Genomic DNA, 57671 nt, shown 5'->3' on the forward strand with positions numbered 1-57671 from the left:
ACTTAACCTGCCTAGCTTACACCAACCGCTAGTTCTCTGAACACTGAATTAAGTGGCTACTATATTACCTATGATCATAAGGGAGAATGGCTATTTAGTCAACTGCTTATTTATAAAAACCCTTAGTCTCTAAACTGTATCCTTTCCCAGCAGACATGTCATATTGAATTAATTGATAATCCTTTAGTAACTCTTTTTGTTTCTTAGTTAATTTCTTCTCAGAAACTTGCTTACCATTTTGATCGATTAATTCAAAGCCATCATCTCCAGAATAGTTAATAGTGATAGCAGGTAATTCTTGATAAATCTTAGTAAGCAAGGCTTGATAAGCTGTTACTTTTGAATTAGTTTGCTCTAAAGCCATTGGAATAAAGGAAGCTGTTGAGACATATTTATTTGGCTTGATTTTACTCTTAGCACCATGCTCACGGGCATACTTATTTGAATAGATAAAGTAGTTCGTTGCATGTAATTTTACCGGATACTTGTTTAATTGTGTCTGATCAATAATTGCTGGGTAGTGGTCACCATAAAATACAAGGGTAATTGGCTTATTGATTTTATCAATCTGTTTAATGAACTTTTTCACAGCCTTATCTGTGTATTCAATACCTTTAGTATATGCAGCAAAACTGTTTTTAGTATTTTCATCAGAAATTAGAGACCCACTAACATTTTCTTTATATTCATTTGGAGAATAATAATCACCATATGGAATATGGTTTTGCATTGAAATTAAATTGATAAACTGACCATCTTTTTGACTATTAATTTGTCGCAAACCATTTTGATAAGCTGTCTCATCAGATAAATATGGATTAGTTCCAATAGTCTTTTTGTCGTAAATCTTATACTTAGAGCCTAAGTAAGCAAATTTATTAAACTTAAAGCGACGATAATTATCAATTCGGCCGTAGAATGTACCATTAAATGGATGTAAGGCACTGCTGTACTTAAAGTCCATTCCAATTGTTGGATAAAACTTGTAACGGAATGTAACTTGCGTGTATGGCGTGACTGCAGTAGAAAATACTCCCATGTTAAATCCAGTTAAGGATTCATATTCCATATTTCCAGTTCCGCCACCATAACCAGCACTAAGCATGTGGCCAGAAGTAGTGGTTGTCATCAATTTTCGAATATATTTAATTGGATCACGAACATCATTAGAAATCTTAACACTTGGGAATTCTTTTGGATCAACAAAACTTTCGCTAAGATTAAAGACAAGTGTTTGATCACTTAACTTATTCTTTCTCGTCTTATTAATGCTTACTGCTTCATTCTGATATTTTTCAACTACTTTTTTTATGGAACTTTCTGAGTAATTAGCTGGCTTATCCATGATCGGCACTTTAATAAAGTCTAGAAAAGTCAGAATTGAGCCGTTAGCTCCCGTACTATCTGGTGGATTTCTAAAGTTAGGACTATTATCAAAGCCCTTGGAAATATAATAGATCGGTGAATTTTCATCGTTAAACCACAAAGGTGTAATTAAAACTAAGAGGCTAATAACCAATTTTACCCAGCTTGATTTTTTACGCTTGAGATTAATTGGAAACTTCTTTTCTAAAAAGACAATTAAAACGATTAGGACAGCTAATCCAATTAAAATATAGATTAAATTATTTGTCCCCATCATTGGAATTAAAGTTTTCCAATTAACAATTTCACCAATTTCGGTTGGATAAACGGGCTCTTCTCTCAAGCTCATTTTAATGCCATTAGCAATCGCAATTCCTAAACCCAAAATAGTTGGAATACTTGCTGCTACCCAGAAGTGCTTGGTAATTACATAAAAGACTTCAAAACATGCTAGAAGAAAAATACTGGACAAAATAACAGTTCCAAGTCTACTGGTAAAAATATAAGTCAAGGTAACGTTAACATTACTCTTAAATGTAAAGAAACCAATAATACTTACAACCATAAAATATGCAAAGAGACATATTATTGGCCTATGCTTCTTAAGGAAATTTAAGCCGCTGTTTAATAGATTAAGAAGATCATTTAAATCTGTGCCAGTAAATTTATTCAGAAATTTTTGCACATGCTTGTTTGATAGAACAAATCTATTAAAAATAAAATTAATAATAAAACTTGCGATCAATAATGACAAAATTAAGAGAAAAGTGACTTTTTTACTAACAGGAGCCAGTAATAATTGAAGCTTTTCCTTCCATAAAGTCATTCCATAAGCAGTTGTCCCAAAGATAATTGCAGGAATTAAAAGAGACAATGCACTATGTGATACATCTACCAACCATTTTCTAAAAAGTAATCCGCCAGTTACTACAAATAAGATCATCAATGGCGATGATAGACTCATTAACAAGCTCGTATTCCATGACATGTTCATCTGTGTGAAGACAACAGCTTGTGGAGTTTGAATTGGTATTAATTGAATAGTGAAATAATAAACTGCGGGAAGTAAGATTACTGTTGCAACTGTTAAGGCAGCTACTAGCCTCTTAGATACAGTAATTTTTGAAATAAGCATTCCCCAGGCAAATGGCAATACCAAATAGAGGCCAAAAATACTATAGCTAGTTAAAAGCGAATTACCTGCACTTAAGGTAAAGATCAAAATTGTAATTGTAGTTAATAACAAAACATTTTGCTTAGTACTTAACTTATTTTGCAGCCTAAAAATAAAAGGTTGAAAGAATAAAGAAATAATAATCCCACTAAATAAAGCTGATGTACTTGTTAAAACGGGAAAGAAGATTCCCCATAAGTTCCAAGCAGAGAAAAATTGCGGCAAAGAAATAACGAACACTAGATAAAAGATGACTAGGGTAATTACTCCTTCAAGCCAACTTTTAACTGTTTCCTTAAAGCTGTATTCCTTGTCACCATAGCTCATCCCATACCAAACCATCACGGCTAGCTCTACTAAACCAATCATTAAACCAATTTTTGTTCGGCCAGCAACGGTTGGCGGATTATAATTCCAAAAGCCTAAGGTTTGAATTAATATTCCCAACAGTAAAACTATAAGTAAAATCCACTGGATTGTCTTTTTCAATACTGATTTCATTTGTATATCCCCAGCTTTTTCTTAATTGTGACTAATACATCCACACGCTTACCCTTACCAGTAAAGAAATCGACAATATCTTTTCTAAATTGAAAAATCATGATTAAGGTAGCAATTAAAAAGATTAACCCTTGTTCCCAGCCAAAATTAATCCAAGTAAAAATGCTGAATCCTAACATATAGACCAACGGTGGTATAGTAAGGTTCTTCATAATAATGACTAAAAATAGGCCAATTAATAAAGCAATTAAGCCCGCTCTCCAATCAAAAAAGACAATCCACAATGCAGTGACTGCTACTCCTTTACCACCCTTAAAATGATTCCAAAATGGGAAAGAATGTCCTAAAATCACTCCAAGACCTGCAAAAGACAAATCTAGACGATTACCATGATAAATAAAGTAAACAATTAACAAAGCAGCTAAAGTTTTGGCTAAATCACCAATGCAAGTCAGAATACCCCATTTTTTACCAAAAACTGCTCCGACATTAGCCGTTCCTGGATTACCAGAACCGTATTTAGTCGGATCTTTATGCAAAAATATTTTTGTAACAATCATAGCAAAAAGGATATTTCCGAGGAAATATCCTATTACTAGCGAGACAAATTCATCCATTAGTACGCTCTATCTCCATTCCATAATTCATCCGTATGCGGATCATATATGTAGTATACCTGATTAGAGTCACCACTGTTCCAATTAAATTGGGAATTCATTGAATTTTGATAAGTTTCATTATTATCAATATCCATCGAATCTAACCCAAGATCATTTCTCACAATATTTGAAATTCTTTGTAATTCTCTATCAGACATTACTTGGTACGAAGCGTCTCCAATCATTGCTCCTACACCATGCAAGTAGTCACTAGACATATTGTTAGTACATTTACGATAGTTTTTACTAATCTTAACCATTGAATCAAAAGTTAAGTTTGTCCTCAGGCTAGTAGACACTGAACCTAAAATTGAATCTAAATTTTTGAGAGTATTAAAGGAAAGTGCGTGCTCTAAAACGGACATAATGACCTCACGCTGTCTCAATTGACGACCGTAATCTCCCTTAGGATCGTCATAGCGCATTCTAGAGTAAGCTAAAGCTTGACTACCATTTAAGTGAACTGTTTTTCCTTTAGTAAAGGTATAGCCATCATAAGTAAAGGTCAATGGTGGCGTCACTGTAATGCCACCAACTCCATCAACAATCTTACGCATGCCACCCATATTCATCGAAATATAGTATTTTATTGGCACATTGAGAACTTTACTTGTGGTCTGCATTGCCATCTTTGCTCCGCCAATATTATAAGCGGCATTAATTTTATGCACACTAAAGCTATCTGTACCAATCATCCGGGCCATTGTATCACGTGGAATGGACATTAAAGAAAGTTTCTTTTTGGCCGGATTCACGGTCACTAAAATCATTGTATCTGAGTTTCCGCGAACTTCTTTTCTGCCAAAGGCTCCAGTATCTGTTCCTAACAACAAAATATTAAAGGGCTCCTTACCAGAAAAGCTATCTTGCTTGACTGCTGTTTTAGGATCATAAGTTTTATCAAAAGCATTTTTTGCTTTTAAATAAACGGAACCTGCATAAATTCCAAGTCCTAAAAACAAAACTAAAACTATCCCAATAATAATTTGAACCTTTTTTTTCTTATTATGTTTTTCTCTATTCAACTCAACTCTTGAGTGAATAGGTTCTTGGGGCTTATTATCCATAATATTCTTTCTCAAACTTTCTTAAAACAAGGATATTATAGCAAAATCACATTATTAAAACTTAATTATGACAAATCTTAACTAATTAGTAAAAAAGGGGAAAACTTATTGCTTCCCTCTTTCTATCTTATTTTAAAGTAATTGTTGTTGAAAAATGTGTGCTTTCATCTGGCTTTAAGAAGTTATTTCCCTCTTTTTTCATCCAATCAGTTAATTCGTCACTTTTAACATCAGGTAGTCCAGCAAAAGGCTCCATACATAAGAATTTAGCTTCTGGATCTGTCATTGTCCAAAGTGCCACATATGGAAAATCTTCTAAAGTTAAAGAAATCTGATGGTCAGATTTTGCACTCGATAATACAATTCCAGTTAATCCAGGATTGTTAATAATAATCAACCCATCATCAAATTCTGAATATGATAAAGGTAACGTACTTTTTTCTGCCTTAGGTACTGGAATAACTTTACCATTTCTAAATGGAATAGGATCAATTTGGAATTGAGTTAATTCTGTAACTTCTGGACTTAATGAAACTTCATAATCAGAAAATTCCAATTCATCTCCAACGATTGGAACATTAAATCCTGGATGGAATCCAAGACCAAAAGGCATCGTTTCTTCTGAATTATTTTTAACTAAAAACTCTACCTTTAATTGGTTAGCCTCTAACGTGTAAGTAACCATTAGACTAAAGTGAAAGGGATAAACAGTTAAAGTTTCTTCATTTTCAGTTAAAGTCAAACTTACTCTATCATCCCCCTTGTCCACAACTGTCCAAGGATAATCCCGTGCAAAGCCATGTTGTTTCATCTCATATATTTTTCCATTTAAAATATATTTATTGTCATTCGATTTTCCGATTACCGGAAAAAGAATCGGAGCATGTCTTTCCCATTCACTCCCATTCCAGATATAGTCGGCATTCGTAGTCTTATCAACTACATGAGTAAGTTGAGCGCCGACCTCATTAATTTCAACCTTTAATTGGTTGTTTTCAATTGCTAGCATCCATTGTCCTCCTAAACAATTTCGACCAATCCCATTTTGAAAATATCACGCCATACTTAATATGTCAACCGTAAGCGATAACATATAATTTATTATTGAATTTTCTATTTCTTTACTTGTTATTTAACTTTAAATACTTTTTTATTTGTTAAAAAGCTCTATGTATTTAACTTGACTTTTAATTTAGTTCTAATACAATTAAAAGTGTTCTAATATTAAAAATGATTTATGAATTAGGACAAGTTGATACAAAGAAGGCATCCCAGACGTGGGATGCCTTCTTTCATTCCTTAGAATAATGTAGTTAACATTGCACCGCCAATAATTAAAATTAGGCCTGCAATGGTAAAGATCAAGCCTTTGCGAGTTTTCTTTTCGTGTAAGAAAATCAAACCACCTAAAGTAGAAATCACTACACAAAGTTGAGAAATAACGAAAGCCATGTTAACTCCGTTATCTTGAACAGAAAGAATGTAAGCTAATGCGGCAATTGCATAAAGAATACCTGCCCCACCACTTTGAACTGTAGATTTTTCTTTCCAAACATGCAAATTCTTAGTAACCAATGTATAAATAAATACAGCTACTAACATACCAAAAGTTTGACCAAAGAAAATAGAAATGCTGTTTCCATGTAAAGCCTTTGGAATAGAACTTGAAGTAATATATCCAAGTGAAGTTAAAACAAGCAAGATAATAGTACTTACTTGATTAGATTTGTTTCCTTCGCTTGTTCCACGATCAGTAAATGAAGTTAAAACAACTCCAATGATCAAAACTAAGATTCCAATGAAGCCGTAAAGTTTAGCTTGAGGGCTGCTCCACTCACCAAAAGCAAGTACCCCAACAAGAGGAACCCCGATTAATTGTAAACCGGTAGAAATTGGCATAGTTTCAGAAACACCAATTTTTTCATAGGAAATATATTGACCAACTTGACCAATCACCCAGCAAACTCCTCCTAATGCAGAAAGCAAGAAGAGTGACCAGCTCATTGCTGGATGCATAATTGCCATTACAATTGCGCCAAAAATAAATGAAGCAGCAACAGTACCAACGATTTGATTATAAACTGTACTATTCTTTACACTTGCAATAACTAAGGGCATAAGTCCCCAGCCGATTGCTGGTAAAAACAAATAAATATATTTCATAATTTTGTATCTCTCCCAAATTTTTAAACAATTAATTCTATCAAGGATCGATACAGTCTGACAAGAGCTAATTATGAAATCCTTTTCTTTTTCATTAAAATTCTGTTACTCCGCCAAACTAGAATAAGTAAAATAGCCTCTCCAACTAAAGGCAGAAAGATAATATTTAAAGAGGTGGCACTTGCAAATAACATATGCAAAACAACTGCTACTAAAATCATGATCCAAGAAGTCCATCTTCTAAACCATGGTTGCCAAATACTTCCCGCTAAGACGAGATAATATACACACAGAACAAAACCCAAAATAAGTAGCCAAGTTTGTCCCTGTACTGTAAAGATCTCAGCTCCCATAAGAGCTGCAAACCCGCTGATATAGGCTAAATATGCTAAAACCAGCATCATGACAAGTCTAATGATTAAAAGCTCACTATTTTTTTGATTCATGACTAAATTATTTTTGAAAATTACCATTCCAATCCAAGTTAGTAAAAGCAAAGCAATCACTAGACCAATAGTAAAATTCATTGCCATTTGATTAGTCATGAAAAAGACAATAATCAAAATCAAACCTAATTCATAGTAAAAATTAAGTGCAAAAATACTGCTCTTTAGCTCCATCGGTAGCCAAAGTAAAACTATCGCAATAATAAAAAAGATAGCACATCTACCTTTGAGCCCTTGATCAACTAGAGCATAGTTAGGTACATAGACCAAAGTAGCAGCCAAAACTCCTAGAAGAGATAAAGCAATCTTTATCCAGATATCTTTTGTTAATTTTTTCATTCGTAAATTCTCCCTTGTTCAAATTATCGCACTTTTCAAATTTAGAATCTTCAAAAAAATTACTTACGAGAAAAAATTTTTCTGTTAGTATGATCAGCGACGCTTTTTTAGAAATTAAATACAGGAGGAATTTTTTTTGGAAGAAGTACAATCACAAACACGTCCTGAATTAAAGCCGCTGATTTTTGTTGCTCATCCTTGGATGGCAATGGCTGCGCTAATGATCGGAGCCTTTGTAGGGATGTTATCTGAAGCATCTTAAACATTGCTTTGCCGCAATTAATGAGCGCTTTTCATGTCGGAAGCGGTACTATTCAATGGCTCGTTACCGGCTATATGTTAATTATCGGTATTATCTTGCCACTTTCAAGTTTGCTTACTAAGTGGTTTACAACACGACAATTAGTTATTTTTGGTCTATGTGCTTTCTTATTTGGAGCGATTATTTCTGCCTTAGCACCTAGTTTTGAAATTTTACTTTTAGGAAGAATGATTCAAGGAATCGGAACAGGCATTGTCTTACCGCTAATGTTTACTGTCGCAATGCAAATTTTCCTGCCTAATCGTTTAGGGGCAGCAATGGGTGTTTGCGCGATGGTAATTATGCTAGCTCCCGCAATCGGACCAACAGTTACCGGTTTAATTTTAGCCAAATTATCTTGGAATTGGATTTTTTGTATGTTCGTACCATTTTTGGTAGTAGCAATCATTTTTGCTTTTACTTCATTAAAAAACACAACTAAAATTACTAGGCCTAAAATCGATTATCTTTCTATTATTGAATCGGCCGTAGGTTTTGCCAGTTTGGTGGCTAGTGTTAGTTTAGCCTCTGACCTAGGCTTGACTTCTGTACCTGTAATCGGATTATTTGTTCTAGCAATTATTGTTTTGGCCCTTTATGTTCATCGCCAACTTATGTTAGAAAATCCAATTTTAAATTTAAAAATATTTTCTATTCCACAGTTTCGAACTGGTGCCCTGTTAGTCATGATTGATTTTGGTATTATTTTGTCAGCAATGTATTTATTGCCACAATTCATCCAAAATGGACTTTCAATTGCTGTGGCCCTTACCGGTATCATTATGCTTCCAGGCGGTATTATTAATGCTTTAACCTCCGCTAATTTATGACAGCCAAGGGTGCTAAGAGACCTACCATTTTAGGTTTTATTATTGCTTTAATCGGTGCCCTAATGCTTGCCTTAGCTGCCCCAACGGCTCCGATTTGGTATATTATTTTAGCTCAGATCATTCTAATGATTGGTTGTCCACTAGCTATGTCGCCTGCCTAAACTTATGCTCCAAACGCGATTCAAGGACCAGAATCTGCTGATGGTTCAACAATCATGAATACCCTTCAACAAATTGTAAGTGCGATTGCGACTGCTATTGCAACGATTTTATTAGCTACAGGACAAAGTACTGTAGCTGGCTCCAGTGCTGTTAAATTCACTAATGGTACTCACTACGTCTTTTACTTCACTTTAGTTTTAATTGTAATTGGCCTATTATTAAGCCTAACTATTAAAGAAGACCAAAACTCTTAAATTTTAATATTTCTCATTAAAAAACCGAAGCTCCACGTGAACTTCGGTTTTTGTCATATTTATTTTTTCTCTTTAATAATATAAATTGGTCGATTCTTAACTTGTATATATACCCTACCAATATATTTACCTAAAATACCAATGCAAAGAAGTTGCAGACCACCCAGTAATAATATAATGCATACCATTGAAGCCCAACCAAAAATGCTTGAACCTGGGTAAAGCACACGACGGATAATCACTGCTATCAATCCAATAATTGATAAAATAAATGATCCTGTACCAATCCATACAGCCAAGTTAAGCGGAGCCTGAGAAAAGTCGGCAATCCCATCCATGGCGTACTTGAATAACTTCCAAGTGTTCCAGTCACTTTCACCAGCAACACGTTCAACGTTGTGATAGTCTAAGTATTTGGTCTTAAATCCAACCCAAGAGAAAATACCCTTTGAAAAACGGTTGTATTCAGGCATATTCAAAACTGCGTCTACCATTTGACGAGTCATCATTCGATAATCACGAGCTCCTGGTACGATTTCAGTATCAGAGATCTTATTAACCACCTTATAAAACATATCGCTTAAGAAGGACTTAAATTTAGCTTCTCCAGTACGATCCACTCTACGGGTTCCAATACAGTCGTATTCTCCGGTTTTAATTAGATCATACATTTGTGGTAAGAACTTAGGAGGATCTTGTAAGTCAACATCCATTACAACTACATAATCTCCAGTTGCCGCTTGAAGTCCAGCGTAAAGAGCGGATTCCTTACCAAAGTTTCTTGAAAATGAAACAAAGTGTACATGCTCTGGATCCTTCTTGCGTACTTCTTTAATTTCTTTTAGGGTATTATCCTTCGATCCATCGTTAATAAACCAATATTCTGGTTCTAGATCAGGAATAGTATCCATTACTTTATTCACTGCGGGATAAAAAAGTGGTACAGATTCTTCTTCATTATAACAAGGTACTATAATTGATAATTTTTTCATACTTTAACAGTCTTTCTTATTACTTTCTAACGTCTACTTTTGGTTTAGTAGTTTTAATTTTTCTAAAGGTAAGTAACTTATTAATTACAAATTGGATCAAGGTAGCGATAAATGTAGAAACAGCCTTTACAATCAATTGATTATAGCCAAGTTGAGTTACAAAAATAAATAGGCAGACAGTTGTAAACAAAGTTGTAATTTGTCCTACTAAATAATAGGAGATAAATCTTACTAATAATTTATCGTGAACCTTAAAGTTAAGAAAACTATTCCAGAAAAAGTTGTTGATCAACCCACAAGATGATGAAATAAAATTAGCTACTTCGACTTGCATCTTAAAGTGAGTTAAAATGGCAAAAATTCCAAAGTCAACACCTAATCCTAACACACCAATTAATACATAAATTATTAGCTGTCGCAAGTCTTCATTATGAAGTATTCTTTTAAAAATACCCACGGCTTATTTTCCCTTCTTTAATCAATCATTACTTATTTTAAACTAATTCTTTTTAAAATACTTTCTTTTTGACAAATTATTAATAATTTAATACAATGTGCTTACTTTAAGTTAGCTCGAATTAGTCATTTTTTATTCTTAATTAAACTATTTTTTATACTCTATATTCGAAAGGAAAGATATATGGCAAAAAAATCCAAAATCGTTAAGGCTGCTAAGCAGCGTGAATTAATCAAGAAATACTATGAATTAAAAGAAGCTGGTGACGTAGAAGCATTAGCAAAATTACCGCTTGATGCTCACCCAACTCACTACCATAACCGTGATTTACATGATGGTAGACCACATGGTTATATGCGTAAGTTTGGTATATCACGTTTACGCTTTAAAGAATTAGCACACAAGGGACAACTTCCTGGTGTGCGTAAAGCTAGTTGGTAAAATTATAAAACTAGTTCTTAGTTAAATCAAAATTTAAACATATAGTCACACTTTAGACATTCCTGTTGGAATGTCTTTTTTTGTATTTAATACTACAAATTCTCAATTCATATTTTGATATAATTTTTATTAGGCTTTTATAGATAGCTAATATAAGAGCTTAGTAACTTTTCATGGCTCTACACCCCTCACATATATTTTAGGTTACGGAGGTGGAAGTCATGATAATTTGGATAGGCTAGAGTGTTGGTCTGCCTTGATAATAGCTGCTATTGCTATCGGCATTGTCGTCAACTACCCCAGAATGAATTCTGGGCTTGGTGGTTCGTTAGCTTGCGCTAACTATTTCACCAATTTGCTTAGATACAGGCTTAACTTGCTTGAATTGCGAAAATCCAAACAGCGGTTTTCCCAATTACCAAAGCCTTTTGAGTCCGCAAGTTGCCAAACGGACTGCAGTCTATTTAGATTGCTTTTTTTATTTTAGGATTTTTCCAAATACCTTTGCTTTTTTCTAAGATGTTTACAGAAGCATTCCAATCTCTTATGTGATAACTTCCGCATACTGGGCAAGTCCATTTCCGATCCTTAAGCGTAAGTTTCTTATAGCCGTTTTGTCCCATTATGTTTCCGCAATTATGACACCTTTGCGTAGTAAATTTTGGGTCAATCGTGACAAACTTTTTGCCATGAAGATCAGCTTTATATTCGAGCATGGTTAAGAAACTCCGCCATCCTGCATCAGAAATAGATTGGGCAAGAACATGATTCTTTAACAGATTTTTACTTCTTAGTTCTTCGGCTACTACTAAATCGTGGTTTTTGATTAATGCAGTAGAAAGAACGTGCAAAAAGTCTTGTCTCTGTCTGCGAATCCTGTCGTGCAGTTTAGCGACGGCTAGGCGCTGTTTTTGATAGTTCTTGGATTCACACAAAGAGCGTCCTTCTTTTTTGGCTCTGCGTTCTCTACGTGAAAGTATTCTTTGAGCGTGGGCGAGCTTTTTCTTGGCTCTGCAATAAAACCTTGGATTAGCTACCATTGCACCGTTAGAATCCGTCAAGAAATTATCCAAGTTAAGATCAATGCCGATCTGCTTTTGTGTTTTAGCATAGTCTTTGACAAAGGCAATATCACTTCCCAGCTGTAAAGAAAGATAAAACTGATCGTCTGCCGTTTTCTTAATTGAAGCAGTGCCGATTCGAGTAGGAATACGGTCAAGCAGGCGCTTTTTAATCAGCTTGCGCAATCCTACAATTCTCACTGTTCCTAGTTTAGGAAGCTTAACATGCTTAGCGTCAATAAATCTAACCGTGCCATTATCAAGATAGGCTTCGTCTTGCTTTATGTACTGACAGTTAGTCTGATATGACCAGTTGTTTCGTTTCTTGTGAAAGGTTGGTATTCCATAGCCAATTTTATGATAGTTTCTCCATGCTTTGTGATAATTTTGAATTGCATTGGCGATAGCCAAGCTATCAATGTCTTCAACACGCAAGAAATCATACTTATCTCTAATATTTTTAGGTTTAGAAATTAAGTCTTGCGTATCAATCATTCTTAATGCTTGTTGATTTTCATATTCAGACATTCCCTGCATTACAAAGGGCAAACCGCTGCTAAGCTGTTTGATCCTATTGGCCTTTTTAACGTGATAGATCAAACGGCCAGCGCCAACGTATTGGTTATAAACAAAACGCTGTGCGTCATAATTCTGCTTAATCATTTTCTTTTGATTATTGCTAGGATAGAACCTTACTTTTACGCCAAAGTGATATTCAAAACTGCTCATTCTTTTCATTTTTTCACTCCCTTTATTGATATGATTTAATCATAGACTATGTAGATATTATGATCAATAGTAAACGCTTATAAACAAAGAGGATAACAGTATTTCCTATGATAAAAAAGAAAGACAAAATAAAAGACGCAGGCTATGAAAAGCACTACGTCTACAATACTCATTATCATTTGATTTGGTGTACCAAATACCGCAATCAGATTTTTACAAATACCAATTTAGCCGAAGAAATGCGAAAGCTTTTATTGCAGATTGCCGAGGATAATCAAATTAAGATAGAAAAAATGGAGATCATGCCCGAACATGTTCACTTATTGGTTAGCTTTAAGCCTTCTAAATCTGGTTCTAGTGTAATCAAGGCTCTAAAAGGCAGAAGTGGCAGGTTGTTTTTGCAGGCACATCCTGAAATTAGGCAAAACAAGATGTGGGGCGGACATCTATGGTCGCCAAGCTATTATTTTGGCAGTGTAGGCAATATGTCAAAAGAAGTGGTAGAGAAATACATCAACGATCAAGTCTATAACGCAATCAAAGACGGTAAGCACTATCCATCCCCGCATTAAAATACGGGGATTTACGGGCGAATCTCATTAAACGCATTGGGTATTTTCCTAATCCGTGCAGCAATTGCTTATGCAATAACAAAAAAGGCTAATCACAAGGATTAGCCACACAATCAGTCATCTTAAGTTACGATTGAAGGTAGAGAGTGCGAGTCTCTATCTCCTTTTCTTTTACAATTATATAAGATTTTGAAGTGAATATCATCATTAATATATTTTAGCTTTGTCTGGTAAATTCAATATTTTTGAGGATACCGAAAATATCACCAGCAATTGATTTTACTTTAAATGATTTTCGATCATCAGCTAACTTAGCACGCATAATTACTTCATCATCTTCATTTTTTATTTTTAAATCATTACCGGACAATTCATAAGTATCATTTTCTGATGTCGTACCATTTGTCATCTTTACTTTTTTATCATTAGAAAATTCTAGTTTTGTTTTTGATGTCACACCTAAAAATGTTGCTTGGTTAGTATAAGTTCCAGCTAAATGATGAGATCTATAATTACTCCATCCAATTAAGGAGATAATTGCTACCAGAACTATTACCGCAACTACAATCCAGTTTGCTTTGTTTTTCTTTGATTTTTCGTAGTTATGCATTAATTGACCTCTTTATTACTCTTTCTCAAAAACCATGATTGTACTCATTCCGCTTTTCCAAAATACAATTAAGTTCTTTGAAGATGGAGCTTGTTTTTCACCATTAATTACAAAATCAGTAGAACCTGCTGGATAGAATGAAACAGACCAGTTAATTTGAGCATCATGTAATGAACCAGTTAAACTATTCTGCGTTTTTTGGAAGGTTAAGGGATGTAGATCGTCGTTATAACTTACTCCATCTTTATTAACAACTACTTTATCGCCGCCCACCATTTGGATTGTATTTGGAGTTACAACCAAGGTAATTGGATTTTCAGTATTCGCCTTGTCTTCTCCACCATCTCGAACAACAATTTTTGTGGATTTCCAGGTTCCAGCTAAGCTGCTATAGTTTCCTTGCTCAATCTGATCAAAGTTCATCTTGTTATCACTGTTATTGCTTTTAGCAGTGTTTTTTGTTTCTTTTTCAGCTTTAGTATTGGATTGCTTTATACTAGAGCTACTTTCACTCTTATTAGCCGAACTAGAGCTAGAAGATTGTTCACTGTCCATTTCTTCTGCGCTATTTTTAGACTCGCCGCTTTGGTTCGAGCTCTTTTTAGTAGAAACTACTGAACTTTTCTTACTATCATGGTTTCCACTACTCGTATTTTGATTACTACAGCCTGCTAATAAAAGTGTTGACAATATTGCTGCTGTAATTAATACTTTCTTTTTCATTACTTATCTATCCATACTTTTATTCTTCCTATTACTCATAAAAAAAGCATATTCGATTAGGAATATGCTTTTATAGATACTAATTTTATACGCTTAATTAGTCGTTCTTTCTCTTCTTACTTGCACCTAAAGCACCTAATCCAAGAGAAGCAATTGACAAACCAGCTAAACTTGCAAATAAGCTAATCTTTTTGTCAGTTCCGGCTTGTGGCAATTTATTTTCGGTAGCTTTTGCTTGTGAGCCCTTTGCTGCAGCAGCTGGTGTAGTAGAAGTAGTCTTTACTTCATTTGAAGCATTCTTTGCTGGAGCAACAACTTTAACATCAGTAGTTTTTTCAGTTGCAGCTTTAGTATCATTCTTAACTACACTTGCAGTATTTTCAGTAGCTTTGTTTTCACTCTTAACTACATCAGTGGTCTTAGTATTTGAACCTTCATTCTTAGCTACTGGAGTCTTAGTATCAGAAGTAGTCTTTGATGAAGTAGTTGAAGACTTACTTTCAGTAGTTTGGTTAGTATTTGATGATGTGTTTGTAGTTGATTGATCTTTCTTTGAAGTAGTATCGTTTGTTACTTTTTCAGAAGATTGATCCTTCTTTGCATCAGTTGCTGATTGGTTCTTGTTGTAAGAAGCATTTTCATCTGATTTGATACCGTGATTTCTGTTGTAGGCGTCATAATCAATTTTTAATAGTTCTTTAGTCATATGCTGGAAGACCATTGTTTCTACCGTTATCATCAATATCATAAACTCGAACAACACTAGGATCGGTATACTTCAAAACCCACTGTTCATCTTTTCCAACATTCTTTGCTACAAAAGGAGCTAATTTATTAGCATAGTTATCTGCTTCATTTTTATAATCTGATACGGATAAATTAGTTCGTGCACTTATTAGTGTTCCAAGATATGGATAAGTAATAGCACCATATAAACTTTCTAAGGCTTCATTATTACGTCCTTGCATTTTAAGTCTTTGACTATCGCTCGGACTCATTTCGTAACCAACATTCAAAATTTCGTTTGGAACATGCGTATCAATTAATGCTTTAGCAGCATTGTTTTGATCAGTGGACAATTGGGTTTTTCTTTCATTAAAAGTATCATCAAGATATTTGTCTACTTTTCCTTTTGTATCTACTAACTGTGCATCGATTTTATCAAAATGTATTTGATCTTTATTTTCAATTCCATGTCCAAACCAATAATTCTCGTTTTTTACAATATTAGATAAGGGATCCGACTTAGGATAAGCAGCATCATAGTTTCTTGCTACTATTCCTTTAACTGGAGAATTAGAATATTTTTCCTCTATACGTTCTTGTTGAAGTGGATTCTCGTCAGGAACTCCTTGTCTACTATTTATAGTTTTTTGTGCACTAGCAACATTTAACTTACTGCTACCAGCATTAACTGTGTTTTGCTTAACTTCCGTGCTATTAGCATTGTTATTATTTACTGCTTGTACATTGTCAGCTTTAGCAACATTTCCATTAAGCGCAAATGCTCCAGCTACAAACAAAGCAGACATCAACATTGTTGTTCTTTTCTTCATTTTACATCCTCCAAAAAAATAATAAATAACAGTTTATACAAGCGTAGTTTAACCCCCCCCATTTTCAACTAAGTCAAGCCTTTTCACACAATTTGTTGTAATTTTTTACACCGCTTTAATAACTTTCCCTTTATACCAACATTTTCCAAAAACAAAAAATTCCGAAATTTATCATCAATTGATAGAATTTCGGAATTTTTTATTATTGGTAATTCAATTTTTCCCTAAGTGCTTCTGTTAGTACTTTGGAAAAATTAATTTTCTTTTTCTCAGCTTGGAGAGCTAGCTTAGCAGGTACAGTTACATTTTTTCTAACAGTTTTTTCAAAGTTAGCTGCTGATTTTGTTAAATCAGTCGATACTAATGCGACAAAAGCGCCAGGATCCTCTATTTTAATCTCAGCGGGATCAGTCATTTTTGGCAATTTCTTTTCATCAAACAAAATTGTTCCCAAAGCATCTGCTGCCATTTCAAAAGCATCTTTTAGTCCATGTCCTTCAGTAATGGCTCCCTTAACATCGGGAAAACTAATAAAGTAAACATTATCTTCAATTGGTTTAAAGATTGCTGGATATGTTACAATTCTTTCTTTCATGATTATTCCTTTCATCACTATCTTTTTAAATTAGCAGGTTCTTCAAGACCTAGTTCTTTATATAGAGCTTTTACTGTATAATATGATATTTCTCGATGTCTAGCTAACGGTGCCTTTAATCCATTCCAAGGATTTGTTACACGTGCATGTCTATTATTTCTTTTACCTTCATCAATTATCATCCCTTTGTTAAGTAGATCTTTGATGATATCCCTTCTTTTAACCACTTTTTCTCTCCTTGCTGATAATTATACACATATGCGCATAAATTAAAAACATTTACTACATTTATAATTACGCAAAAAGAGGTCTTTTTTTCCAAACAAAAAAGCCCCGACTTATGTCGGAGCTTCTTTTACTCAAGAACTAAAAATTAGTCGTCAAGCTTTTCTTTGTTAACAACATCTAACTTGTCGTCAAATGTGTAAACAACTGGTTCACCAGTCTTCATTTCTAAGTCCATAATGTCATCATCAGAGATGTTTTCAATGTACTTAGTTAAAGCACGAAGTGAGTTACCGTGTGCAGCAATAATAACATTCTTGCCGTCAAGTAAATCTGGAGCAATGTGATCTTCCCAGAATGGCATTACACGATCTAAAGTAACGTGTAAGTTTTCTGCCTTAGGAACGATATGTGGATCAAGATTTGCGTAACGACGGTCATGTGCTTGACTGTATTCGTTATCGTCATCAATAGCTGGTGGCAAAACATCGTATGAACGACGCCAAATGTGAACTTGTTCGTCACCGTACTTTTCAGCAGTATCCTTCTTGTTTAAACCTTGAAGAGCACCGTAATGACGTTCGTTTAATCTCCAAGTCTTAGTTTCAGGAATCCAAAGTTGGTCACTTTCTTCAAGTGCGTAGTGCAAAGTCTTGATAGCACGAGTTAATAATGAAGTGTAAGCTTGATCAAATTCAAGACCATGTTCCTTAATTAAACGACCAGCCTTCTTAGCTTCTTCAACACCTTTTTCTGAAAGGTTTACATCAACCCAACCAGTAAATTGGTTAGAAAGGTTCCATTCACTTTGACCGTGACGAATTAAAACTAATTTCGACATGAACTGTATCTCCTTTAAAATTCAATGTTTCACTAACTATTTTACACGCTTATTCAAAATTTTCATAGGAATTACGAAAAAAAGCTTGATTAATTCACAAAATGTTTAATGTTAAAATAACGATAGATATATTAATTTTGATGAATTGGAAGTATTTAATTATGGAAAATATCAAGTTAGATGGTGGGCATCTCTCACTTGAACAGCTAAATGCAATTTTTAGAACAATTCCACAAGAAATGGACGTTTTAGATGAAAACGACCGTGTTGTCTGGTCCTCTATGAATGAGAAGCGCTTATTTAAGCGTACTGAAAAAGTTATAGGTAAGACTGTTTTTGAAGTGCATCCCGGCCACAGTCAAAAGCATGTTAAGGAAGTTCTAGATCAAATGCACGCCGGCAAGCGTAAAAACATTTCAATTATGATTACCAAAAAGAAACAACCAATTAACATTTCCTTCTATAGTCTTCATAATGAACATGGTAAATATATTGGCTGCATTGAGGTAACCCAAGCAGTAAGCAACTTACAAGTTAAAGGCAGTAAATTACGCAATATTTTAAATGTCCTTAAAAAGCACTAAAGTTAAGCTCTTAGAATACTTTTTTCAGCCAAAAATAGAGTAAAATAAAATAAGATAGATACATTTATTGGGGGAATATATTTTTATGAAGAAAAAATTCAGCTTCCTAATTTTATTGGGAGTAATTTTATTTTCTTTAACTACAGCTTGTTCAAATAAAAGCAGTAAACAAACAAAGAGTACTGAGCCTTCTGCAAGCTCATTAATCAATGCAAAATTTAATTCTAGCTTTGCTAACGGTCACTTCACTCAAACCACTAATTCTGATGAAATGAGCCAAAAGTCAAAATCAGAAGGTTTATTCAAAAACAAAGGTGATGTAACTAATCTTACTTATACCTTAACTCAAAAGAAAAAATCTCAAACTGAACAAATGTGGCTTACCATGAAGGACATGTACTTACTTTTAGAGCAAAACAAGGGTCATTGGATTAAAAACTCAATTGATGCAGACACTTTTGATCCTGATCAAGTAAAGGAAAGATTCGATCCTGCAACTTTTAAGAAAATTAATAAAGCTTTTGCTAAAAAAGCCACTGTTCAAAGAAAAAATGGAAATTATGAAATTAGTTTTGATGGTACTGATGCCAACCTATGGAATGCTGTCAATCCTTTGATTATTGATGCCATGAACACTCCTGGTTCTCAAAATATACAGGTGGCCCGCTTAGTAAAATCAGCTCAAGTTCAAAATCTTAAGATCACTTATTTAATTGATCCAACTACCAAAAATGTCGAATCAATGACCTTTAAGGCCCAATATACTGCTGGCGGAAAATATAACTTCACTTGGAACCTAACTTATGACCAATTAGGTCAACACAGTGATTTAGCCGTTCCTTCTGACATTCAAAAGAATGCAATTAGTGCTGAAGACATCAAGAAAGCACAAGAAGAACAAAATAATCAATAATCATTTAGAAAGATACACTGATGGAAAAAAATAAAATCAAAGATAAAAAGATTATTTTTTCTAACAATCAAGGCGGCAAAATTGCCGCTTTAATTTTAGGTATTATTATCCTAATAGTAGTAGTCTGGGGCGCAATTATTGCATTTAATAAGCCAAGCGTTAAAGATGCATTAACTACGGCTGCCAATACCAAAATTGCTACTGCACGCGTTAATGTTAAAACTACTAATGCAAAGTCAAAAATGTATTCAAATTATGTCGTCGGTCTAGATAATGCCATCCATATTACCATGAAAAGCATCCCTAAATCTGATACTAATTCTGAGTTATGGGGTAACAAAGACTATGTTTACCACCGTGATGGCACGAAACAATGGAATTACATTAAACAAAATGCCATCTTCAGTGAAGTTTATTCAGGCTATAAAAAGCTCTATACTGCACATGATTTCACCCAATTTTCTGACGATGCCTTTAAGCATATGACACTTAAATCTAATGGATTTAATAGTTATGTTATTTCCTATAAGGGTGATAATAGCGACGTAATTAAAAGCATGCAAAAAGCGACTACTGTCGCTCCCACTAGCGATCCGCAATCAACCAATGTTAAAAATATTGATGTACGAATTTCGATTAATCGAAAAAAACAACTAACTGATATGTACTATAAAGTTACTTATAATAGTAAGAAAGAAGGTATTCTCACCTTACATCTTTATGACATTAATAAAGTTAAAAAATTAACAGTACCTTCCTCAGTTACTAAAAATGCTAAAAAATTAAATTTTAAACTTAATTAAGGAGATTTTATTATGAAACTAGGCATTATTGGCTCAGGAAAAATTGTTCATGATTTTCTATCAATTGCTGATCAAATCCCAAATCTTGAACTTGCGGCTCTTTCAACTACTAAAAGAAGTCATCAAATTGGTCTTGAATTGCAAGAAAAATACAATATTTCAAAATTATATCAAGACAATACTGACCTATTTAATGATGCTAATGTCGATACTGTCTATGTAGCTGTTCCAAATAGTTTGCATTTTAGTATTGCCAAGGCCGCATTAGAAGCAGGAAAAAACGTCATTTGTGAAAAGCCATTTGTTGCTACAACTGATGAAGCACGTGAATTAAAAGAAATTGCTGATAAAAACCAAGTAATTATTGTTGAGGCGATCACTAACATTTATTTAGAAAACTTTAAATTCATTGAAGATAACTTAGCTAAAATTTCCCCCATTCATGTCGTTAATCTTAATTACACTCAATATTCAAGTCGCTATGATGCTTTCTTAGAAGGGGACATTCAACCAGCTTTCGATCCTAAAAAAGATGGTGGGGCTCTAATGGATTTAGGCATCTACAACTTACACATTATTATTAAATTATTTGGTAAGCCAGATTCTGTTAAATATTTCCCAACTATTCAAAAAAATATTGATACTTCTGGTATCCTTCATTTGGGATATTCTGATAAACAGACCAGTTCAATTGCTGCTAAAGATAGCTTTTCACCTAATGTCAGCACCATTGAAGGTGAAAAAGGTGCACTCATAATTTACGGCCATCCTAATGAAATGCCAAAAGTTGGCATCCAATTACGAGGAGAAGAGCCGAAAGTTGTTAACTACAACAAGTATTCTCATCGAATGATTGCTGAATTTATCGAATTCACTAAGATTATTGATCAACATGATTTTACAGTTGCTGATCAAGCTTTTACCCATAGTCTAAATACTCTAGCTGTTTTACAAGAAGCAAAAAAGCAACGTTAACAAAAATGACAGGACTAAAAATCCTGTCATTTTTTTATATTTAATTTCTTCTACCCAATTCTTCTCTAATTCTTTCTGCATCTTCACCTTTAGCTGTAAAAATTAGATGATCTCCTACTTCAATGATTGTATTTCCATGTGGCACTAACCATTTACCATTCCGCCAAATTCGACTAACGGTCATTTGTTCAATAAAGTCTAGATTCATCAATTTCTGACCAGCATACTTATGATTTCTAACCGTTACTTCAAACAAGCCATTCTTAGTATCTATTAAAATTCTCAAAATTGAAGGTGATTCAATTAGAGCTCTTAATACAGAAGTCTGAACATTGAAAATATTGTATATTTCAATTTTTTCACTGACTAATTTCTTAATTGTTTCCGGCTTTGGTCTCTCTTGACTAGCAATAACTCTTTGAACACCATGCTCCTTTGCTAAACGAGCAATTTTACGATTTAAGTCATCTTCAATAAATCCAGCTACTAAAATATCACAGTCAAAGACACCAGCTTTTTCTAAACATGCCTCTTCTAAGCTGTTAATTAACTTCAAATTAGCAACTTTACTCTTATAAGTATCATAGTTTTCTTTTTTATGGGTTACTAATAATACATCATACCAATTATCATGAAGCTCCTGAGCAACAGGAACAGTCATTACATTGGTTCCCATCATGACAACTCGTTGCTTAATTTTATCTTCTTTAGTTAATCTAAAGAGCGAATTAAATAGAAATGGGCCTAAGATACATACGACTACGGCTGCCAAAATAAAAGCATCTGATTGAGTTTCAGTAATTGCATTTAACTTACGAGCAACCTCTAATGTTGGAAGTACAATCGTAATTGTAGTCATAATTAAAAATGTACCCGCAAGACTGTTACGTTTATTGAAATTTCGTGTATAAACCAAAAATATAGGTAATTTGGCTAAAAGTAAGAACAATACTAAAACTGGGATTAACATTAAAGCATTTGGATTAGCCAGAAGTGACTTCAAATCTAGCTTAACCCCCGTAGTAATAAAGAAAATTGGAATAAAGAATCCATAACCAATAGAAGTTAGCTTATCCATTGTTGCTTCACTTGGTTCAAGTAACTTCATAACCATCCCAGCTAAAAAGGCACCTAAAATATTTTCTGCTCCTACACGTTCTGCGACTGTTACTAATGTAAATATTAAGAAGAAGGCCAATCGAATATCTAATTGAGTAGTTGCTTTAGAGATCTTATTAAACCATTGATATGGTTGTTTAAATCGTCTCAACAAGATAATTGCTGCTAGGAAAAGCAGAACAATAAGCCATAATCTTCCAGCATTCCCACCGTTAATTGAAGCATAGATAGTCAACAGCAATAAAGGAATTACTTCCCCTAGAACGGCTGTTAATAATATGGTTTGCCCGATCGGCCGAGATAAGATTTCTTTTTCTTTTAGAGTGGCAATTACCACTCCTAAGGCTACAGTCATAAAAATAATCATAGCCAGCATAACGTCATTAAATAGGCCTATTAATTTTAGAATATAAGCTAAAGCAAATGCCGTTATTGTAATAGCGGTAAAAGCAATAATTGCTATTCGTGCTGGATTAATTTTACTCTGTTTAGACTCAGGTAAATCCTTCTTTTTAAAAAGATCAAAATTAATTTCCATACCTGATAGAAACATCAGCAAAATCACACCTAAATTTGATAGAAGCGATACGCTGCTTGTGATTTTTATGGTATCTAATAAGCTTTTTCCTAGAATTATTCCAGTCACAATCTCAGCAACTGCCGTTGGTATAGCATTAATCCTAAATCGCGCCATAACGATTGGAATTACTAAAGCTGCTAAACTAACAATAAATATAGATAGATCCACTTTTCTTCCCCTTATAGTAAATTTAGTACCATTATACTAAAAAACAACAAAAAATAAGTCGGCTTTTATAAGCCAACTTATTCTATTTATTCTGCTTCTTCAAAGGTAATTCTTCTAGCAATAATTTGCTTTTGAAGTGCGGGGGTTATTCTGAAATCAGTAAGCCATTTACTTTGAGCCGTATCACTACCTGCAGCAATTGCATCAGCTAAATTTCTAACAGGAGTGTATCCTTTAAGCATCCCAGCTAAGAAAGTTCCAAGTAAGGCATCCCCACTACCACTACTATCAACTTCTTCAATTTCAGGCGCATGTGCCATTAAAGCATCCATCATATTAACAATTGCAGCACCATTTGCACCTAAGGACAAAAGAACATGTTGTGCTCCTTTGACTACTAAGCTATGAGCCATATCAATTAATTCTTTTGTAGTTACTTCCTTGTCATCCTTTTCGAACCAATGCTTCAATTCAGTCTCATTTGGCTTAATTAATAATGGGTTCATTGGCAAGATATCAAGTACGTTTTCATAAGGAACATCTACTACTAATGCAGCTGCTCTTTGATCAGCAACTTTAGCCAAATCAGTCAAATAAACTGGATCTATTCCCTTAGCAAAGCTTCCGGCAATTACTAAAATGTCACCAGCTTTTAAGACTTTCAAATAATCCAATAATTTTTGTTGGTTTTTAGCAGTAATTTTAATTCCACGAGTTTGCTCAATAAATTGATTCTTAATCTCAGCTTTATCAAGCTCTTCTGCTACTTGCTCTACATTTTTGTGATTTACAATTCCAGTCGCAATTGAATCAATACCTAGTTTTTTTAAAATAAGTGAAATATTAATTCCTTTACCTACTACACTTTCACTAGGATCTAAGGTTACTGTATAAATCAAAATTATATCCTCCATGCTTTTTTCATAGTTTATTATAAGACAAAAAAGACATGATGCCCATTAGGATCATGTCTTTCATGTATTAGTCTATTTGAAAATTGTTCTCAAATTATCTGTATCCCCATGCTTGGTTATTCAAACGACCAACTAAATAACCATATTGACCATTTGCACGTGGTTGTCTTAACCATACATAGTTACCAGAACGGTAGTATGCATCGTATTTAATTACAGTATTAATTGGTAAAGTTTCAATAATTGGGCTAGTAGTACTTGCACCAGTTCTTAAGTTAATTGCTCCACCAGTAATGAAAGTACCATTTTGCTTAGTCCAACTAGCATTGTTATTAGTATTTACTTGCTTAGGAGTAGTTTGTTGAACAGGCTTAGTTTCTGCTGGCTTACTTGCTGTTGCAGAACCTTCCTTGAACGTTCCCCATGCTTGACCATTGTTACGTCCTACTAAGTAACCATATTGACCATTTGCACGTGGTTGTCTCAACCATGTGTATTGACCAATTGTGCGGTAAGCATCATATTTAACTTCTGAATTAGCTGGTAATTCTGCAATTACTTTACTGTTAGTGCTTGCGCCAGTTCTTAAGTTAATTGCTCCACCGGTTACAAAGACACCGTTTTGTTTAGTCCAATCACTGTTTACGTTAGTATTTGTGCTTGGCTTTTCTGCTGGCTTATTAGTATTAGTGTTTGGCTTAGCAGTAGTTGCAGAACCTTCTTTGAATGTTCCCCATGCTTGACCATTGTTACGTCCTACTAAGTAACCATATTGACCATTTGCACGTGGTTGTCTCAACCATGTGTATTGACCAATTGTGCGGTAAGCATCATATTTAACTTCTGAATTAGCTGGTAATTCTGCAATCACTTTACTGTTAGTGCTTGCGCCAGTTCTCAAATTAATTGCTCCACCAGTTACAAAGACACCGTTTTGCTTAGTCCAATCACTGTTTACGTTAGTGTTTGTGCTTGGCTTGTTAGTTGGTTGAGCTGGTTTATTATTGGTGTTAGTGTTTGGTTTAGCAGTATTGGTAGCACTTGCAGTTGTCTTAAAAGTACCCCAATCTTGACCATTTGCACGTCCTACTAAGTAACCATATTGGTCATTAGCACGTGGTTGTCTCAACCATGTGTAGTTACCCTTAGTAGCGTAAGCATCATACTTAACTTCACTATTTGCTGGAAGTTGAGCAATAATACTACTACTAGTACTTGCACCAGTTCTTAAATTAATTGCACCACCAGTAGTAAAAGTACCATCTTGCTTAATCCAATTAGTTTCAGTTTCTGCTGGCTTATTAGTATTTGGTCTAGCAGGTGCTTGACTACTGCTTTGTCCGTTATTAGCATTTGAATTATTGGTATTAGTCTTGTTTGAAAGAGGAACTACATTAACATTTCCATCCACATTTTGACCGCGCCAATTTTGCGTATATTGCCAGATAGCCACATTATCCATTGATGGGAAGTAGTTGAAGTCAGGATTGTCTTCACGACCATTAGTCTTATACTTAGCTACCCATAAGGCATTTGGATACTTTTCAGAAATCTTATTAGTATCGACCTTATTCTTTAGTAACCATTCACTAGAATAAAGCATTGGGTTGTATCCACCATCATGAACAGTATCCATGAAACTAGTGATTGCATTAGTATTAGCTGCAACACTGCCATTAGTATTATTGTTAACGTCTTGTTCCCAATCAGTTGCTAAATATGAGCCTTGTGGTAAACCAGCTTGTTGTGCTGAATTAACTGCATAGTTTCCTTCTTGAACTGCTCGATTGCTGTCAGAGCCAAAATGAGTGTAGTGGTAACCCATAGTCATCATATTATTTTGTTCAGCACTCTGGATTTGACCTTGAGCATTAGGATTTTGATAATTTGTACCTTCAGATACTTTAACGACAGCAAATTGTGCCCCAGATTTTGCTTGTTGATTCAAGTTTGTACTTTGCCAACTTGAAACATCTATACCTGCAGAACGTGCAGGTACATTATCAGTTGCGGCTTGTGCTACTTGATGAGTTTTAGTAACACCCATCGGATCTACAATTGCTAAAGCTGTCATAGCACTAGCACAAGCTAATGCACTAATAAATTTCTTATTTGTTGAACGCATTAAAAAACTTCCTCCTCCAAAGAATTTTAATGAAACAATCTAATCTTTTATAAATTAACGAACTAGTACTGACTTGGCAGATATCCATTGATTTCCACCAAGGTCGTACCAAGTTTGTCCGTTAACATTAGCTACACGAAAGTATCTCCAACTTGAACCGTCTTTCAAGAACTTACCTGAAATTTGATCTTGGCCTGGAACACGCCATACTGGCACACCATAGTCTGGTTTAGAATTAATAGTCAATACACCAGATTTTGCAGTGACTTGTGCTTCTTGAGTAGTATATTTTGCCATAATCCATTTACCATTACTAATTTCATAATATAAGTTGCCGCCGGCATATTTTGAAGCTATAACTACGAACTCACTACCAACTTCAACTCGTTGGTCTAGCTTTTGACCATCTGGACCTGATAATACTTGCGTAGTCTTAGTTACTTTAACTAAAACAGTAGATGCACTCTTTGGAGCAGTATTAGTACTAATCCATTGGGTATCATAGTTATTATTTGCACCTGCTGTAGACACGGCGCTTTGGTAACTCTGTACTGGTGCAATATTTTCAACAACTGAAGCAGTTGGTTTTACAACAGTTTTAGCACTAGTAGTTACTGGAGCAGTCTTAACTTCCTTAACTTCAACCTTCTTAGGCTTTACTACTGGAGCTTCAACTACTTTAGCTAATTCTTTAGTTGAAACTACTGGAGTGTTCTTAACAGCTGGAGTTGTTTCTTTTTTCACAGTTTCAACTGGTTTTACCACTGGAGTTTCAGCTTTTTTAACTTCAGCTGCTTTAACAACTGGAGTGGTCTCCTTTTTTACAGTTTCAGTTGGTTTTACTACTGGAGTTTCAACCTTTTTAACTGTATTAGTCGTCTTGTTTTCAGTAGTCTTTACTACTGGGATAGCAGTCTTAGTTTCTTTATTTTCAGCTTTAGGAGCTTCAACTTTTACAGGGGTAGTCTTAGCTGGTTCAGCTTTAACAGCCTCTTTTTTAACTTCTTCTTTCTTAGCTGGAGTTGCTGCTAATGAAGTAGCTAATTGTTTAACTGGTTGAGCTGCCTTAGTTTCTGATTTAACCTTCAAAGTCGTAGTTTGGACTGGAGTCTTAACTGGTTGGCTAGCTTGGTTGTTAGTAGTGGTTGTAGTTTGCTTATTACTATTATTAGTATTAGCAGTGGCAGTGTTAGCAGTAGTGTTATTAGTAATTGGGCTAAATGCAAGTGCATTAATCCAGCCGTTACCAATAAATGCGCGCTTTACGCCGTTGTTATAAGTAATATACTTAGTAACATTTACGTTTTGACCAACTCTTGCAGTATCTACTTGTGTACCAACACTAGGATCAACTGGTGCACTCATAACTGGTGTTGTTTGTGCAACTGTACGATTTTCGTTAACAACTTGTGTAACGGGATCATATTTGTCAAAACCATTAGTTGCAATCACACTATTAAGCGTCTTAGCATAATTTGGATCAGTAGCGTATTTACCTTGTAAACCATTTTGAGTTGCTTGAGCATAGTTATTTGAGTTTTCTACCCAAGTACCAGAGTAATAATTACCCATTTGGTTACGTAATAAAGCACCATTATCTTCAAATGATTCAGTATATGATGGATACTTTCTAAATCTGGCATTAGTAGTGTAGTAACCACCATTACCGTATTCGCCAGTATTCATATTTACTGACTGACCGTTGTAAGAGCCTTTAATACCAAATAAGTTATTATTAGGTTCTTGAGCCAAACTTGATTGACCCCAAGCTGATTCAACTGTTGCTTGAGCAAGCATAACTGAAGTATAAGTACCATACTTAGATGATGCGGTAGTAGCAGCTGGAATAGCTTTATCTAAAAATTCTTGTTGATAGGTTGCAGCTTGAACAGTACCTTCACCAGTTTTTAAAGGATTATCTGGTTTAAGGTTGTTGGTAACTGATATACCGGCAGTGGTTATAAGTGCCGCGGTAGCAATACCAGTGAATGTTCGTTTTTTCATCACTTAAACTCCTTCCAATTTACATACACCCTTTATTGTAGTTTGGCAAGTTGCCAGATACAACCGAACAAACATTCTGAAATAAAAAAGTAACCTAAATTACATACTTTCATCTCAAAATAAAAAGAGTAATGCCGAAGCATTACCCTTTTAAGAGTTTATTTAATAACTTAATCAAGTTTCTTATCTCAAAAAATATCGTCCTAATTCTTTTCACTATCATCAAACACAGAAGTAACTGTACGTTCAACATATTGAGCAGATAAAGGAGTCTGATATTGATCAACTTCTTTCTTTGCAAATAAGTTAGCTTCACACATTTTGTTCATAGCATCCTTAACTTCATTTTCAGTCAAGTTTTCTGCTGCATCAGGTAAAGATAGATTTACTTTCTTATTTTTAGCATTCTTAAATGTAAGTCTTAATGTTTTAGTAGTAGTCATTTTTTATTTCCCCTAAATTTTCTTTATTTATGTGTTTTTCTTAAGCTTGAATATTTGAATACGAAATTAGTCTAGCAGTTTTAATACCATCGTCTTTTTGTAACTTAGACATGGCATTTTCCACCTTCATTACTTCTTCAGCACTAGCTTGCTTCTTGACATTTTTTAAAATTCTACTTTTCTTACCCTTGCTATATTTTTCACCCGCAAAAGTAAATTGAACTGATTGATCTTTTAAAATAAATTCCATTTTTATACCTCTAATAATCAAACTGATAATTAATTTTTTGTAAGTCAGCACCGGTGAATTGCCTTACACTATTACTAACGATTTATCTCAAAAAATTGTGCCACTTTTTCAACAAATTTTTCATACGTGAATTTGGTATAATTTAAGTAAGATAAATTCATTTTTATAGGAGGAAAAAATGATGAAACGATCAAAAATCGGAGTTGCCATTACGGCATTCTTCATTACCTTTTTAGCAGTTGGATGTTCAAACACATCATCAAATAATTCATCTAATAGTGGTTTCGACAAGTACACCACCTATATGAATCAAGGAAAAGATGCTGCTTCTAGTCAAAAATATGAAACAGCTGAAGAAAAATTTGAAGATGCACATGATGTAAAAGCTACTTCTGAATCAAAAGCTTATGCAGATCAAGCTGGCGACATGAAGGATGCTCAAGAAGAAGTTAGAGAATATGAATTTAAAGATGCCTTAGGTGAATTAGATAAAGCAGCCAACAAGACTAACGGCTACTCAGTAATGACTAAGCAAGCTTCTAAACTCTACAAGACAATTGACAACGTTCAAGATCATATCACTAATGATATTAACCCATTATACAAACAGGCTAAACTAAGCTACAGAGATGGTGACTACCAAGCAGCAGTTAAATCTTGCGACCAAATTTTAGATTTACCTTACATTAATAGTAAGTATTATAAGAAGGTAAAGAAGAACGTTAAACATTTACGCAAAGTTGCTAATGCAAAATTAAATGGCGAAAATGTTAACGATGACATTGACACTGATAACTTAGATGCTAATGATGACGATGAAGTTACTACTTCAAACAAGCAAACTTCTAACTCATCAAACAGTAGTAATACTGACAACAACACTAGTTCTAACTCTAACAATAGTTCAAGCAATTCAAATAGTTCAAACTCTCAAGACAATAGTGCTGCAAGCCAAAAATCTAGTGCAACAAGCTCAAGCAACAACACTGCAGCTAATAACAACAATTCAAATACTAATTCTTCATCAACTTCAAGTAGCGATAGTATGATGATCGATGGTCAAACAGTTACTGGCAGAGTAATTTCTCAAACTCGTAATCAATTAAGTTCAATTGGTGTTGATACTAGTTCATGGTCTGACCAAAAAGTTGTTGACTTCATGAGATCAGCTGCTAATAGTGGCCATACTACAATTGATTCTTACACCAAACAAGATGTAGAAAACTTTAAATAAGACCTATAAAATTTGCTTTTGATTGTAATTCAATGTAAGATTATATTGAATTTTTGTACAGCTAGACAGTAAAGGAGCTCTTAACTTTGACTGAAGACAAGAAGAACACCGAAGAAACTCAAGAAAAAGAAGAATTTGAAGTATTTATGCCAGAGGCAAATCGTGTAGAAATGCCAGCTACTGAATTTAAAGAACAACCAGATTACTTAAAGACATTTGCTAACTTCTATATTTCAAAATTTGACGAAAGCGATCTTGAAATTATGGATGTTTACGATGGTAATCATGATGTTATTGAAATTAATACATACTTAACTAACAATATGGCTTTCAGCCGTCAAAATTTAGTTAAACACGTATTAAATATCCATGCAAATCGTTTCTTGGATATGCTTAACAACATCCAAAAGCAAACTGGTGTAGATCCACAAAATATGAAAACTTACGAAGATTGGGAAAAATGGTACACTGATCGTCGTAACGAAATTAAGCAAACTCTTTCATAAAAAAATCACAAATTATTAGTTGCATATTGAATCCTAAAGGAACAAAATAGTGCTAGTAAAAAGAATGTATTGTTTTAATACATTCTTTTTTATTTATCTAAAATGTCATTATGTTTTATTTTATTAGGAAATTTTAATATGAATAATGGTGTACGAAAAAAGGTCACTCTAGCTGGCCTTTTAGTTTCAATTGGAATCGTCTATGGCGATATTGGTACAAGTCCTCTCTATGTTATGAAGGCAATTGTGAATGAAAATGGAGGAATTGCTAGTGTTAACAGAGAATATATAGTCGGATCTATCTCTCTTATTCTTTGGACAATAACTCTTTTAACAACAGTTAAGTATGTTCTAATTGCTCTTAAAGCGACTAACCATGGTGAGGGTGGTATTTTTTCACTTTATGCTTTAGTTAGAAAAAAGGCCAAATGGTTAGTTCTTCCTGCTTTAATTGGTGGAGCTGCCTTGCTTGCAGATGGCACACTGACACCTGCAGTTACTGTCACGACAGCAATTGAAGGTCTTAAAAACATGAGATTTGGCAATGATATTCCCGTTCCTAATCAAAAAAGTGTTCTTATTATTACCATCATCATTCTTTTATTTTTATTTTCCATCCAAAGAATGGGAACTAGTATAATTGGAAAAACTTTTGGGCCAATTATGCTTATCTGGTTTACTTTTTTAGGTTTAACTGGTGCTATGAACCTAAGTCATGACTTGTCGCTCCTTGAGGCTCTCAACCCTGTGTTAGCAGTCAAAATTTTGTTTAGCCCAGCAAATAAGGTTGGTGTCTTAATCCTAGGAGCTGTCTTTTTAGCAACTACAGGGGCAGAAGCACTTTATTCAGACGTAGGCCACGTAGGAAAAGGCAATATCATGGCTTCTTGGCCTTACGTCTTTATTTGTCTAGCTTTGAACTATCTTGGTCAAGGAGTATGGATTTTAGAAAATCCCAACTATCATGCTGGTAATACCGACTTTAATCCTTTCTTTGAAGCTCTTCCAAGTCAGTGGAAATTTTTTGCCATCATTTTAGCTACCTTAGCAGCCATTATCGCTTCTCAGGCTCTAATTACCGGATCTTTTACATTAGTTTCAGAAGCAAGTGGCTTAAAATTTTTACCAAGGATGAAAATTATCTATCCCTCCACTGAACAAGGACAGATCTTCATTCCTTCTATTAATAAAATGCTATGCGTTGCTACAATCGGAATTGTCTTTTTATTTAAGACATCAGAACACATGGAGGCAGCTTACGGGTTAGCAATTACGGTCACCATGTTAATGACAACAATCTTACTTTTTGAGTACCTATCTCTAAAAAAAGTTAACATCTTGTTACGCTTAGTTTTTCTATTTTTGTTCGGTGCAATTGAAAGTATGTTTTTAATTTCCAGTTTAGCTAAGTTTTTACATGGCGGTTATGTAACAGTAATTATTGCTGCCTTTATCGGTGCAATTATGTATATTTGGTATTTTGGTAACAAAGTTCGTGATAGACGCGAAGCTAAAAATGCTTACGTGCGTTTAGACGAATACATTTCTATGCTAAGTAATTTAAGTCATGATGATAGTGTACCCTTATATGCAACAAATTTAGTTTATATGGCTAAGGTTAAGTACAATAAGTTTATCAAGCGCGATATACTCTACTCAATTTTAGACAAACGTCCAAAACGGACCCATGCATATTGGTTTGTCACTGTTAATGTAACTAACGAACCCTTTACCGCCGAATATGCAATCAATACTTACGGCACAAAAAACGTGATTAACGTTCAACTATATTTAGGTTTTAAGCAACAGCAAAAAGTTAATGTTTATCTACGACAAATAGTTCACGATCTAATTAAAGATGGTACAATCGAATCTCAGCCACAAGAATACACCACGACTCCCGGTCGTGACGTTGGAGATTTTAAATTTGTAATTGTAAATGATGTGATTAGTCCACAAACTCAATTAAATACTTATGAAAAGTGGTTAGTTGAAAGTCGTGTCTGGCTTCAAAATTTATCTTCTAATCCTGCTGTTTGGTTTGGATTAGAATATGCTGATACAGTAGTTGAACGAGTTCCATTAATCCTAGGCTCACAAAATATTAAATCAATTCAAAGAACTAAATTGAAATAAATATTTTTAATTAATCGCTTGCAGATACTTGCAACTCTTGCGCAAATAGATGAAAATAGATATGTTTAAAAAAAAGAATGTCTTTTCGGCATTCTTTTTTACGTTATTGAATATTTAGCTATTTGGCTATTTATTGGGAGAATATAATAATGAATGAAAAAACACGGAAAAATATATCAGCCGCAGGCTTACTGATTGCTATTGGTATTGTCTACGGAGATATCGGAACAAGTCCGCTATACGTTATGAAATCAATTGTTGCCGGAAACGGCGGAATTGCGAACGTAAATCGCGACTTTATTGTAGGTTCTATTTCCTTAGTACTTTGGACAGTTACCCTGTTAACAACTTTGCAAACTGTCTTTATTGCCTTAAAAGCTACTAACCATGGTGAAGGTGGTATTTTTGCCCTCTATACTTTGGTCCGGAAACGAGCTAAGTGGCTTATTCTTCCTGCTTTAATCGGTGGAGCGGCCATCTTAGCTGATGGTACTTTAACGCCTGCAGTTACTGTTACGACTGCGATTGAAGGATTAAAAGGAATTGAATTTGGTCATGGTAACGTTCCGGTTTCTACTCAGGGAACTGTTATTGCGATTACAGTAGTAATTCTTTTGCTTTTGTTCTCAATTCAACGAATGGGAACAAGTATTATTGGTAAGGCTTTTGGTCCAATCATGTTTATCTGGTTTACCTTCTTAGGTGTAATTGGATTAATGAATATGATGGGTGACCTTTCAATTTTGCAAGCTCTTAATCCATACTACGCAATTAAACTTTTATTCAGTCCATATAACAAGGCTGGAATCTTCATTTTAGGTTCTATCTTCCTTGCTACTACTGGTGCTGAAGCTTTGTACTCAGATGTTGGTCACGTTGGTAAGGGGAATATTATCGGTTCTTGGCCATATGTCTTTGTTTGTTTGTCACTTAACTACTTCGGTCAAGGTGTTTGGATTTTAAACAACCCTAACTACAATGCGGGAAATGGTGATTTCAACCCATTCTTCGAAATTATTCCACAAAACATTCGTTTAGCTGCGATTGTTTTAGCAACTATTGCAGCTGTTATCGCTTCACAAGCTTTGATTACTGGTTCATTTACTTTAGTAGCTGAAGCCAGTGGTTTGAAATTTTTACCAAGAATGAATATTATGTATCCTTCCACTAAAAAGGGACAGATTTATATTCCTTCAGTTAACAAAATGATTTGTGCAGCAACTATTGCAATCGTACTTTTCTTCCAAACCTCAGCGCACATGGAAGCAGCTTATGGTTTGTCAATTACCATTTCAATGTTAATGACAACAATTCTGCTCTATGAATGGCTGGCAATGAAGGGCGTTCATACTATTTGGAATTGGCTCTTCTTAATTTTCTTTGGTTTCTTAGATGTAATGTTTATGTTAGCCAGTTTGAGTAAATTCATGCACGGTGGTTACGTTTCACTAGTTATTGCCGGATTCATCGGTATCATTATGTACGTTTGGTACTATGGTAATAAAATTAGAGACAAGCGTGAATCACGTAACGCTTATGTCCGTCTTGATGAATATGTTGATATGTTGACGAACTTAAGTCACGACGAAGATTATCCTACTTTTGCGACTAACTTAGCCTATATGGCAAAAGTTAAGTACAATAAGTTTATTAAGCGAGAAATTCTCTACTCTATCTTAGATAAACGTCCTAAGCGAGCACGAGCATATTGGTTTGTAACAGTTAACGTAACCAATGAACCATTCACTGCTGAATATGCTGTTAACACTTACGGTACAAAGAATGTTATTAACGTTCAGCTCTTCCTTGGTTTTAAGCAGCAAACTAGCGTGAATGTTTACTTGCGTCAAATTGTTCACGACTTGATTGCAGATGGAACTATTGAATCTCAACCACAGGAATACACTACTACTCCTGGTAGAGATGTTGGTGACTTCTCATTCGTTATCGTTAACGATGTAATTAGTCCACAAACACAACTTAGAAGTTATGAAAAATTCTTAGTTGAAGCACGTGTATGGCTTCAAAATCTTTCCTCCAACCCTGCTTCATGGTTTGGCTTAGATTATGCAGATACAGTCATTGAACGTGTACCATTGATTCTAGGAAATCAAAGAAGACAACATATTACTCGCATCCCTCCTAAGAAATTTGAAGATATTAAAAAGAAGCTTCAAGCCGAAGGAGAACTAAAAGAGTAACACAAGTTAATAGCTAACAAAAAGGCATCCCTGTCGGGATGCCTTTTTAGTGTTCAAATATAAAAATTTTTAAGAGGATTTCTAACTATGTTTAACTAATTTAATTCCTTAATAATACCTTCCAAGGTCTTCTTAGCTTCTTCTTGAATTGGTTGAGTAGGGTGTTCTTCATCATACTTATTCAACCAGTCTAACCGATCTTGCATTCTCTTAGCCAAAGTCTTTTGATATTCAGGGTCATCTAAGTGAACTTCATATCCTTCAATTGGCAAGTAAGATACACCCTTGAAGTTACCAAATTGCTTCCAGTCACTGTCTTTGATAGTGTCGTTAGCAAGATCTTCAACTAGCTTCTTAGTTACTTCCTTTGGAATATCCTTACCCATGAATGCATCAGTATTCAGAATGTAACAAGAAGCTCCACGCTTAGTAAATAATTCCTTAAAGTCTGAGTAGTCACCAGATACTGGGTAAGCACGGAATGGATCCGCAAATGGTTCAATTACCAAAGTATTCATATCAAAGCCCTTTGGTAAGTTTTCAGCACTAGTTCTCTTAGTTGCTAAAGTAAGTCCCATGGTAGTTGCTAGAACTGGATCATCAACCTTTAAGATTGGTGGCAAAGAACCATCCTTCATAATCCAGAATAAGGCAGTGATTGGTGCATTTTCATAGTCAACTCTATGTGGTGAAGTATAACGTGTCTTAATAACACGACCATTATTATTCCGAAGATCTTCAGTTACAATAACTTTTTTACCATCTTCATCTTGAGTAACTGCACAGTTCATAATTGTAGTGTAGTACTTAGTCTCATGGTGTCCTGCTGGATAGTCATGCGTCTTATCAAAGTATGAAGGCTCTAATGCTACTGAAGATCCATCTTCACGAGAAATAATGAATGCATCGTCGTGCAAAACAGTGATATCATATTTACCATCATACATTTCATGAGTCAAAGTAGATTTACCTGAACCAGATAAGCCGTAGAAAGCAAATACTTTATCATCCTTATCCTTAAAGTGGAATGACTTTTCACCACCGTGACAAGCAGTATAACCGTTTCTGTGAGCCATAGCCCAAGCAAGAGTTAAAGTACCCTTCTTTAATTCACCGAAGTAGCGTAAGCCAAAGACTGCAGCACAGTTATGGGGAGCATCAAAGACACCAAAGCCTTTTGGATAGTCTTCATCTTGTGTATTTGGATCAAAGTAGAAGTAAATATCTCCTTCATCATATAATTTCGACTTCTTATAGATCTTTTCAGCTTCTTCATCAAAGAATTGGAAGTTCAAGATATAGGAGAGCAAGTTAAAGGCTTGATCTTCTGGCATCATAATATGTGCTTTAACAGTAAAGCTTGGATCTAATCCTACTAAAACTGTTGCTTTTAAGAATTTTTGATCATGGCCCTTATAAATATCTTCACGTAAATTTCCTGCTAATGCTTCAGGATCCTCTTTTGGATCATCTACAAAGTGACGTGCACTTGCTGTTCTACCCAAGATTTTACCGTGATTATAAACTAATTGCTTTGCACCCTGTGGTAAACCGAGTTCTTTAGTATGTAAAATTGGTAGGTCAGTTTCGATAACACCAGATTGTTTCTTAGCTAAATTATAAGCTTCAGCAACACTAGTTACTTCGTGTACATTGTTACCATAAAAGGCAGATTCAATAGTAGAACGAACCCGACTAAATTTTTTGTTAGCTTTTCTTAACTCATCATGAGAATAACGTTCTTGTGTACTCAACTTTTTTCCTCCTCTGAAACCATAGAAAGCGGTTTCAATTCTTACAGTTAAATGATAACATAACGAGCTTTCTATAGCCATGTATTAATTGAAAAATAAATTGATATTAATCGTAAATAACCCATACAAACAAAAAGCAGTTTCCTAATAAATTGAACTTATTAAGGAACTGCTTTTGTATATGAATTAAATATCTTTTAATTGTCTTTATTATTTATAAACTTTTTCCATAGTGAAAATACAATAACTAAAAGCCAAGAAATTAATGAAATTACACTTATCACATAGAACCAGCTCGGCACTGCAAAGTGTAGAATAGCGCGATTTAATCCAGCTTTTTGATCAACAATTGGATTTCCAATTACATTTTTAGCGCCGGAGAATTTCTTACTATTCACTGTTAGTTCACTTTGCGTGTAAAGCACAACAGGTAAAACTATTTTATTATCTTTATTAGCCTTCCAAGATAATACTAAATCACCATTTTTAGTAACTCGGTGATCAAATTTTTGGTATCGCTCAACAACATTAACTTTATATAGATAAGCTGCATTTTGGTCAATCGACTTATCTTTCGTTGGTAAATAGTCTGGTAAATAATGCCACTTCAACATTTCTAGCATCTTGTCACTGGTTGATTGTTTAGCGACAACTTGAACTTGTGCATCTTTTTGACAAGCAACTGTGAAAATGTAGTTGGTAATTATATTTGGCACAGCTGCTTCTAAAAGTAAAATTGTTACCAAGCTAATGCCAACTGCTTTTGGCTTAACTCCCTCTTTTAGTAAGTAGTTAACCGTTAAAGCCATCCCTAGTAAAATCAATGGATATGCCACAACTGTTAATCTAAATGGAAATTGAAAGTAGGATTTTAAGCTTGGGAAAACTCCTTGAACTAGTCCCCATGGAAAAACAAATGAAGATAAGCCTAATAAGACCGTACCCCAAATGGTTACAAAAGTATTTAGCTTATCTCGTTTATAGTGCATGACAACATAGATAAATTGCGCAATAATCAATAGGACAAAAATTGGCAAAATATAAGCAAATGCTGTTCCATATTCGTTGTGCCAAAGCATATGTGGTCGCAATCCGCCACGCGATAAATCAAATTCAGTAGTTGCAGAAAGGTGATTTGTAGGCATTAAAACTAAAAATGCACCAATTACATTTGCTGATAAGACAACGGTTCCTAAAACTGCCTTAATAAAGGGTATCCAAACTTTTTTAGAATTATTGTTAATAATTAAAGAGTAGATAAAGAATGGAATTAGTAACAAGACTGCCATTAAGGTACTTAAGACATGGACTTGGATAAGCAGACTCATCACAATCATTAACTGAATCCAGTTAATTGGTTGTTTTTTATTGCTAATCATGCGAACGCCGCATAAAACAACTAGCGGCATTAGAGCCTGTCCCCACCCATTAAAAGAACTACGATTGATAAAAGCTGGAATCATCCCAATGTTAATATAGATAATTCCCATTACAGTAGCTAAGTGCTTATTAATACCTACCTGCTTTAGGAGGTAATACATACTGCCAGCACCCAACAAAGAAATTAGATAGGCTAAGATAACTTGATAGTTAAACCAATTACCAGCAATAATAACTAAAATCCCGTTAAAGTAGGCGAAAAGTGGCCCATAAATGGCATTAATAATTCTTCCGCTCTGCTGAAAAGTAAAATTTGTTTGGAAAATGCTAAAGATTCCACTTTTAAGCTGCATCCCTGCATCATAAAAGCGACTATAGTGAAATAAGGTATCAGCAGTGTCATCACTAGCTAAGATAGTGTGTGAGATTAGCTGCGGTGAAATGACTATGGTTGTAGCCAAGATGATTAATAAATATGGCCAGATGAATTGGAAAAATTTATTAGTTTTTATTTTTTCTAACATTTTTAACCTTTTCTAATTAAGAATATTGTCTTAAGTGATAAGAATACCAATTCATAATATTATTAATAATTTCTTTTTGCAAACAATGAAAAAAGAACCAAACAGCTTTCGCCATTTGATTCTAAAATTAGTTTTTATTTTTTTACCAAATCACAACACGTTTTTCTGGATCTAACCACATACCATCCTCTGGCTTAACATCAAATGCCCTGTAGAACTCTTCTTGGCATTGTGATTGAACGTTAGCTCTTTCAGGACCAGGAGCATGAACATCAACTGAAACTTGTGTCTTAATTGATTCAGGAAGTTGCTTGTTTGCCCAAACACGAGCAAAGTTTTCAAATACTTCCTTCATGTTTCCATTTTCACCCTTATTAGCTTCAACAGCAGCAGTCAAACCACCTTGGTCAGCAATATTTTCAGAAACAATCTGCTTACCATTCAAGGTAACTGGACCATATTCAATACCGTTAAATAAGTCAATTTCGGCTTGAGTACGTTTCTTAAATTCCTCAAAGTCTTCGTCTGTCCACCAGTTCTTTAAGTTACCAAATTCATCAAATTTAGCACCGTTGTTATCAAAGGCGTGAGAAATTTCGTGTGCAATAACAACACCAATACCACCGTAGTTTAAGCTACGAGATTGTTTCAAGTCATAGAATGGCTTTTGCAAAATTGCGGCTGGGAAGGTAATATCATTTCTCTGTGGATCGTAACATGCATTTACTAAGTTACCAGGCATGAGCCATACAGTTCGATCAACCGGTTGAGTTAATTTTTCAAGATTATACTTAACTGATTCTACAGCAGCTGCACTTTCATTAGAGTAAAGGCTACCGCCTTCTGCTTCAGGGACAACTTGAAGACGATCATAGATTTCTTCAATCTTTTCTGGATAACCAATCTTCAAAATTAAAGCCCGTAACTTAACAATTGCTTTTTTCTTGGTATCTTCAGATAGCCAATCATTTTCAGAGATACGTTTTTCATAAACGTCAATCATCTTATGAATCATATCTTCTACGTCAGCCTTAGCTTCAGCGCCAAAGTAAGTTTGACCGTAGTAAACACCAACTACTTCGCTAAACATACCATTAGCTAAACGATAAGCTTGCTTAGTACCAGAAGATAATTCTGGTTGACCTGATAAAGCTTGACTAAATGGAAAAGCAGCTTCACGGAAGTCTTGAGAAAGATATGCAGCTACACCATTAATAAACTTAACAACCATCCAGCCTTTAATTTCATCAAAATTATCTTCGTTGATTAATTCCTCAACATGATCTAAGAATCTTGGTTCAGTGACAATAATTTTCTCAGGCTTTTGAGCAAATAAATTACTTAAGAAGTTGTCAATCTTAAAGCTATCAAACTTATCTTCAAATTCAGATAAAGGCATTGGATTGTACATTGCTGGGTAATCTGCCCATTCTTCAGTTGACTTAAGAACCTTAGAAAGTTTCTTATCAAACTTCTTAGCATCTTCTACATACTTCTTAGCATCTTCTTCACTTACACCAGCCATCTTAAGTAAGTTTTCAGATTGATCTTGTAATACTTTCAATAAATCAGCTGCTGCAGGATTGTCATAAGTAGTAGTATCAGGCAAGAATAAACCAGGTCCGCCAAAGTACACAACATGAACTTTAGTATCCTTCATGTCAGCATCAACTGACACACTGATTGGTAAGTCAAAAGCATTCTTGTAAAAATCAGCTGCTCTTAAGTTAAGGTCAGTTAAATTACGTAAACTAGTGATTTCTTCAAGGTCAGCTTTAATTGGCTTTGCCCCATCTTCATTTCTCTTATCAAAGTTATTAGCAATTTTGTAAAGTTCAACTGCTTTTTCAAAATTAGGAACATTTGGCAATTTCTTTTTACCATCTGCAAAATCCGCAAAATCTTGCATTAAGCTCTTTTCAATGTTCAAATCAATGCCATCAAAAGAACTAATTCTTGAACGGTCTGAAGGAATTTTTGCTTTTTCAATCCATTCAGAGTTCACTGCTAAGTAAAGATTATCTTGTGGTCTTGCATTAAGATCGGGCTTAGTAATATCACCAGCACCGCCACGTACATTGAGTAATGCCATTAATAAAATTCCTCCTTGTAATTCATAAGTAGTTATATAAATGATATCATTATTAAAATTATTAGTCTATGATTAAACATAAAATAAAACTACTATTTCTGGCAGTTTTATTTTTTAGTTGTTAGTAAATAAATTTTTAATTTCTTCTGGTGTCTGAGCTTTTTTTAGTTTTTCAATGAAATCTTGATGTGTTAACAATTTAGCCGTATTAGACAAATATTGTAAATGCTTCTTACTATCCTTTTCAGGAACCAAAAATGAAATTACAGTATCAATCTTTTGTCCATCTAAAGAATCCCACTCAATCGGGTTCTTTAGCTTTAAAATTAACATAGATGACTGTTTAATAGCTGCAGATTGTGCATGCGGGATAGCAAAGCCATCTGTCATTCCAGTAGAATTTTCTTTTTCACGAACTAAATACTTGTCATAGACAGCCTGACTACTAGTAGCCAAACCATTTTTCACTGCTAAATTAGCTAAGTATTTTAAAGCTGAGTCTTTATTTGATACATCAACATTTACTTCAATATTTTGCGTTTCCAAAATATCATTTGGATTATAGTCTGTAACAGCCTTATCTTTTTCTACAGTTTTAGGCTTTTCGATATTTTCTTCTTTACCAAATACATCTAGATCATGGCCATCTTCAAATTCTGGCTCTCTTTTTGCAAATCTACCAGCAATCAAAGCTAATAAGATTCCTGAAATGAATGAACCAATTACGATCCATAATACCCATAAAAATGGTTTGTTAACTAATGGCAAAATAATAAATCCACCATGAGGGGCTGGAACTTGAATTTTAGAGATATAAGTCAAAGCTGCCGCAATTGATGATCCAACCATAAATGCAGGAATATTCCATAAAGGATGCTTTGCAGCAAATGGAATAGCACCCTCCGTAATATGGGTTGATCCTAGTAGAAAATTAACATAACCAGCTGTACGTTCATTCTTGGAATATGCCTTCTTATTTAATAAAACTGCAAAGCCAGTTGCTAAAGGTGGAGCAATACATGCAGCAGATACACCGGCCATAAAGTAGTAGTTACCTTGTGCTAGTAAGGCTGTACCTGTTACATAAGCAGCCTTATTAATTGGTCCACCAAAGTCAGATGCACACATTACACCAATAATAATACCTAGAAGAATCGGACTAGAATTTTCAAATCCCTTTAACCAGGACATCATACCCGTATTAATTGCTTTAATTGGTCCATTTAACCAAAACATAATTGCACCAGTAATGAATACACCTAAAACTGGAAGTAAAAAAATTGACTTTAGTCCTCTAAATTCTTTATCAGGAAGTGGTTTTAACAATCTCTGAAGTAAGAGAACTACAATTGCTGCTAGATAACCACCAATAATAGCTCCTAAGAAACCACCGCCGCCAACACTTGTAATCATCCCAGCCGCAAAACCAACGACTAGGCCTGATCTTTTAGCTAACGCTTCAGCAATAAAAGCACCTAAAACTGGGACCATCAAGCCCATTGTTGTACTACCAATTGTATTTAACATATAAGCAAATTGATTATACTGACTGCTCTTAGGATCAGCAGAATAAATTCCCCAGAAAAATGAGACAGCAATTAGCACACCACCTGCTACAACAAAAGGTAACATGTGGGAAACACCATTCATTAAAGATGTGTAAATTTTAGTTCCTAAATTTTCAGCGCTATTTCCAGCTGTAGAAGATTTTTTAGCTGATTGTCCAGGTTTGTAAATAGGTGTATCGGGATTTAGTGCTTCCTTAATTAGTGTCTCTGGTTCTTTTATTCCTTTGGCAACGGGTACAATTACCACTCTTTTACCAGCAAAACGGTCTGGATCAACATCTACATCTGAAGCAATCACTACGCCCTTAGCATTATTTATTTCTTCTGGTGAAAGTTCATGCTCAACACCAGTTTGACCATGGGTTTCAATTTTAATTGAATACCCTAATTTTTCAGCAGCTTTCTCTAATGCTTCTTCAGCCATAAAAGTATGTGCTACACCAGTTGCACACCCAGTTGCTCCGACTAAATCATATTGAGTCATCTTTTTCATCCCTTCTATTACTTAACTTCACTTACGTGAATCTCATTTAAATATTTTTCTAGTTCAAAATCTGTTAGTCCCATGCGACTCGCAGTATCACTACCAGCAGCTATTGCCAATTTCAATGCCTCTATCGTGTTACATCCCAATTCTTTTTTTCCAATAAATGTACCGAGCATGGTATCTCCAGCTCCAGCTGTGTTGATGACTGAAATTTTAGGAGCATTACCAAAATAAGCATGATTCTTATCAATTAAGGCCGCTCCCGAATCTCCAAGAGAGACTAAAACATTTTTACAACCGGCATCAATCAGCTTTCTAGCTAGTTTAATAATTTTTTCTTGATCCAATTTTTCATTTAAATCAAAAAAACTAGCTAATTCTTGATCATTTGGTTTTAGTAAATAAGGATGATAAGGCAAAGTATCTAAAACTGACTTAGAACTAGAGTCAATTACTAGTTTTACTTTTTTATCAGCCATAACTTTGGCAATTTTAACTAAGTAGTCTTGGTTAATCCCTCTAGAAAAACTTCCTGAAATAATTAAAGTATCGCTTTCTTTTAGCGTTGTCCTTAAATACTTTAAAAATTGCTCTTGAACTTTTTCACTTACTTCTGGACCAGGATTTACTTCTTTATATTCTCGATTTTGATCTATTACCCGAGTAAAGACATTAATTCTAGTCGGTTCCTCAACCTTAAGAAAATTATTGCTGATGCCTTTTTCTGTTAAACTTGCTGTAATGTAATCAAGTGTAAAGCCGCCTCCGATTCCGGTCGCCACATTTTCTATACCCATTTTTTTCAAAATAAATGATACATTTACACCCTTACCATTAGGTTGAAGCTCAAAGTTCTCAGTTCTATTAACAATATTTGGCTCTAATTTTTTAGTAATAATTACCAAATCAATTGCTGGATTAAGTGTTATTGTATAAATCATGAGCTTTTCTCCTTTTCTTACCGCTTACATTATTAGTATACTTAGATAAGAAGGTAAGGTTTTTCTAAAATGAAAGCGTTTTATTAAATAAGTTGTAAAGTTTTACAGAGAGGGTACATACATGCAAAATAATGATCTTAGTAATGCAGAACTCCATTTGTGGGAAACAGTTCAAAAAAATCCACAAAAAATTGCAAAAATGTCGATTGTTAAATTAAGTCAATTTGCTCATGTTTCAACTGCTACAATCGTCAGGACTATGCAAAAAATGGGCTATAGCGGCTATACATCTTACCGAGAGTCACTAAAATTGCAGGACCTTTCTAATAGTAATTTTGATGTCTTAAATGATGCAGACGATAAAATTAAGAGTGTGATTACCAAAAATGAAATTGAAATGAACAATACTCTCCATAATCTTAGCTACAGTAACATTGAAGATAGTATTTCAATGACTAAACAGGCAAAGGTGGTCTATATTTTCGCACGTGGTCTATCGGAATCAATTGGACAAGAAATTATGGTTAAACTGCAATTAACAGGTAAGTATGTTGAATTTCATTCGGATCCAAATATTATTAAGACGTCGTCTAAAAGAATTAAAGAAGATGCATTGGTTATTTTTATTAGCTTAAATGGTAATACTCCCGAATTAGTTGAAGCTGCACAAAATTTATCACGTCATGATGTTCCTACTATTACCTTTACCACTAATCCTAATGGACAACTTGCTTCGCTTTCGACATTGACTTTTATGGGCTACATGTCAAAAACCAATTATTTTCCTGATTATGAGGTACGCTCTAGATTACCCTTACAAATCATGACACGTATTTTTTCAGATGCATATTCAGTTAGAACCGGTTTTGCTAGACAATAAAAAAGAGTTGATAATCTTCGTTTTTCGACGTTGATCTATCAACTCTTTTTCTATCGATATATAATTTTATAAATTAATTATTCTTTTTCTTACGGTTAATGCCAAGGTAACTAACCAAAGTAGTACCTGCGACTGCTAATCCAGAAAGAGCTGCAATTAGCTCATTCTTTGCACCAGTTTGTGGCAATTTATTAGTAGTTACATTACCAGTTACAGCAACTACATGGGCTTTATCAGCTTTAACCCAGCGGTTTGCACTAACTTTATAGTAAGTAGTACCGTTAACTTTCTTTTCTCCAAAGGTCTTAACTGGAGTATTTGAACCGGTTAAGACAACGGATACGGCTGAACTATCACTATTATCAACAATCTTAACAGTAGATGATTTTTCTTCAGACTTATTGTCAGTCTTAAGATCAGACTTAACATTTCCTTCTACAGTATCAGAATCCTTTACATCTGGCTCAGGAGTAGTTGTAGTAGTTTCAGATGAATTAGTTGTTGATGCTTTACCATTTGAATCCGTCTTCTCTGTTGGCTTTACAGTGCTACCTTCATCAGCTTTATCTGAAGGTTTTACAACATGACTGGTATCAGGTTTGTTGGTTGGTTTTACAGGATTTTCAGCATTAGAAGTTTCTTTATGACTGTTTTCAGTTTCTTTCTTATTAAATGCGTCTAATCTTGCCTTAGCATCTTTAAGCTTACTTTGTTCAGCAGCTAATTCTGCTTCTGCCTTCTTAAGTTCTTCTGATGCATTTGTAACTTGTGCATCAGCTTTAGATTTAGATTCCTTCAAAGTATCTAAGATTAATTGTTGAGCTTTAACTGCCTTATTAGCAGCAGTTGCGTCATCATTAGCCTTATTCAAAGCTGTTTGAGCAGCGGAAAGATTTGATTGAGCATTTTCTAAATTGTTCAAAGTTTGATTCAATGAATCTAAAGCAGCTTGGACACTCTTTAAATTATTATCTTTAGCTTGAACATCATTTTGGGCTGCATCTACCTTGGCTTGACTTGCCTTAACAGCAGCAGTAGCTTCAGATAAAACATTTTGGGCTTGAGCTACAGTTTCTGCTACCCTAGCTTGGGCAGCTTGTGTATCTGAAATTGCCTTATTGATCTTAGTAGAACCATTGTTTAATTCTGCTAGGTTAGCTTGTAGACTCTGAACGTTATTTTGTGCTGATTTAACTTCATTTTGTGCTACAACTAGGTTTTGATTTGCAGTTACTACGTTAGCTTTAAGGATATTAATCTTATCTTCTTGCTTAACATCTTTCAAGTAGGATTGAACTAAGTTTTGGTAACTATTAAAATCTATTCCATTGATTGGATTAAATATAATTTCATCCATACTATCTGCATTATTCATCATTGGTTGAATTTCATATTCATTTCCAGCCAATCCAACGTAGTTAGCATCTGGCTTAATCATGGATGCATAGTGTCCAATATATACTGGTTTATCGTTCCAAAAATCAACATCTTTTTCCCACTCATCTTGAGTTAGAGGATGGGTACTTTCAAAACTATAAGCAGCTGCATCTGGATGACCTTCAATATATTTATCAATATCGTCTTTTTCACTCATCCAATTGTCAATTGGATTAACCTCTCCAGCTGATATATCTTCTTCATCGCTATAAAATGGACCATACTTACTAGTTAATAAACTAGGATGATTAAATTCATCAGAGTAATGTTGAAAATCAGAGCTAAGCATGGCAATAGCCACAGCTGTCAAAGAAATTGATGGATGGCGTAATCCATACTTATCGCGATATGTCATCCAGTGTTGATAGTATCCAAGAGCCTTTTCTATATTACTTAATGAAGTTGAGTCGTTTTCTTGACCTAATTTAACAGCTTCCTTAGCCCATTCTACAGTAATATTCTGGTAAGCATTTGGTTGACCAGTGATGATATTATATGCAGTTTGAGCATCTTCTCTTAAACTTTCAGAATTATCTTTATTGTAAGCAATTGCCTTAAAGAATCCAGCTGCTCCGCTTGCTTGATCTTGTAAGTCTTTCAAAGCCTTTTGAGCATCGGCCAATGCTTTTTGCTTAGCATTAACATTGTTTTGAGCATCTACTAGAGCCTTGTTTGCCATTGCAAGATTATTATTAACAGTGGCTATCGTTTGATTATTTTCAGCTAAAGAAGCTTGATTCTTAGACAAAACTGATTCGTTATTTGCATTTGTTTTCTTAATTTCTTTTAATGCGTTTTGAACGTTTTGAACATTTTGTTTTGCTTCATCTAATCCACTGTTTTTAACAGCAGCTTCAGCGCTAGCAACATTATTATCAGCAGTTTTCTTTGCAGCTTCTTTACTGTTAACTAAATTTTGAGCATCAGCTTGTTTTTGCTTAGCAGTCGCCAATTGACTTTGTGCTGTACTTAAATCTGCATTGGCATCACTGACATTTTGCTTAGCAGCTTGAATTGCATTTTGCTGTGCAGCAATATTCTTTTGAGTATTTTGAATATTTTCAGAAGTTGCTTGCTTTGCTACTGCACTTGCACTATCTAACTTATCTTGTGCTTGCTTTGCAATAGCTTGCTTATCAGCTAGATTCTTTTGGCTATCATTTACCTTAGCTTGTTGAGCATCACAAGCATCGTTTGGTGCTTTTGACTGTGCTTGTGCGTCAGTTAATGCGCTCTTTTTACTATCTACGCTTGCTTGAGCATTATTAACCGAGTTTTTTGCTTGGTTAACAGCATCTTGTAATTTTTCTTTATCTAATTTAGCAACTGTAACAGTGTTATTTTTATCAACTGTAGCAGCTTGAACTTTACTATTATTAGTACTTGCTAAAAGAGTAGCTGTTAATGCAGCAACAGCCAAACTTGTATATTTTAATCCCTTCATTTTTTCCTCCAAATTAACAATTTCTTTTTTATTTTATTGCGTTAAATACTTTTTTCAAGTTACGTCTAAACTTATGCATACACAAAAAAACAAGGCCAATTCTGGCCTTGTTTTTCGATAGTTAATTCAATTATTATTCTTCAATTTCTAACTTATCTTTCCATGATTTGGCACCTTTAAGGGCATCATTCAAGTTTTCGATATTTTTCTTTCCTTCAGTTGAAAGCCATTCCCTACCTTGCTTTTCTCCTTCGGCAGCAAATGGCTTAATTGCTGGCTTCCACGTTGCACGCCCGCAAAGAACACCATTAAAGTTAGCACCAGCTTCTTCCGCCATCTTAATTTCTGCAATGAATTCTTCTGAAGTTACACCAGCTGATAAAAAGATATATGGCAAATCAGTTAAATCTGATTGTTTCTTCAATAATTTCTTTGCTTCTTCTTGAGTATAAACAACATTGTTGTCGCCATTATATCCTTCTACAAACTTAATATTAAATGGCATCTCAACTTTAAGAACTGTTACATCATATTGAGGCTTAGAAAATTCTTCCATAGTTTTGAAGACTTTTTCAGGCTTTACCTTTGCATACTCTTCACCTTTAGCATCATCAATTTTCCCATCATAAGTTAATAATTCAAGGAAAAATGGCAATCCATTTACTTTAGTCTCAGCTCCTACTCTTTCAACAAAAGCCTTCTTTTTATCGTTAATTTCATCACTTTCGTCTGGATCGTAGTAAAGTAAGAACTTAACTGCATCGGCACCATCATTTTTAATTCTTAATGCTGATTGATCGGCAATTAAATCACACATTCTACCTGGTTCAGTAGTGTCATAACCAGTCTTTTCATAAGATAGTAATAAACCACAATTCTTATCTCTAACCTTAGTTGCTGGAAGACCATATTCCGGATCTGTCAAAATGGCAGAAGCATATGGAGTCAACTCACTAGAAACAGCTTCCTTAAAATCAACAATTGTTGTTTCATCAGCAGGCTTATTTGCTGCCTCAGCTAACATTCGTTTTAATGATCCTCTTTGGTCAATTGCTAATGCGCTGATTACTCCAGCCTCATTAGATAAATTATCCATATGTTTTGCAACTTCAGGTGAAATCTTTCTCATCGTGTATCTCCTTTTCATTTACCGCACATTTATATTATAAGATGGCGCTTTCATAAAAAGAAGAGATCGCTTTCATTCTGTAAAGCTTTTCACTTAATAAGAAAAATCATGTAAAAGTTTACCTAAATATTTTCAACTTTCCTTTTAATCTCGTATGAAGGGGAACAATAATTGCCAGCATCATAAAAATCCCAACTGCAGCAACAATAAAGAAATTGATATAGCCAAACTTATCAATAACTAAGCCTCCAAATAAAGGTCCAAAGGCCCTTCCAACAGCCGACGTTGAAATTGTTAAACCTTGATATTTACCTTTACTATCGACCGGAGATAAGTCATTGACATAGGCAGGCATTGCCGGCATAGCAGTTGATTCACCGAGAGTTAAAGTAACCATTGAAAATACAAAGTGAGCATAGTCTTTTGCAAAAATTAGAGTTACAAAAGAAATAGCAAACATAGTAACTCCAAATACTACTTGATGAAACAAGTTCTTAAATGTGTTAGGAAAACGACTTAAAAATGCTTGAACAATCACAATAATGCTGGCATTAATCGTCCACAGTAAACTATATAAATGAAAAGGAATTCCCAAAGAAACCATATAAACTGAAAGGTTAGATTCCCAATTCATATACATCAACCAAATTACAGCTAAGGTAGTGAAAAAGCCAATAGTCAGCTTTAGATTGGCAGCAGGCATCGGAGTTGCCTTATTTTTACTATCTTTATTTTGCTGAGCTTTTCTTTCTAAATGAAACTTAATAATCGGTCGATAATTAATGACTGCATTTATACTTACAATCACAAAAAGACTGGCCGCAATTACAAATAAAATTGTAACTGAATAATCATAGATATAACCTACAATTAATGTCCCTAATACCACACCAAGATTTTGTGCAAAATAAATTGTATTAAAGACATATCGACCGGGCTTAGACTTGATGCTAGTCGCAATTGAATTAATTAACGCACCGTTCCAGCCGCCCAGGAGACCAGTCAAAGTCATCCAAACCCAATAAATTGGCCAAGTATGATTAGCAGCCATCCCAAATAGTACTAAGGCATCTAAGCCAGCGCCGGCAATAATTAAATAGTATGGATTGAAATGATCATATGCCCAGCCAGCAATAAATGAACCAAGCATATTAGCTAAACAATTAAACAAAAGTACTATTCCAATCATAGCCAAAGAGACATGGAGTCTTTTATTCAAATAAACTGAAGTTAGTGGCCAAATAAAACTGGCTCCAATCCAGGTAAATAACTCACCTAAAAGAAGCCAATGTAACTTTATCTCATCATCCGGTTGGATATTTCCCTTACTATGCAACTTTCTCACCCTTTTCTTCTATATTCTTACATTCAGTCTAGCAATTAATGAACATTTTTGCACGATAGTAAAAAGACTCTGCCTAAAGGTAGAGTCTTCTAATTATTTCTTTTCTGTCTTCCAATTTCTAATATCAGTAACATCCTGAGCAACTTCTAAACAGCCTAAATATTTATTGTCTTTTCTCACAGCAAAATACTGTAAGTATAAGTACCGTCCCATATGTCTTGGCTTAAACCAAAACTCATACTTATCTTTTTTCCCCTGATGAAAATCATCAAAAATCTTTTTAACTCGTGGTACGCTCTCAGGTAAATGACAAGAATAAACACTATTACCAAGCGCATTTTTAGAATGAGGAAAAATATTGGCACCTCCGCCAAAATAAGCTACTTTATCATTTTCATCAATAAAAGTTAACGCAAAAGGCAATAAGTCCAAAATTGCAGATAATTGTTCTAAATTTAAGCTCCCTTCTGCAAAATTTAGTGCTAAACTACTTAATTTATCGATAGAAATAGGCCCATCACTTTTCGGCTTTTCCTTAGGTTTCCAATTCATTGGTTTTTGAATCAAAGTATAGTCAATCTGCTCTTCCTCATTTTTTACATTACCCCAGTCTTCTTCACTAGCAACTTCATCAATCATTGGCAACATGATTTCTTCTTCCTTAAAAATCATTTCAAGAACTTCATGTGCCGTCTCTTTTATTGCCTTAGACACTTCAGCCTTATTAATATCTTTTTGACTAATAAGTAAATTAGCTTGACCGATAAGTTTTCTAATTTTATCATCAACGCCCCACATAACTTTCGGTGGTGCAGTAATTCCATATTTAGTCATAATGGGAAACATGGAAGTTTCTTTACGAGCATAATGATAATGAATTTTGGCTAGGTCTTTTAATTCCTGTCTTAACTTTGAGAGTACACCCTTATCTCCCTTTTCCCACTTAGCAAGGTCTGGTAATAAGGCGTCATTTACCAAGGACTTAAGAACCATATTCTCTAACTTGAATGTATGAACAGGATGACCTGGTTTTTCAAACTCAGAATTCTCCTTATTTTCCTTAATATTACCCTTAAAAACATCGGCATGAACATTGCATAAATATTGAATTTTTCTTGGATCAAGACCTTGTGCAATTAATTCTCTTTCTGCCGCAGTAATTTCGGCTACATCAACTTGATCAAAGGCAGCTTGAAACATTTTTTTTGCTTCCTCAAGCTCTCCACCGTCTTGAATAAAATTTAAAATTTTTAAAATAGCTTGTTGTCGTTCTTTATCTAGTTCTTTCATTAATCAATCACCTTGTAGCCTTTATCCTCGAACGCCTGCTTTACTTTATCTAAGTCAATCTTCATAGCCTGCGCACCAAGTGGAATTGTCATTACTCTTCCTACAGTAGATAACAAACCTGGGATTTTAATTCTTGTAAAGCCGCAGTCATACATAATTTGAATAAAATCTGGATATTCTTCAGCCAGCTTTTTTATTGGAACAGAAAAATCAATTATCTTTTCTTTTTCCTCTGTCTCTTCAATTTCATTTTCTTGGTCAAGTGCTTGCTCATTATCAAGCATCCCTAATTGTTTCTTAGCAGCTACTGTCATACGCTCTGGATTCCAAACTGGATACCAAACTAACTTTATATCACACTTATTTATTTCTGGCACAGATAAAACTGCTTTTTCAATTGCGTTTTGTAGATATGTAGATAAGGGACATCCCACAATAGTTAGGGTCATCTTGATTGTTGCATGATCTCCCTCAATATCGATTCCATAAATCAAGCCTAAATTGACTACATCAATCAACAACTCTGGATCTTCGATACTTTGAAGAGCAGTCATAATTTTATCTACTAATTTCAAATTCTTTTCTTGCATCTTTTCACCTAAAAAAATAAGAGAAACTCTCTTGTTTCCCTTATTCTATCAAATTTATCTAACCAGTTTATCCCAAATAACAACCTTATTAGCCTTGATTGATTTTTGAACATCAATAATTCGCTGGTTACTTGACCCACGAAATTGTAGTGTCAGATCTTTCAAGTCATCCATGAAACGTCCATCAACTAAAATATCAATCTTTGAAAGCATTTCTTTCTTATCAGGAGTTTCTTTTTGAAGCTCATCCCAGGTATAGCCTGACCAAGACCAAATATCTTTACTATGTCCAAATTCCTTACGCACACGATTAATTAATTTCAAGCATACCCAAGTATTTAAAAAAGGTTCACCGCCTAATAAAGTTAATCCCTGCACATAGGATTGAGACATATCTTCAATAATTTTATCTTCCAATTTTTGAGTATAAGGACGTCCATAATTAAAATTCTGGGCTGCTAAATTGTAACAACCGGGACAGTCAAACAAGCATCCACTCACATATAAGCTGCATCTAACCCCTTCACCATCAACAAAATTAAATGGCTTATAGTCAGCAATTTTATGCTTAGAGTATTCTTCTGACTTCCATTCTTGGGGCTTAGGATTCTTCGGTTTTCTATGTTGTTGTTTTAATTTTTTAGCATGTTCAACTTGCGGCTTATATTGATTAGAATCAACAAAAATTGTATCTCCACCAACATTAACCTTAATTAAATTTCCTCGAACATCAGGACCTTCTTGATTATTCTTATCTTTCTCTGGCATCAGTATTCGTCATTCTTTCTAACTTCATCCTTAGCCATCTTTTCTTCCATTCCCATATTCAAGTGCTTTACACGGTGGACAATTTCTTCATGACGACCATGAACCATTGGACGTTTCAAAGGATTGCCTAGATAACCACAAGTACGCTTTACACAGTCACAAGTTTCTGGATCATGATTTCCACATTGTGGACATTCAAAGCCTTTAGCGGTTGCCTTAAATTCACCCTTAAAACCACACTTGTAGCATTGGTCAATTGGAGTGTTGGTTCCTAAGTATCCTACTTTATCATAAGCCCAGTCCCAGACAGCCTCTAGTGCCTTAGGATTTTGCTTAAGGTTTGGATATTCACAATAATGAATGAATCCACCTGCAGCATAGAATGGATATGGAGCTTCAAAAGCTAATTTTTCAAATGGAGTTGGGTGTTTTCTTACATCGTAGTGGAAAGAATTAGTGTAATATTCCTTATCAGTAATATCTTTAACCAAACCGAATTTTTTAGTATCCAAACGACAAAACCTATCAGTTAAGCTTTCACTTGGAGTTGAATATACACTGTAGTGATAGTGATTTGGATCTTCTTTTTCCCATTTAGCGCAGTAATCGTGAAGTTCTTTAACAATATTAATAGTAAATTGGTGCGCTTCCTCATTATGTTCCCAATTAGGACCATAAAAGACTGTACCAACTTCATAAAGTCCAATATAACCTAATGAAACTGTACAGCGTCCATTTTTGAAAAGATCATTTACATTATCTTCTGCATTTAGCCTTTTACCAAAAGCGCCATATTCATAAAGAATTGGAGCATTATCAGGTACAGCATCAGTACAACGTTTAGCCTTAATTTGCAAAGCTTCATGTGCTGTTTGGACTTTTTCTCTAAAAATTTGCCAGAATAAGTCTTTATCTCCTTTTGATTCCATGGCAATTCTAGGTAGGTTTAAAGTAACAACACCTAAGTTCATACGACCAGAATTTACTTCTTTACCAGTTTCTGGATCTTTCCAACCTTGTAAGAAGGAACGACAACCCATTGGAGCTTTAAATGATCCAGTAATTTTCTTAATCATGTCATAACTAACAATATCTGGATACATACGCTTAGTAGAACATTCCAAAGCTAATTCCTTGATATCATAGTTTGGATCTCCAGGATGTAAGTTAAGTCCCTTCTTTAGCGTAAAGACTAATTTAGGAAAGATAGCTGTTCTCTTATCTTTTCCTAAACCTTCAATTCTAATCTTTAAGATTGCTTTTTGGATTTCACGTTCAATCCAAGATGTTCCTAGTCCAAAACCTAAAGTAGTAAATGGAGTTTGTCCCTGACTTGAAAATAGGGTATTAATTTCATATTCAAGAGCTTGCATAGCATCATAGATATCCTTTTTTGTTCGCTTAACTGCAAAAGCCTTGATCTTTTCTTCATCGTCAAAAAATTCGCTAGCTTCTTTAATATTCTTGTGATAATTTTTTTCAGCATATGGAGCCAAAACTTCATCTACTCTGTCGGCAGAACAGCCTCCATATTGACTAGAAGCAACATTAGCAATAATTTGAGACATTTGAGCAGTGGCTGTTTCGATTGAATGAGGAGATTCAATATTTGCATTTCCAATTGTAAAGCCATGACCTAGCATTTCTTTAAAGTCAATCAAACAACAGTTAGTTAAAGGACTGAGTGGTGTGTAGTCTAAGTCATGCCAGTGAATATCGCCACGCAAGTGTGCCTTAGCAATATGTTCTGGCATCATCGTTAAACCAATTGTTTTACCAACTACACCGGCTGTTAAATCACGCTGAGTTGAAAAAACACGTGAGTCTTTATTAGCATTTTCATTAACAATTGTTGGATCATGGTGAATTAAACGTCCCAGACGGTTAGTAGTCTCAGTTTGCTTCTTAAAATTGACCTCGTCTTCTCTACGATAATCAACATAAGCATTTGCTTCATCACTAAAGCCGAGTTCGATTAATGTTTGAACAAATGCATCTGCTATTTTCTCAGTAGAAGTCTGCTTTGCACCATTTAATTTTTGAAGGATAGCAGGTAAAATATCTGCTTCATGTTCAGTCAGATGCAAGCTATCTAAAACCATTTCAATTTTGTAAAGAGCAAAAGGATAGATGCTACCGTCTCTTTTAATGGCTGTTTCTGGCAGCGTCATTTGAGTAATTGATTTAATTTGAGCATCTTGTTGTAACATGGTTATTCTCTTCTTTCACAATATCTATGGTTCTATTTTATCAGAAACTACATGATATTGTAGGTATTAACATTTTGGATCATATATATTGTATTAAGCAAAAGTCACGTCTAGCAAGAGAGAGGCTCATTTTCAAAATTTTCTATAATTAGTAAAGTAGTCAAAAAAAATACTGCTGAGAGTAAAAAATTCTCAGCAGTATTTTTCTAATTAAATTTCATTCTCATGGTTTTCTTGTTGACCATCACGAAGAGCTTGTTTTTCTAATTTTTTAGCTTCTTCTTCAAAATATTGTCCCTTATTTACTTGGTAGTACTTCTTATATCTAGCATAGTAGTTATGGAACATGTAGTGCATCAATAACCAACGTTTTAAGCTGCGATCTTTATCATAGAAGACAGTGGTACCGTAGTGACCCTCATCAATTAACTTTTCAGCTAGGCGTTTTGAACCGTTGTCGTAAGCATATTCCTTAAAGATCTTCTTTGGAACACCAAGCCACAACATATAGTTAGCACCGTCTTTATTTCCATAAACTGTTGGCTTGTCCTTTAAATTATCTTCAACATAGTCATCTACATACCACTTAGCTAAGTTATAACCATTTAAAGTTACGTAGAAACTTGAACGACCTTGACGGAGGTTGATCTCAAAGAATTTGTATTCTCCATCTCTTGGATCGTACTTAATGTCAAAGTTAGCCATACCAGTATAGTTCAATTTTTCAAGGAATGATTGAACAGTATCGTAAAGCTTTTGGCTGAAGGCTGGCAAAATTGCCATGTAATTACCGATAGATTGAGGAGTTGGGTCTTCAAGAAGTGGGTGACCTAAGCACATCATCTTAACCTTGTGATCTTTATCAACATAAGCATTAAGAACACGCATGTTAGAATCATCGCCTGGAATGAAATCTTGTAAAATCAAGTCTTCAGTATAACCATTGGTATAGATTTTACCAACGATATCTACTAATTCTTCCTCATCGTGAATAGTAAAGGCTTTTTTACGGCCTTCAAATTGACAATTCAACCATGAAACCGGATCTTCTGGCTTCAATTCAACTGGATAATCAAATGGTAAATTCAAATAATTTTCAGCCTTATAGTCATCCATAGTCACAATCTTAGTATGTGGATATGGAAGACCATACTTTTCAGCAATTTCGTAGAAACCTTCTTTAGAAATTAGCTTCTCTAGCAAGTCATAATCAATGTAAGGAACAACAAAAGTATCCTTCAACTCATCCTTATGCTTAGCCAATAATTCTGCGTATCCATCTCCACAAGCAATTAAAATAACTGGTTCTAGATGATTCTTGTATTCTTCAATCTTTTGCTTCATAACGTTCATAAAGCCTGGATCTTCTTCAAAGCCTTCATGAACTTCTACGTCAATAATTTTAGAATAGCGCGTTGCTGCTAATTGACTAGCAGCCCAAGCTTGAACCTTAATTCCATAAGCCTCGTTGAAGGAGCGAGCCATTCCGTAAACATTGATATCACTACCTAATAAAATAGGGGTAAATTTTGCTTGTACCATTTTGTATCCGTACTTCTCTCTAACTTTAATTAAACAAGTCTGCCACTTTCGATTAATTCTGCTACTTCTGGTTGAACATGTTGATACTTCTTAACAGTTTCATCATAATCAACAAAGAATAATTTATACCAAACTAAGAAAGTGTAAATAGCCCAAATTTGACGACGAGCTGAACCATCGCCCTTGTAATTATCATCAAGCAATTTAACAATCTTCTTTTGGTCAAAAATGTCATCTACAAAGTCTTCAGTAAACAATGCTCTAACTTGTTTGTAAAATCTTGGTTCCTTAAGCCATTGCTTAATTGGAGTTGGGAAACCAAGCTTAGGTCTTTGAGCCCATTCTTCTGGTAAGACCTTCTCAGATGCTTTACGAAGAGCATATTTAGTATCGTGACGGTTAACTAGATATTTAGTTGGAATTGAGTTAGCAAGTTCTGCAATCTTCTTATCAAGATATGGCACACGTAGTTCTAGAGAGTGAGCCATGGAGATCTTATCTGCTTTTTGCTCAATGTCATTAAGCATAAAGTGGTGAAGATCAATATATTGCATTTGCTTAACTTCATCAATATTTTTAACTTTCTTAAAGTCTTCTTGATAAATACCGTTAACTGTTAGATCATTCTTATATTTATCACGCAAGATGCCATTAGCATCTTTAGAAGTAAAGATAGTTGGATAGTCCATATCATAAATGACAGATTGACCAACATAAAATTCACTTGGCTCTGCCAAGTTAGTGTACATATGTACTTTACCTGGGAAGTTAGGCATCTTCTTAATCTTATGAGCTAAACGAACACGACTCTTCTTAGGTAATTTCTTCAAGCCAGCAGTAAAGACCTTAATTACATCATTATGGGTATGCATTCCATAGTTAACGTAGCCTGCAAATAATTCATCAGCACCTTCACCAGAAAGGGCAACAGTAACATGCTTTCTAGCTAATTTACACAGGTACCATAATGGAATAATAGATGGGTTAGCATCTGGTTCGTCCATGTGATATTGCATTTCTGGGAAGTCGCGCATTGCTTCATCTGCATCAACTTTATCTGCAAAGAATTTCCAACCGTGTAAGTCAGAAAGTGCCTTAGCTTTTGATGCTTCATTATATGTAGAATCATCAAAAGAAACTGAGAAGACATCTTCAGGATCAAGTAAACTAGTTAAATAAGAAGAATCGATACCTTCAGATAAAAATGCACCAACTGGTACGTCTGCATTTCTGTATAAACCAACAGTTTCTTTTAAATCTTCATTGATTTTG

47 protein-coding genes and 1 pseudogene (1 of these 48 running past the window's edge) are annotated in these 57671 nt (G+C 34.5%); 12 read left to right on the forward strand and 36 right to left on the reverse strand.

Annotated features, from left to right (window positions below; genetic code table 11):
* Window positions 1-106: 106 nt before the first annotated feature.
* The 6 genes from HMPREF0528_RS06430 to HMPREF0528_RS06455 form a co-directional block, all read right to left on the reverse strand.
* On the reverse strand, window positions 107-3040 hold the full coding sequence (locus HMPREF0528_RS06430) for an LTA synthase family protein (RefSeq protein ID WP_004896026.1): 2934 nt from the start codon (window positions 3038-3040) through the stop codon (window positions 107-109).
* Window positions 3037-3657, reverse strand: coding sequence for a glycerol-3-phosphate acyltransferase (locus HMPREF0528_RS06435; RefSeq protein ID WP_004896027.1), 621 nt, complete (start codon window positions 3655-3657; stop codon window positions 3037-3039). The genes HMPREF0528_RS06430 and HMPREF0528_RS06435 overlap by 4 nt, the downstream gene beginning before the upstream one ends.
* Window positions 3657-4766 carry an LCP family glycopolymer transferase gene (locus tag HMPREF0528_RS06440; protein ID WP_004896028.1) on the reverse strand — a complete coding sequence of 370 codons (1110 nt, stop codon included), beginning with the start codon at window positions 4764-4766 and terminating at the stop codon, window positions 3657-3659. The genes HMPREF0528_RS06435 and HMPREF0528_RS06440 overlap by 1 nt, the downstream gene beginning before the upstream one ends.
* A gap of 127 nt (window positions 4767-4893) precedes the next feature.
* Entirely contained in the window at window positions 4894-5775 is an 882-nt protein-coding gene (locus HMPREF0528_RS06445; RefSeq protein WP_004896029.1) for an aldose 1-epimerase family protein, read from the reverse strand.
* Window positions 5776-6065: 290 nt separating this feature from the next.
* Complete coding sequence (locus HMPREF0528_RS06450) at window positions 6066-6929, reverse strand: GRP family sugar transporter (RefSeq protein ID WP_004896030.1); 864 nt, start codon at window positions 6927-6929, stop codon at window positions 6066-6068.
* Window positions 6930-7000: 71 nt separating this feature from the next.
* Entirely contained in the window at window positions 7001-7714 is a 714-nt protein-coding gene (locus HMPREF0528_RS06455; RefSeq protein ID WP_004896031.1) for a hypothetical protein, read from the reverse strand.
* A 136-nt stretch (window positions 7715-7850) separates the two neighbouring features.
* Here HMPREF0528_RS06455 and HMPREF0528_RS06460 point away from each other — a divergent pair.
* A pseudogene (locus HMPREF0528_RS06460) lies at window positions 7851-9261 on the forward strand (DHA2 family efflux MFS transporter permease subunit).
* A 59-nt stretch (window positions 9262-9320) separates the two neighbouring features.
* On the opposite strand, the gene HMPREF0528_RS06465 reads toward HMPREF0528_RS06460, so the two are convergent.
* Complete coding sequence (locus tag HMPREF0528_RS06465) at window positions 9321-10253, reverse strand: glycosyltransferase family 2 protein (protein ID WP_004896036.1); 933 nt, start codon at window positions 10251-10253, stop codon at window positions 9321-9323.
* A 19-nt stretch (window positions 10254-10272) separates the two neighbouring features.
* Window positions 10273-10710: a GtrA family protein gene (locus HMPREF0528_RS06470; RefSeq protein WP_004896037.1), complete on the reverse strand. Its 438-nt coding sequence runs from the start codon at window positions 10708-10710 to the stop codon at window positions 10273-10275.
* 183 nt (window positions 10711-10893) lie between these two features.
* On the opposite strand from HMPREF0528_RS06470, the gene rpsN reads away from it, so the two are divergent.
* Complete coding sequence (gene rpsN, locus HMPREF0528_RS06475; RefSeq protein ID WP_004896038.1) at window positions 10894-11151, forward strand: 30S ribosomal protein S14; 258 nt, start codon at window positions 10894-10896, stop codon at window positions 11149-11151.
* Between the two features lie 464 nt (window positions 11152-11615).
* Here rpsN and HMPREF0528_RS06480 read toward each other — a convergent pair whose 3' ends face one another.
* Window positions 11616-12950 (reverse strand): RNA-guided endonuclease InsQ/TnpB family protein, encoded by a 1335-nt coding sequence (locus HMPREF0528_RS06480; RefSeq protein WP_004896039.1) that lies wholly within the window; start codon window positions 12948-12950, stop codon window positions 11616-11618.
* 98 nt (window positions 12951-13048) lie between these two features.
* On the opposite strand from HMPREF0528_RS06480, the gene tnpA reads away from it, so the two are divergent.
* Entirely contained in the window at window positions 13049-13513 is a 465-nt protein-coding gene (gene tnpA, locus HMPREF0528_RS06485; protein WP_004896040.1) for an IS200/IS605-like element ISLjo5 family transposase, read from the forward strand.
* A 217-nt stretch (window positions 13514-13730) separates the two neighbouring features.
* Here tnpA and HMPREF0528_RS06490 read toward each other — a convergent pair whose 3' ends face one another.
* From HMPREF0528_RS06490 to HMPREF0528_RS06520, 7 genes are all read right to left on the reverse strand, one after another.
* Window positions 13731-14123 (reverse strand): hypothetical protein, encoded by a 393-nt coding sequence (locus HMPREF0528_RS06490; protein ID WP_004896041.1) that lies wholly within the window; start codon window positions 14121-14123, stop codon window positions 13731-13733.
* A 15-nt stretch (window positions 14124-14138) separates the two neighbouring features.
* Window positions 14139-14846, reverse strand: coding sequence for a DUF6287 domain-containing protein (locus HMPREF0528_RS06495; protein WP_004896042.1), 708 nt, complete (start codon window positions 14844-14846; stop codon window positions 14139-14141).
* Window positions 14847-14943: 97 nt separating this feature from the next.
* Window positions 14944-15552 (reverse strand): LPXTG cell wall anchor domain-containing protein, encoded by a 609-nt coding sequence (locus tag HMPREF0528_RS06500; protein ID WP_004896043.1) that lies wholly within the window; start codon window positions 15550-15552, stop codon window positions 14944-14946.
* Complete coding sequence (locus tag HMPREF0528_RS06505) at window positions 15545-16402, reverse strand: hypothetical protein (protein ID WP_004896044.1); 858 nt, start codon at window positions 16400-16402, stop codon at window positions 15545-15547. Before HMPREF0528_RS06505 ends, HMPREF0528_RS06500 begins: the two co-directional genes overlap by 8 nt.
* A 202-nt stretch (window positions 16403-16604) precedes the next feature.
* Window positions 16605-16997 (reverse strand): type II toxin-antitoxin system HicB family antitoxin, encoded by a 393-nt coding sequence (locus HMPREF0528_RS06510; protein ID WP_034525286.1) that lies wholly within the window; start codon window positions 16995-16997, stop codon window positions 16605-16607.
* Between the two features lie 17 nt (window positions 16998-17014).
* Window positions 17015-17224, reverse strand: coding sequence for a hypothetical protein (locus HMPREF0528_RS06515; RefSeq protein ID WP_004896046.1), 210 nt, complete (start codon window positions 17222-17224; stop codon window positions 17015-17017).
* Between the two features lie 146 nt (window positions 17225-17370).
* Window positions 17371-18063, reverse strand: coding sequence for a 2,3-diphosphoglycerate-dependent phosphoglycerate mutase (locus HMPREF0528_RS06520; RefSeq protein WP_004896047.1), 693 nt, complete (start codon window positions 18061-18063; stop codon window positions 17371-17373).
* 161 nt (window positions 18064-18224) lie between these two features.
* Between HMPREF0528_RS06520 and HMPREF0528_RS06525 the strand changes: the two genes are divergently transcribed.
* The 4 genes from HMPREF0528_RS06525 to HMPREF0528_RS06540 all read left to right on the forward strand — a co-directional run bounded on the left by HMPREF0528_RS06525 (window position 18225) and on the right by HMPREF0528_RS06540 (window position 21338).
* Window positions 18225-18647: a PAS domain-containing protein gene (locus HMPREF0528_RS06525; protein ID WP_034525287.1), complete on the forward strand. Its 423-nt coding sequence runs from the start codon at window positions 18225-18227 to the stop codon at window positions 18645-18647.
* Window positions 18648-18732: 85 nt separating this feature from the next.
* Window positions 18733-19560: a DUF6612 family protein gene (locus tag HMPREF0528_RS06530; RefSeq protein ID WP_004896049.1), complete on the forward strand. Its 828-nt coding sequence runs from the start codon at window positions 18733-18735 to the stop codon at window positions 19558-19560.
* A gap of 20 nt (window positions 19561-19580) precedes the next feature.
* Window positions 19581-20363 carry a hypothetical protein gene (locus HMPREF0528_RS06535; RefSeq protein WP_004896050.1) on the forward strand — a complete coding sequence of 261 codons (783 nt, stop codon included), beginning with the start codon at window positions 19581-19583 and terminating at the stop codon, window positions 20361-20363.
* A gap of 12 nt (window positions 20364-20375) precedes the next feature.
* Complete coding sequence (locus tag HMPREF0528_RS06540; RefSeq protein ID WP_004896051.1) at window positions 20376-21338, forward strand: Gfo/Idh/MocA family protein; 963 nt, start codon at window positions 20376-20378, stop codon at window positions 21336-21338.
* 40 nt (window positions 21339-21378) lie between these two features.
* Here the strand turns inward: HMPREF0528_RS06540 and HMPREF0528_RS06545 are convergent, their stop codons facing one another.
* The 6 genes from HMPREF0528_RS06545 to HMPREF0528_RS06570 all read right to left on the reverse strand — a co-directional run bounded on the left by HMPREF0528_RS06545 (window position 21379) and on the right by HMPREF0528_RS06570 (window position 28941).
* Window positions 21379-23205 (reverse strand): monovalent cation:proton antiporter family protein, encoded by a 1827-nt coding sequence (locus HMPREF0528_RS06545; RefSeq protein ID WP_004896052.1) that lies wholly within the window; start codon window positions 23203-23205, stop codon window positions 21379-21381.
* Between the two features lie 86 nt (window positions 23206-23291).
* Window positions 23292-24119: a PfkB family carbohydrate kinase gene (locus tag HMPREF0528_RS06550; protein ID WP_004896053.1), complete on the reverse strand. Its 828-nt coding sequence runs from the start codon at window positions 24117-24119 to the stop codon at window positions 23292-23294.
* 94 nt (window positions 24120-24213) lie between these two features.
* Window positions 24214-26244 carry a GH25 family lysozyme gene (locus HMPREF0528_RS06555; protein WP_004896054.1) on the reverse strand — a complete coding sequence of 677 codons (2031 nt, stop codon included), beginning with the start codon at window positions 26242-26244 and terminating at the stop codon, window positions 24214-24216.
* A gap of 54 nt (window positions 26245-26298) precedes the next feature.
* The gene (locus HMPREF0528_RS06560; protein WP_004896055.1) at window positions 26299-28248 is read right to left on the reverse strand and encodes a glycoside hydrolase family 73 protein; all 1950 of its coding nucleotides are present in this window, start codon (window positions 28246-28248) and stop codon (window positions 26299-26301) included.
* A 203-nt stretch (window positions 28249-28451) separates the two neighbouring features.
* Window positions 28452-28691, reverse strand: coding sequence for a DUF2922 domain-containing protein (locus tag HMPREF0528_RS06565; protein WP_004896056.1), 240 nt, complete (start codon window positions 28689-28691; stop codon window positions 28452-28454).
* Window positions 28692-28731: 40 nt separating this feature from the next.
* A complete protein-coding gene (locus HMPREF0528_RS06570) occupies window positions 28732-28941 on the reverse strand; it encodes a DUF1659 domain-containing protein (RefSeq protein WP_034525288.1) in 210 nt (69 codons plus the stop codon).
* A 181-nt stretch (window positions 28942-29122) separates the two neighbouring features.
* On the opposite strand from HMPREF0528_RS06570, the gene HMPREF0528_RS06575 reads away from it, so the two are divergent.
* From HMPREF0528_RS06575 to HMPREF0528_RS06590, 4 genes are all read left to right on the forward strand, one after another.
* Window positions 29123-30175 (forward strand): hypothetical protein, encoded by a 1053-nt coding sequence (locus HMPREF0528_RS06575; protein ID WP_034525289.1) that lies wholly within the window; start codon window positions 29123-29125, stop codon window positions 30173-30175.
* Window positions 30176-30261: 86 nt separating this feature from the next.
* Window positions 30262-30681 carry a hypothetical protein gene (locus HMPREF0528_RS06580; protein WP_004896060.1) on the forward strand — a complete coding sequence of 140 codons (420 nt, stop codon included), beginning with the start codon at window positions 30262-30264 and terminating at the stop codon, window positions 30679-30681.
* Window positions 30682-30819: 138 nt separating this feature from the next.
* On the forward strand, window positions 30820-32817 hold the full coding sequence (locus HMPREF0528_RS06585; RefSeq protein ID WP_004896062.1) for a KUP/HAK/KT family potassium transporter: 1998 nt from the start codon (window positions 30820-30822) through the stop codon (window positions 32815-32817).
* Window positions 32818-32966: 149 nt separating this feature from the next.
* Window positions 32967-35018 carry a KUP/HAK/KT family potassium transporter gene (locus HMPREF0528_RS06590; RefSeq protein WP_004896064.1) on the forward strand — a complete coding sequence of 684 codons (2052 nt, stop codon included), beginning with the start codon at window positions 32967-32969 and terminating at the stop codon, window positions 35016-35018.
* Window positions 35019-35113: 95 nt separating this feature from the next.
* On the opposite strand, the gene HMPREF0528_RS06595 is transcribed toward HMPREF0528_RS06590, so the two are convergent.
* From HMPREF0528_RS06595 to pfkB, 5 genes are all read right to left on the reverse strand, one after another.
* On the reverse strand, window positions 35114-36772 hold the full coding sequence (locus tag HMPREF0528_RS06595) for a phosphoenolpyruvate carboxykinase (ATP) (protein ID WP_034525291.1): 1659 nt from the start codon (window positions 36770-36772) through the stop codon (window positions 35114-35116).
* A 197-nt stretch (window positions 36773-36969) separates the two neighbouring features.
* Complete coding sequence (locus HMPREF0528_RS06600; protein WP_004896068.1) at window positions 36970-38676, reverse strand: putative glycosyltransferase family protein; 1707 nt, start codon at window positions 38674-38676, stop codon at window positions 36970-36972.
* A gap of 142 nt (window positions 38677-38818) precedes the next feature.
* The gene (locus HMPREF0528_RS06605) at window positions 38819-40768 is read right to left on the reverse strand and encodes a M13 family metallopeptidase (protein ID WP_004896070.1); all 1950 of its coding nucleotides are present in this window, start codon (window positions 40766-40768) and stop codon (window positions 38819-38821) included.
* Window positions 40769-40882: 114 nt separating this feature from the next.
* Complete coding sequence (locus HMPREF0528_RS06610; RefSeq protein ID WP_034525292.1) at window positions 40883-42820, reverse strand: fructose-specific PTS transporter subunit EIIC; 1938 nt, start codon at window positions 42818-42820, stop codon at window positions 40883-40885.
* A 17-nt stretch (window positions 42821-42837) separates the two neighbouring features.
* Window positions 42838-43764 (reverse strand): 1-phosphofructokinase, encoded by a 927-nt coding sequence (pfkB, locus tag HMPREF0528_RS06615; RefSeq protein WP_004896074.1) that lies wholly within the window; start codon window positions 43762-43764, stop codon window positions 42838-42840.
* A gap of 121 nt (window positions 43765-43885) precedes the next feature.
* Here pfkB and HMPREF0528_RS06620 point away from each other — a divergent pair, with 121 nt between their 5' ends.
* A complete protein-coding gene (locus tag HMPREF0528_RS06620) occupies window positions 43886-44644 on the forward strand; it encodes a MurR/RpiR family transcriptional regulator (protein WP_004896075.1) in 759 nt (252 codons plus the stop codon).
* A gap of 73 nt (window positions 44645-44717) precedes the next feature.
* On the opposite strand, the gene HMPREF0528_RS06625 is transcribed toward HMPREF0528_RS06620, so the two are convergent.
* The 9 genes from HMPREF0528_RS06625 to asnB form a co-directional block, all read right to left on the reverse strand.
* A complete protein-coding gene (locus HMPREF0528_RS06625; protein WP_004896078.1) occupies window positions 44718-47525 on the reverse strand; it encodes an LPXTG cell wall anchor domain-containing protein in 2808 nt (935 codons plus the stop codon).
* 133 nt (window positions 47526-47658) lie between these two features.
* A complete protein-coding gene (locus HMPREF0528_RS06630) occupies window positions 47659-48654 on the reverse strand; it encodes a tagatose 1,6-diphosphate aldolase (protein WP_004896080.1) in 996 nt (331 codons plus the stop codon).
* A 118-nt stretch (window positions 48655-48772) separates the two neighbouring features.
* Window positions 48773-49990, reverse strand: coding sequence for an MDR family MFS transporter (locus HMPREF0528_RS06635; RefSeq protein ID WP_034525293.1), 1218 nt, complete (start codon window positions 49988-49990; stop codon window positions 48773-48775).
* Window positions 49991-50092: 102 nt separating this feature from the next.
* Window positions 50093-51289 (reverse strand): DUF438 domain-containing protein, encoded by a 1197-nt coding sequence (locus tag HMPREF0528_RS06640; RefSeq protein ID WP_004896085.1) that lies wholly within the window; start codon window positions 51287-51289, stop codon window positions 50093-50095.
* On the reverse strand, window positions 51289-51879 hold the full coding sequence (locus tag HMPREF0528_RS06645; RefSeq protein WP_004896086.1) for an iron-sulfur cluster assembly protein: 591 nt from the start codon (window positions 51877-51879) through the stop codon (window positions 51289-51291). Before HMPREF0528_RS06645 ends, HMPREF0528_RS06640 begins: the two co-directional genes overlap by 1 nt.
* Window positions 51880-51933: 54 nt before the next feature.
* The gene (gene nrdG / locus HMPREF0528_RS06650) at window positions 51934-52647 is read right to left on the reverse strand and encodes an anaerobic ribonucleoside-triphosphate reductase activating protein (RefSeq protein WP_004896087.1); all 714 of its coding nucleotides are present in this window, start codon (window positions 52645-52647) and stop codon (window positions 51934-51936) included.
* Window positions 52647-54857, reverse strand: coding sequence for an anaerobic ribonucleoside-triphosphate reductase (gene nrdD / locus HMPREF0528_RS06655; protein WP_004896090.1), 2211 nt, complete (start codon window positions 54855-54857; stop codon window positions 52647-52649). The genes nrdG and nrdD overlap by 1 nt, the downstream gene beginning before the upstream one ends.
* Window positions 54858-55067: 210 nt before the next feature.
* Window positions 55068-56399 carry a carboxylate--amine ligase gene (locus HMPREF0528_RS06660; protein WP_004896091.1) on the reverse strand — a complete coding sequence of 444 codons (1332 nt, stop codon included), beginning with the start codon at window positions 56397-56399 and terminating at the stop codon, window positions 55068-55070.
* A gap of 29 nt (window positions 56400-56428) precedes the next feature.
* On the reverse strand, window positions 56429-57671 hold the 3' portion of the coding sequence (gene asnB, locus HMPREF0528_RS06665) for an asparagine synthase (glutamine-hydrolyzing) (RefSeq protein ID WP_004896094.1). The gene runs 707 nt beyond the window's last position; the window shows 1243 of its 1950 coding nt (coding positions 708-1950); its start codon lies off the right edge, out of view; its stop codon occupies window positions 56429-56431.

This window comes from Lactobacillus johnsonii ATCC 33200, from assembly GCF_000159355.1.
Classification (GTDB): Bacteria; Bacillota; Bacilli; order Lactobacillales; family Lactobacillaceae; genus Lactobacillus; species Lactobacillus johnsonii.

What these genes read in the sequence shown, in the direction of transcription:
- HMPREF0528_RS06430 (WP_004896026.1), bottom strand. Translation starts at nt 3,040, where the DNA reads ATGAAATCAGTATTGAAAAAGACAATCCAGTGGATTTTACTTATAGTT.
- HMPREF0528_RS06435 (WP_004896027.1), bottom strand. Translation starts at nt 3,657, where the DNA reads ATGGATGAATTTGTCTCGCTAGTAATAGGATATTTCCTCGGAAATATC.
- HMPREF0528_RS06440 (WP_004896028.1), bottom strand. Translation starts at nt 4,766, where the DNA reads ATGGATAATAAGCCCCAAGAACCTATTCACTCAAGAGTTGAGTTGAAT.
- HMPREF0528_RS06445 (WP_004896029.1), bottom strand. Translation starts at nt 5,775, where the DNA reads ATGCTAGCAATTGAAAACAACCAATTAAAGGTTGAAATTAATGAGGTC.
- HMPREF0528_RS06450 (WP_004896030.1), bottom strand. Translation starts at nt 6,929, where the DNA reads ATGAAATATATTTATTTGTTTTTACCAGCAATCGGCTGGGGACTTATG.
- HMPREF0528_RS06455 (WP_004896031.1), bottom strand. Translation starts at nt 7,714, where the DNA reads ATGAAAAAATTAACAAAAGATATCTGGATAAAGATTGCTTTATCTCTT.
- HMPREF0528_RS06465 (WP_004896036.1), bottom strand. Translation starts at nt 10,253, where the DNA reads ATGAAAAAATTATCAATTATAGTACCTTGTTATAATGAAGAAGAATCT.
- rpsN (WP_004896038.1), top strand. Translation starts at nt 10,894, where the DNA reads ATGGCAAAAAAATCCAAAATCGTTAAGGCTGCTAAGCAGCGTGAATTA.
- HMPREF0528_RS06480 (WP_004896039.1), bottom strand. Translation starts at nt 12,950, where the DNA reads ATGAAAAGAATGAGCAGTTTTGAATATCACTTTGGCGTAAAAGTAAGG.
- tnpA (WP_004896040.1), top strand. Translation starts at nt 13,049, where the DNA reads ATGATAAAAAAGAAAGACAAAATAAAAGACGCAGGCTATGAAAAGCAC.
- HMPREF0528_RS06490 (WP_004896041.1), bottom strand. Translation starts at nt 14,123, where the DNA reads ATGCATAACTACGAAAAATCAAAGAAAAACAAAGCAAACTGGATTGTA.
- HMPREF0528_RS06495 (WP_004896042.1), bottom strand. Translation starts at nt 14,846, where the DNA reads ATGAAAAAGAAAGTATTAATTACAGCAGCAATATTGTCAACACTTTTA.
- HMPREF0528_RS06500 (WP_004896043.1), bottom strand. Translation starts at nt 15,552, where the DNA reads ATGACTAAAGAACTATTAAAAATTGATTATGACGCCTACAACAGAAAT.
- HMPREF0528_RS06505 (WP_004896044.1), bottom strand. Translation starts at nt 16,402, where the DNA reads ATGAAGAAAAGAACAACAATGTTGATGTCTGCTTTGTTTGTAGCTGGA.
- HMPREF0528_RS06510 (WP_034525286.1), bottom strand. Translation starts at nt 16,997, where the DNA reads ATGAAAGAAAGAATTGTAACATATCCAGCAATCTTTAAACCAATTGAA.
- HMPREF0528_RS06520 (WP_004896047.1), bottom strand. Translation starts at nt 18,063, where the DNA reads ATGTCGAAATTAGTTTTAATTCGTCACGGTCAAAGTGAATGGAACCTT.
- HMPREF0528_RS06525 (WP_034525287.1), top strand. Translation starts at nt 18,225, where the DNA reads ATGGAAAATATCAAGTTAGATGGTGGGCATCTCTCACTTGAACAGCTA.
- HMPREF0528_RS06530 (WP_004896049.1), top strand. Translation starts at nt 18,733, where the DNA reads ATGAAGAAAAAATTCAGCTTCCTAATTTTATTGGGAGTAATTTTATTT.
- HMPREF0528_RS06535 (WP_004896050.1), top strand. Translation starts at nt 19,581, where the DNA reads ATGGAAAAAAATAAAATCAAAGATAAAAAGATTATTTTTTCTAACAAT.
- HMPREF0528_RS06540 (WP_004896051.1), top strand. Translation starts at nt 20,376, where the DNA reads ATGAAACTAGGCATTATTGGCTCAGGAAAAATTGTTCATGATTTTCTA.
- HMPREF0528_RS06550 (WP_004896053.1), bottom strand. Translation starts at nt 24,119, where the DNA reads ATGGAGGATATAATTTTGATTTATACAGTAACCTTAGATCCTAGTGAA.
- HMPREF0528_RS06555 (WP_004896054.1), bottom strand. Translation starts at nt 26,244, where the DNA reads ATGCGTTCAACAAATAAGAAATTTATTAGTGCATTAGCTTGTGCTAGT.
- HMPREF0528_RS06560 (WP_004896055.1), bottom strand. Translation starts at nt 28,248, where the DNA reads ATGAAAAAACGAACATTCACTGGTATTGCTACCGCGGCACTTATAACC.
- HMPREF0528_RS06565 (WP_004896056.1), bottom strand. Translation starts at nt 28,691, where the DNA reads ATGACTACTACTAAAACATTAAGACTTACATTTAAGAATGCTAAAAAT.
- HMPREF0528_RS06570 (WP_034525288.1), bottom strand. Translation starts at nt 28,941, where the DNA reads ATGGAATTTATTTTAAAAGATCAATCAGTTCAATTTACTTTTGCGGGT.
- HMPREF0528_RS06575 (WP_034525289.1), top strand. Translation starts at nt 29,123, where the DNA reads ATGAAACGATCAAAAATCGGAGTTGCCATTACGGCATTCTTCATTACC.
- HMPREF0528_RS06585 (WP_004896062.1), top strand. Translation starts at nt 30,820, where the DNA reads ATGAATAATGGTGTACGAAAAAAGGTCACTCTAGCTGGCCTTTTAGTT.
- HMPREF0528_RS06590 (WP_004896064.1), top strand. Translation starts at nt 32,967, where the DNA reads ATGAATGAAAAAACACGGAAAAATATATCAGCCGCAGGCTTACTGATT.
- HMPREF0528_RS06600 (WP_004896068.1), bottom strand. Translation starts at nt 38,676, where the DNA reads ATGTTAGAAAAAATAAAAACTAATAAATTTTTCCAATTCATCTGGCCA.
- HMPREF0528_RS06605 (WP_004896070.1), bottom strand. Translation starts at nt 40,768, where the DNA reads ATGGCATTACTCAATGTACGTGGCGGTGCTGGTGATATTACTAAGCCC.
- HMPREF0528_RS06610 (WP_034525292.1), bottom strand. Translation starts at nt 42,820, where the DNA reads ATGACTCAATATGATTTAGTCGGAGCAACTGGGTGTGCAACTGGTGTA.
- pfkB (WP_004896074.1), bottom strand. Translation starts at nt 43,764, where the DNA reads ATGATTTATACAATAACACTTAATCCAGCAATTGATTTGGTAATTATT.
- HMPREF0528_RS06620 (WP_004896075.1), top strand. Translation starts at nt 43,886, where the DNA reads ATGCAAAATAATGATCTTAGTAATGCAGAACTCCATTTGTGGGAAACA.
- HMPREF0528_RS06625 (WP_004896078.1), bottom strand. Translation starts at nt 47,525, where the DNA reads ATGAAGGGATTAAAATATACAAGTTTGGCTGTTGCTGCATTAACAGCT.
- HMPREF0528_RS06630 (WP_004896080.1), bottom strand. Translation starts at nt 48,654, where the DNA reads ATGAGAAAGATTTCACCTGAAGTTGCAAAACATATGGATAATTTATCT.
- HMPREF0528_RS06640 (WP_004896085.1), bottom strand. Translation starts at nt 51,289, where the DNA reads ATGAAAGAACTAGATAAAGAACGACAACAAGCTATTTTAAAAATTTTA.
- HMPREF0528_RS06645 (WP_004896086.1), bottom strand. Translation starts at nt 51,879, where the DNA reads ATGCAAGAAAAGAATTTGAAATTAGTAGATAAAATTATGACTGCTCTT.
- nrdG (WP_004896087.1), bottom strand. Translation starts at nt 52,647, where the DNA reads ATGCCAGAGAAAGATAAGAATAATCAAGAAGGTCCTGATGTTCGAGGA.
- nrdD (WP_004896090.1), bottom strand. Translation starts at nt 54,857, where the DNA reads ATGTTACAACAAGATGCTCAAATTAAATCAATTACTCAAATGACGCTG.
- HMPREF0528_RS06660 (WP_004896091.1), bottom strand. Translation starts at nt 56,399, where the DNA reads ATGGTACAAGCAAAATTTACCCCTATTTTATTAGGTAGTGATATCAAT.